Source organism: Pseudomonas sp. Pseusp88 (assembly GCF_047303955.1).
Lineage (GTDB): Bacteria > Pseudomonadota > Gammaproteobacteria > Pseudomonadales > Pseudomonadaceae > Aquipseudomonas.
In genome coordinates this window covers 1-56,387 of sequence record NZ_JBGLYM010000006.1, presented here as the reverse complement: position 1 = coordinate 56,387, position 56,387 = coordinate 1, and the positions used below count along the sequence as shown (strand labels likewise).

Genomic DNA, 56,387 nt, shown 5'->3' with positions numbered 1-56,387 from the left:
GCTTGCCGGCCTTGGTTGCCAGGTACAGCTTGTTGTGCGGGTTATGGCCGGTGTGCAGCGGTACGCGCTTGGCGACCTTGATGCCCATGTCCGTCAGGGCCTTGACCTTGCGTGGATTGTTGGTCATCAGGGTCAGCGACTCGACGCCAAGATGCTGCAACATCGGCAGGCAGATGGCGTAGTCGCGCTGGTCGGCAGCAAAGCCCAGACGCTCGTTGGCTTCCACGGTGTCGGCACCACCATCCTGCAACTCATAGGCACGGATCTTGTTCATCAGGCCAATGCCACGGCCTTCCTGGCGCAGGTACAGCAATACACCGCGACCTTCGGCAGCGATGGCGCGCAGGGCGGCTTCGAGCTGCGAACCGCAATCGCAGCGCTGGCTGAACAGGGCGTCGCCCGTCAGGCATTCCGAGTGCACCCGACCGAGCACCGGGGCGCCATCGGCCACATCGCCGAGGCTTAAAACGACATGTTCACGCCCGGTGGCCTGCTCAAGAAAACCATGCATGGTGAATTGAGCAAAAGGGGTAGGCAGCTTGGAAGCAGCGACAAATACGACGGGCACCTTGTGCTCCTGATCTGTATGAGGGTGTGGATTAACAGGGCGGCATTGTAACAGTACGGTCCTACAGACGCTTATGCCGAATTATTGAGCATTCAGATCAACAAGATCGATTGGTCATTTGCCCGAACCTCTGGTTTGCACATCCACCCCCTCGAAGGGGTAAGGCCGCTTCCAGCGCTCAAACACCGGCCGTAGCTGGCCGTCGGCGATCAGTTGCTCCATACGTTCGTCGTATATCGTACGTAGGATTCGGCCTTTGTCAGTGTCAGAAAACACCAAAAACAGAGGCAGATCTGTCAGATAAGTGGCCAGGTATAGGTCCGGGCGTGGGGTCTGACTGAGCAAAAACTCCACTTCAGGCTGGGCATCGATATAAAAATCCACCCGTGAGTGCTGCAACATCGACAGCACATTGTCGCGCCGCAGCACCTCTTCGAACCGAGTGATACCAGGCAGGTAGCGCTGGTATTGATAACCGTGCATCCAGGCCAGACGGTAGTGCCGCAAATTGATCTGACTCGGCGCCGGGTTATTGGCCAGACCCAGGGCATAGATGCGGTCAGCGTCGAAGTGCCAGCGTGGATATAATACGCCGTTGGTCTCGGCAGCGTAGGAACCGACCCAGGCATCCACCGCGCCCTGCTTGACCAGCCCGACAGCTCGCACATAAGAGGCGGAGTTGGTCTTTACCGTAATCCCGCGCGGCTCGAATACCAGACGCAGAATGTCCCAACCCAGGCCGCGACCATCGATGTCGGTGTATTCACTTCGGGGCTCACCGACCAGGAAAATCTCGGTAATCACGGGCGCAGAAGAATGTTCCTGAGCCGTTGTCGGGAAGATGGGTAAAACCGTCGACAACATCGACCAGCACAACATCCACCATCTGCGACTGCTCATGCTGCTCTCCTAGAGCAAGTGCGATCCCCACACCATTGCCTGCACGGCCAACCAGGCAAAGATTCCCGCCAACACATCATCAAGCATGATGCCCGTCCCACCATGCACATGCCGGTCGATCCAGCTGATCGGCCATGGCTTGAGAATGTCGAAGAAGCGGAACATCAAAAAGCCCGCCAACAACCAGTACCAGCCCTGGGGCGCATCCCACAGGGTGATCCACATGCCGACCATTTCGTCCCAGACGATACCTTCGTGGTCATGCACGCCCAGATCGTCCGCCACCTTGCCACACAGCCAGAAGCCGAACAGCGTGGTCAGCACCAGCATCAAGCCGTAACCCCAGCCCGGCAGCATCTGCCACAGCGGCATGAACGGCACGGCGACCAGCGAACCCCAGGTGCCGGGGGCCTTGCGCAGGGTGCCGGAGCCCAGGCCGAAGGCCAGGAAATGCCAGGGATTGCTCCATACCGACGGCGTTACGGCCTGCGCCGCAACCTGATTGGGCTGATCTGTCACCGTGTCTCCCGAAAATGTTGATAACCCCGCGTCAACGGAGTGATGTCCTGCCCATCGGCATCGGTCAGTACGACACCCTGCCCCGCTTCAACAGCACCTATGACCCGAATCGGCCAACCGGCATCAAGCAAGCCGGGCAAAAACGCCGACGGTAATGTGAACGCTAGTACATAGTCATCGCCGCCGCTCAGGGCAGCCTGTTGTGCAGCGTCTTTTTCCAGCAGCCCGAGCAGCGCCGCCGACAGCGGCAGGCGCTCGCGCTCAATACGCAGGCGCACACCGGAAGCCAGAGCGATATGTCCACAATCGGCCAGCAGCCCATCGGAAATATCCAGCGCCGCCGTTGCCTTGCCCCGCAACGCCTGGCCCAGGGCCAATTGCGGCTGCGGCGACCAGTAGCGGGCCAGCAGGGGCTCGGTGATTGCCGCCGGGGCGGTGCGCTGCTTCAACACCAATGCCAGGGCACCCGCACCCTCGCCCAGATCGCCGCCGACACACAGCAAGTCGCCCACCTGAGCGCCACTGCGGGTCAGCGCCTTGCCGGTGGGAACGTGGCCAAAGACAGTCAGGGTCAGGCTTAACGGGCCGCGAGTGGTATCACCACCGACAAGGCGCAGCGAACAGCTCTGGGCCATAAGGTTGAGGCCGCGGGCAAAATCCTGCAGCCAGCCGGAATCGACCGACGGCAAGGTCAGGGCCAGGGTAAAGGCAGAAGGCGTGGCGCCCATGGCCGCCAGATCGCTGGCCGATACCGCCAGGGCACGCTGGCCCAGCAGGAACGGATCGCAGACTTCAGGAAAATGCACCCCGGCAACCAGAGTGTCGGTAGACACCGCCAGTTGCTCACCGGGCGGCAGGGTCAATAGCGCGCAGTCATCGCCAATGCCCAGGGCAACACCCTCGCCCGTCTGAGCACAGGGCGCAGCGGCGAAGTAGTTGCGGATCAGTTCGAACTCGCCCATTTCAATCTCGTTAAACAGCGCATGAGCTCGACAAAACATGTGGGAGCGAATTCATTCGCGAAAAGGCTCGTACAGACGACCTTATCTATCGCCTGAAATACCGCCTTCGCGAATGAATACGCTCCCACAAGTCGTGTTCGCAGCGCGCCTCCAGCCTTGCGCCAACCTCAGCGCTTGTAGGCTTTGACCTCAGCTTCACGCAGGCGTGGGGCCAGTTTGTCCAGCACGCCATTGACGAACTTGTGGCCGTCAGTGGAGCCATAGACTTTCGCCAGCTCGATACCTTCGTTGATCACCACGCGATACGGCACATCCACGCGCTTGAGCAGCTCGTAAGTGGACAGGCGCAGAATCGCCAGCTCAACCGGGTCCAGCTCTTCGATGGTCAGGTCCAGGCAAGGCTTGAGAGCGGTGTCGATCTCTGTCTTGTTGGTGCCCACGCCGTGCAGCAGCTCGCGGAAGTACACGCCATCGACATCCTTGAAATCATTGTCGACGCGGAACTGCGCTTCGATTTCCGTCAGGGAGTGATTCGCCATGTGCCACTGGTACAGCGCCTGGGTGGCCAGCTGCCGCGCTTCGCGGCGCTTGGCGCTCTTGCCCTTGGCAGCGTCAGGAGACTTGGGGTCACGCGGGTTGAATTGATCGCTGTCGTCGGAAATCACTTGGCCTCCAACTGCGCCAGCAGGCTGACCATTTCCAGGGCGGACAGGGCAGCTTCGGCACCTTTGTTACCGGCCTTGGTGCCGGAACGTTCGATGGCTTGCTCGATGGAATCAACAGTCAGCACGCCGAATGCAACCGGTACGCCGAACTCCATGGCGACCTGGGCGATACCTTTGACGCACTCGCCTGCAACGTATTCGAAGTGCGGAGTGCCGCCACGAATGACTGCGCCGAGGGCGACGATGGCGGCGAATTCGCTGCGCTGGGCAACTTTCTGCACGACCAGGGGCAACTCGAAGGCACCCGGTGCGCGGACGATGGTGATGTCGCTTTCCTTGACGCCGTGGCGGACGAGGGCGTCAACGGCGCCGCTCACCAGACTTTCCACGACGAAGCTATTGAAACGGCCAACCACCAGGGCATAGCGACCTTGGGGAGCGATGAAGGTACCTTCGATGGTCTTCAGAGTCATTCGGGAGAGTCTCGTCTTTATAAAGAGCAAACACGCCAGCTCGGCGTGTTTTTATGGATTTTAGGCCACGAATCACGACCACAGGCAGCATTTGCTGTGAAAACGCGAAGGTTTTCACAGCGCGGCGCCCGCCGGTCTTATTCGGAGGGCACGTATTCTACAACTTCCAGATCGAAACCGGATATCGCATTGAACTTCATTGGTGAACTCATCAGGCGCATTTTGCGCACGCCGAGGTCACGCAGGATCTGCGAACCGGCACCGACGGTGCTGTAAGTGGTCGGTGTCTTGGCCACAGTCTGCCCGGCGGTCTCGCGAATATGCGCCAGCAGCACGTCGCCATCCAGAGGATGGCCGAGCAGCAGCACGACACCGCTGCCAGCCTCGGCCACCGTGCTCATGGCGGCGCGCAGGCTCCAGCGGCCGGGCTGATTGACCATCAGCAGGTCGCGCAGCGGGTCCATGTTGTGCACGCGAACCAGGGTCGGTTCTTCGGCGCAGATCTTGCCCAGGGTCAGGGCCAGGTGAACGTCGCCTTCCACCGAGTCGCGGTAGGTGACCAGGTTGAACTGGCCCAGTTCGCTGTCCAGCGGCTGCTCGGCAATCCGCTGAACGGTACGCTCGTGGATCATGCGGTAATGGATCAGGTCGGCAATGGTGCCGATCTTGATGTTGTGTTCGGCAGCAAAGACTTCCAGCTCGGCGCGACGGGACATGGTGCCGTCATCGTTCATCACTTCGCAGATCACGCCGCTTGGCTCGAAACCGGCCATGCGCGCCAGGTCGCAGGCGGCTTCGGTGTGACCGGCGCGGGACAGAGTGCCACCGGCCTGGGCCATCAGCGGGAAGATGTGGCCGGGGCTGACGATATCTTCAGCCCTGGCGTCCTTGGCAGCGGCGGCCTGTACAGTGCGGGCACGGTCTGCGGCGGAGATGCCGGTGGTCACGCCCTCGGCGGCTTCGATGGACACGGTGAACTTGGTGCCGAAACCGGAACCGTTACGTGCAGCCATCAGCGGCAGCTTGAGGTTTTCGCAACGCTCACGGGTCATGGGCATGCAAATCAAGCCACGGGCATACTTGGCCATGAAGTTGATGTGCTCGGCCTGCACGCATTCGGCGGCCATGATCAGGTCGCCTTCGTTCTCGCGGTCTTCGTCATCCATGAGGATGACCATTTTGCCCTGGCGAATGTCTTCTACCAGTTCTTCAATGCTGTTGAGCGCCACAAGGCACCCCCTTCAATTCAGGATTTGAGGTAGCCGTTGGCGGCCAGAAAGCTTTCAGTGATGCCACCCGAGGTAGGTTCGGCGGCCTTGTCACCGAGCAGCAGGCGCTCCAGGTAACGGGCCAGCAGGTCCACTTCGAGGTTGACCCGACGACCCGGACGGTAGTCGGCCATGATGGTCTCGGCCAGGGTGTGGGGCACGATGGTCAGTTCGAACTCGGCGCCGTTGACCGCATTCACGGTCAGGCTGGTGCCGTCGACAGTGATTGAGCCCTTGTGCGAGATGTACTTGGCCAGCTCGCGAGGAGCACGGATGCGGAACTGGATGGCGCGGGCGTTTTCCTCGCGGGAAATCACTTCGCCAATGCCGTCGACATGACCGCTGACCAGATGGCCGCCCAGGCGAGTGGTCGGGGTCAGGGCCTTTTCCAGATTGACCCGGCTGCCCGCTTTCAATTCGTTGAATGCGGTAACGTCCAGGGTTTCGCGGCTGACGTCAGCCCAGAAACCGTCGCCCGGCAGTTCCACCGCCGTCAGGCAGACGCCGTTGACCGCAATGCTGTCGCCCAGTTTGACGTCGCCCAGATCGAGCTTGCCGGTCTCCACGTAAACGCGGATATCGCCGCCTTTGGGAGTCAGGGCGCGAATGCTGCCGATGGATTCAATGATGCCGGTAAACATGAGGTCCTCCAGGAGAACAAAGCCAGCGCTATAAGCGAAAGCCGAAAATTATACGCCTGACACGGGCACTGGTATTGCTGTGACTCGCCAGTCATTGCCCACCGCACGCATTTCAACGATTTGCAGCTCTTTGGCTTCGCTCATATGCGACAGCGGCAGGTCCAGCAGCGGACGGGCCGAGGAGCCCATGAACTTGCCCGCGATAAAAATCTGATACTCATCGACCAGCCCCTGACGGGTAAAGGCCCCAGCCAGGCGCGGCCCGGCTTCGACCAGCACGTCATTGACGCCCCGGGAAGCCAGTTCGAGCAACAGCTTGCGCAGATCGACATGCCCGGCCGTACTGGCCATCGCCAGCATTTCGTGGCCTTCCTCGTGATAACGCACGCGGGCAGACGCGGCGGCGCAGGTCACGACCAAAGCACGGCCCTCCTGAAAGAACGGCGCGGTCAGGGGCACGCGCAGGCGGCCATCAATCAATACACGCAGCGGCGGGCGGGTCACGCACAGCGCCGTCAGTTCGGCATTCAGGCCCAGCTCATCGGGACGCACCGTCAAGCGGGCGCGGTCGGCCAACACGGTATCGGCGCCGGTCAGCACGACGCTGGACTGGGCACGCAAGCGCTGCACGGCGGCACGGGCTTCGGGGCCGGTGATCCACTGGCTTTCGCCACTGGCCATGGCGGTGCGCCCGTCCAGGCTCATGGCCAGTTTCACCCGCACATAGGGCAGGCCCTTTTCCATGCGCTTGAGAAAGCCTTTGTTCAGCGCCCGCGCCTCAGCTTCCAGCACACCGCTCTGCACCGCGATACCCGCGCTCATCAGGCGCAACAGACCATGGCCGCCGACTTCGGGATTGGGGTCCTGCATCGCCGCGACCACCCGGGCCACGCCAGCATTTATCAGTGCATCGGCGCACGGCGGCGTGCGGCCAAAATGGCTGCACGGTTCAAGCGTGACATAGGCGGTGGCGCCACGAGCCTTGTCCCCGGCCTGACGCAGGGCGTGGACTTCGGCATGGGGCTCGCCGGCGCGGGCATGCCAGCCTTCGCCGACGATCTTGCCCTCGCGCACGATGACGCAGCCGACCCGCGGATTGGGATGCGTGGAGTAAATGCCCTTGCGCGCCAACTCAAGCGCACGAGCCATGTAGTGGACATCCAAAGCGCTCTGTTCAGTCAAGCGGGCACTCACTCTTTATTCGGCTCGCGGGCCAGACGGTCGATTTCTTCGCGGAATTCGTTGAGGTCCTGGAAGCGCCGGTAAACCGAGGCGAAGCGGATGTAAGCCACTTCATCGAGCTTTTGCAGCTCGGCCATGACCAACTCGCCCACGACCAGGGATTTGACTTCGCGCTCGCCGGTGGCGCGCAGCTTGTGCTTGATATGGGCCAACGCCGCTTCCAGACGCTCGACACTGACCGGACGCTTCTCCAGCGCCCGCTGCATGCCCGCGCGCAGCTTTTCTTCATCGAACGGCTGACGGCTGCCGTCCTGCTTGATCAGGCGCGGCAACACCAGCTCGGCTGTTTCAAACGTGGTGAAACGCTCGCCACAGGCCAGGCATTCGCGACGGCGACGGACTTGCTCACCCTCGGCGACGAGGCGTGAGTCGATGACTTTGGTGTCGTTGGCACCGCAGAAGGGACAGTGCATGGTGGCAGGCAACAATAAAAAAAGGTGGGCCATGGTAGGGGCTGTTGCCGTTTCAGCGCAACCGATGCAGCGGATGTCCCGGCGCCTTACCGGCTGAAGCCGGTCCCACAACTTGTATTTCAAGTCAGTTGCCCGTGAAGTGAAACAAACACAAAAAACGGATGTGGGACCGCTTCAGCCGGGAAGGCGCAGTATCTGATCACAACGCGACCGTCCAGCGGGCCACAAGACAAGTTTAAGGCTTTGCGGTATATAGACGCCCAGCACAGCGATACATCTGCGTATCGCCTATACCTGTCATTAGAGCGGTTGCTGCTGTCCTTCGTATTCTGTTTTGCTGGAGCTGTTCATGACCCTCAGACCGCTTGTTTTGCTCTGTCTGGCAGGCCTGCTGGCCGCCTGTAGCAGCACCGAGCCGCCCAAGCCCGCCGCCAAGCCCTCTACCGCCACCCAGGCCATCAAGTTGCCGGAAGGCCCCGGCCCGCTGCTGCCTTATCAGCGCGAGCTGAGCGGCCAGTTGCTCGGCGTGCCGAGTGGTGCCGAGGTCGAGTTGGCGCTGTTGGTGATCGATGAACGCAATCGACCGCAGAAACTGCTGTCGAGCACCAAACTGCTCGGCAATAACCAGTCCCTGCCCTTCCAGTTGCGCTTCAACCCCGAAGCCTTTCCGGCCGGGGCTCGGGTTGAACTGCGCGGCCGTGCCAGCCAGTCCGGCCAGTTGATCCTGCACCTGCCATCGGTGCGCATTCAGGAAGCCAACACCCAGGCACTCGGCGCCCTGCAGTTCGTCACCGCGCCGTGATCGAGCTGCAACAGCCTCTGAGCGAACTTCAAGAGTCATTGAGCGAACTGCTCGGTGACGCCCGGCTGGTGGACACGCCACTGCCGGGCACTGATCTGCGCCTGTGGCTGATCGACGCCGACAACATGGACCGCGCCTTCAGCCCCGAGGAAACCCGCCGCATCCTCGACGAGCCGCCGTACTGGAGTTTTTGCTGGGCCAGTGGTCTGGCCCTGGCGCGCTTTCTCGCCGAACAGCCCGAATGGGTCGCCGGCAAGCGCGTACTGGATTTCGGCGCCGGTTCCGGTGTGGCCGGGATTGCCGCGAAAAAGGCCGGCGCCCTGGAAGTGGTGGTCTGCGACCTTGATCCCCTGGCCATTGCCGCCTGCCGGGTCAATGCCACGCTCAATCAAGTTGAACTGGGTTACTCGACGGATTTCTTCGCCGAAACCGACCGCTACGACCTGATTCTGGTCGCCGACGTGCTCTACGACCGCGCCAACCTGCCGCTGCTCGACGCCTTCCTCGGCCGTGGTCGCGAAGCCCTGGTGGCCGACTCCCGGGTTCGCGACTTCGCCCACCCGGCCTACCAGCGCCTGGGGATGCTCCATGCCCACACCCTGCCCGATCTGGCCGAGCCCCACGAGTTCCGCGACGTCAGCCTCTATCACACGCGACGCACAGGCGACTGATTCGCGCTTTCAGCAAAGGCTCGCGGCCTTTATAGTTGACGGCATTCAGATTCCCCGAGACTTGTGATGAGCCAGGACACCCCGTACATCTTCGACGTCACCACTGCGACCTTCGACCAACTGGTGCTGGACAAATCCTTCGATCAACCGGTGCTGGTGGATTTCTGGGCCGAGTGGTGCGCGCCCTGCAAAGTGCTGATGCCACTGCTGGCGCAAATCACCGAGAGCTACCAGGGCGAACTGCTGCTGGCCAAGGTCAACTGCGATATCGAGCAAGACATCGTCGCCCGCTTCGGCATTCGCAGCCTGCCCACCGTGGTGCTGTTCAAGGACGGCCAGCCGGTGGACGGTTTTGCCGGGGCGCAACCGGAGTCGGAGATCCGCAAGATCCTCGAACAACACGTGGTCATGCCGCCACCGGCCGACGCCGATCCGCTGCAACTGGCCCAGAGCGCCTTCAGCGAAAGCCGTTTCGCCGAGGCCGAAGCCCTGCTCAAGCAGATCCTCACCGAAGACAACAGCAATGCTGCCGCGCTGATTCTCTACGCCCGCTGCCTGGCTGAGCGCGGTGAACTGGGCGAAGCCCGCACCGTACTCGATGCGGTCAAGAGCGACGAGCACAAGGCCGACCTGGCCGGCGCCCGGGCGCAACTGACCTTCCTCGCCGAAGCCGCCAGCCTGCCCGACGCGGCCGACCTCAAGGCGCGGCTGGCGCAGAACCCGCTGGACGATGAGGCCACCCATCAACTGGCCATCCACCACCTGTCCCGCCAGCAGTACGAAGCGGCACTCGACGGCCTGCTCAAACTGTTCATCCGCAACCGCAGCTACGCCGATGGCCTGCCGCACAAGACCCTTCTGCAAGTGTTCGACCTGCTGGGCAATGATCATCCGTTGGTGACGGCGTACCGTCGCAAGTTGTTTGCGGCGTTGTACTGATCGCCGAACAAACGCCGAAACAGGCGGCAAACCTGTGGGAGCGGATTCATCCGCGAAGACGGCATTTCAGACGATAGAAATCCAGGGAATGTATTGGCCTCTTCGCGAATGAATTCGCTCCCACAAGAGCTGTTTCAGGTTACACCCAGCTATATATGGGGGTATCCGCACTGCTTTCGACCTTCACCTGCGGGCTATGGCGCAACCGCACCAACAGGCGCTTGCCCGCCGCCGTATTGCCGGTCAGCCCTTCCAGTTGTGCGAGCAAATCCGGCCCGCTCATCTGCCCGGCCTTGCGCAACAGCTCCCTGGCCGTCTGCCAGATCACATCGTCCTGATTCAAAGGCTTGCCCGGCGCCACCGGCGCAGCCGCTTGAGGCTTGGCCGCCTGCAATTGCGCACCCAACTGCGCCCAATCGCCTTCGTCCAGTTCCAGCGTCAAATCCACCGGCAGATCGCCGATGGTTCCGCGAATTCGTAGCATGTCCCGTTTTCTCCTTTTTTTGCAGAAAGCCGAGCCAAGAGAAACAGACTCGGAGTGTCGTAGTCTTTTTCTGATTTTCCTGTCCCGCCGACACAGCATTCTACTAAAGCGTTAGCCTGCCACTTTGCCAACGCCGCCTATAAGTGACACAGCGCCGCGATGTTACGATTGCCGCCAGTAAGGATTCTTATCATGGTCAAGCCAATAGCCCTATCAAAACTCAGCCGAGTAGCCCCAGCCGCCGATTCGGAGCTTGCCAAAGTCGTTTCACGAGCCAGCGATATCGTTGAGCGCAATGCATCAAAAGCCTTGGCTGGCTCATCGATCCCCAAAAAACCTCGCACCGTACGAGCTCCCCAGTTGTCCGCCATCGAGCGTGAGTTGCACGAACTACAGAAGGTGGTGCAGGCCTTGTCGATTTGCTCGGTTATCCATGACCAGGAGACTCACTTTGTCGACCCGTACGGCATGACCTGGATGGATGCGGACACCGCATATCACCTGCTTGATAATCCGGGCGAACCGAATGAGGCACTCAACGAGATCCTGGCACTTCGATGAGGCCCCGCTTGAATGGATTTCATCACCATCGGCTACGACAAGTCGATTGATCGCTCTGCGTTCGATTGCGAAAACCACACCGCCCTTAACGCTTACATCGCTCAGCACGCCAGTCAGGATGAAAAAAGAAACCTCTCTCGAACCTTTCTTTACCTGGAAAATGGATCGTTGCGTGGTTATTACACGCTCGCCAATAGCGCAGTTTCGCTGGCAGAACTGAGCGACGAGATGACCAGGAAGATGCCCCGCTACCCCATGCCGGCGGTGCTTTTGAGCCGTTTGGCTGTCGCCAGGGAAATGCAGGGGAAAGGACTGGGTAACAGGCTCATCGCGGACGCTTTTCGACGGGTATATGCCCTATCCAAGCAATCCGGGGTCGCGTTCATCACGGTCGATGCAAAAGATCAGTACGCCGCAAACTTTTACAAGAACAAGCTCGGTTTTATCCCTTCCCCGCCAAACCCGCTACGCCTGCTAATGCCGACGGCGAGTTTTTTCCCGAAGATGGCAAGACTGGAAGCAGAAAAGGCTCAAGCCGATTGAGGGACGTCATTTAGAGAGACTTCCTACAGCCTTGATATCTGCTGTTACCTCCCGGCCCAAAGACCAAATGCGTAATGTGCGCCGGTCGTTGCCACAGCAGCGATCGGGTTTCGCAGCCTGAAAGTACGAATCGTTTAACCGTCTACTAGCCTGAAAGCTATATGGCGGCTGTATGTGGGACACCTGCGGGTGTGCCGTGTTGATTCGTACCTCGGTCTGCGAACCCGCGTACAGCTGCCACCCTCTCCCCGGCAGCTCCTGAACAATAAAGAAGGAGCCTCAGCATGAAACCCGGCAAATCCGCCCGCCATCTCGAAACCCTGCTTGAAGCCAAGCGCCTGGGTTTTGCCTTCCTGACACCCGATGAACACCGCCTGATCGAGCATTTGCGCTGGACTTCCCACGCCGGGCGTCAGCCGGTGTATACCTTGGCCAGTCAAATGCGCCGCGTGTGCCCGTGGGACGTCCAGGGGTAAATTTCACAATCACCGGCTGACATAATTGTTATAAGATCACATAACGATTTTCATCCAGTCATGCCCGGAGTCCGTTTTTATGCGCCGTCTGTTTCTCGCCCTGCCCCTGACCCTCCTGCCCCTGACCGCCGCAATGGCCGCCGATGCCCATGAGCACGGCAGCCTCGGCGCCCACGAGCATGGTGTCGGGCGGCTGGACGTGGCGCTGGACGGCCGCACCCTGGAATTCGAGTTCGACAGCCCATCGATGAATATCGTCGGTTTCGAGCACGAAGCCACGACCCCGGAAGACAAGGCCAAGATCGTTGCCGCTCGTGAGTCGCTACAAAAGTCCCATGCCCTGTTCAGCGTGCCGGAAGCCGCGCAGTGCACAGTGCAGTCACAGAAGCTGGAAAGCCCGCTGTTCGGCGACAAGGTCGAGGATCACGATCATGACGACGACGTAAAAGCCGGCGAGCATCACGAGCACAGCGAAATCCATGGTCACTATGTCTTCGTCTGCGACGCCCCCGGCGTAATCACCAAGCTGGACCTGACGCAGATCTTCAAGGCCTTCCCGGCCACGCAGAAAATCCTCGTACAAGCCGTTTCCCCGCGCGGCCAGTTCGGCGCTGAAGCGACTCCGGCCAAAGCTTCATTCAAATTCTGATGAGCAATCAGGCCCTTATCGAACTGTCCGAGCTGAGCTTCGCCTGGCCGGGTCAGGCGCCGTTGCTGGATATTCCGGCTTTCCGCCTGGAGCCGGGGGAAACCCTGTTCCTCAAGGGGCCAAGCGGCAGCGGCAAGACCACGCTGCTCGGCCTGTTGGGCGGTGTGCAGCGGCCTGACCGTGGCAGTATCCGCCTGCTCGGTCAGGAGTTGACGCAACTGGCGGCGGGCGCCCGCGACCGTTTTCGCGTCGATCACACCGGCTATATCTTCCAGCAGTTCAACCTGCTGCCGTTTCTGTCGGTGCGGGAAAACGTCGAGCTGCCCTGCCATTTCTCCAAGAGCCGTGCAGCACGGGCGGCGGCGCGTCATGGCAGCGTCGATCAGGCGGCAGCCACCCTGCTCGCCCATCTGGGCCTCAAAGACCCGGCCATACTCGCGCGCCGGGCCGATTCCCTGTCCATCGGCCAGCAGCAACGGGTCGCCGCTGCCCGTGCCCTGATCGGCCAGCCGGAACTGGTGATTGCCGACGAGCCGACCTCTGCTCTGGATGCCGACGCCCGGGAAGCCTTTATCCGCCTGTTGTTTGCCGAGTGCCGTGAAGCCGGGGCCAGCCTGCTGTTTGTCAGCCATGACCAAAGCCTGGCACCGCTGTTCGACCGTAATCTGTCTTTGGCCGAGCTGAACCGCGCCGCCGTCGCTCCTGAGGTTTGACATGTATTTATTGCGCCTGGCCATGGCCAGTCTGGCCAACCGCCGCTTCACGGCCTTCCTGACCGCCTTTGCCATTGCCCTGTCGGTGTGTCTTCTGCTCGCCGTGGAGCGCGTGCGCACCGAAGCCCGGGCCAGTTTCGCCAGCACCATCAGCGGTACCGACCTGATCGTCGGTGCGCGTTCGGGCTCGATCAACCTGTTGCTGTATTCGGTGTTCCGCATCGGCAACGCCACCAACAACATCCGTTGGGACAGCTTCGAGCATTTCGCCAATGACAAACAGGTGAAATGGGCGATCCCGATTTCCCTGGGCGATTCCCATCGCGGTTATCGGGTCATGGGCACCAATGAATCCTACTTCGAGCACTACCAGTTCGGACGCCAGCAGCACCTTGAACTGGCGGAAGGTCGGGCATTTGCCACCGATCCATTCGAAGTCGTGCTTGGCGCTGAGGTAGCCGACGCCTTGAAGTACAAGCTCGGTGACAAACTGGTGCTGTCCCATGGCGTGGCGGTGATCAGCCTGGTCAAGCACGATGACAAGCCGTTCACCGTGGTCGGCATCCTCAAGCGTACCGGCACGCCGGTGGATCGCACGCTGCATATCAGTCTCGGCGGCATGGAGGCGATTCATATCGATTGGCACAACGGCGTGCCGGCCCGGGGCAACGAGCGGATATCGGCTGATCAAGCCCGCAATATGGACCTGACGCCCACCGCCATTACCGCCTTTATGCTGGGCCTGAACAGCAAGATTGCGACTTTCTCGGTACAGCGCGAAATCAATGAGTTCCGCGGCGAGCCGATGCTGGCGATCCTGCCCGGCGTGGCCTTGCAGGAGCTATGGAGCCTGATGGGCACAGCGGAGCAGGCGCTGTTCGTGATCTCGCTGTTCGTGGTGCTGACCGGCCTGATCGGCATGCTCACGGCAATCCTCACCAGCCTCAACGAGCGACGCCGCGAGATGGCGATCCTGCGTTCGGTGGGTGCGCGCCCCTGGCATGTCGCCAGTCTGCTGATCCTCGAAGCTTTTGCCCTGGCCCTGGCGGGTGCGGTCAGCGGCCTGGCGTTGCTGTATGCCGGGATAGCCGTGGCCCAGGGGTACGTGCAGTCCAATTACGGCCTGTATTTGCCGCTATCGATGCCCAGCGCCTATGAATGGCAACTGCTTGGCGGCATTCTGCTCGCTGCGCTGTTGATGGGCGTAGTGCCTGCGTGGCGCGCCTATCGCCAGTCATTGGCCGATGGCCTGTCGATTCGCCTGTAACGGCATGATCAACTGAAGTAACTGATGACTTTGTGGGAGCACAATTCGCTCCCACAGACACCGATACCGAGAGATATCTTTTGAAGAGCCAGCGAATACATCGTTTTTTGCTCGTACTCGCCCTGATCGCCAGCCCGTCGTTGTGGGCCGCGCAGACACGGGTACTGACCTGGGAAGAAATGATCCCGCCGGACGCACCCAAGGTCGCGCCGGTCATGACGCCGTTGCACGACCTGTCGAAGATGTCCGATGCGCTTTCGGTGGAGTCCTCTCCCGCCGCTCACCAACTGGCCCCCGATGCGCCGATGGTCAAGGCCCTGGACGGCCAGCAGGTGCGCCTGCCGGGCTATATCGTGCCGCTGGAAGTCAGTGAGGAAGGGCGCGTCACCGAATTTCTGCTGGTGCCGTATTTCGGTGCCTGCATCCACGTGCCACCCCCGCCGCCGAACCAGATCGTCCACGTCACCAGTGAGCTGGGCGTGAAGGTCGATGAGTTATATCAGCCTTACTGGATCGAGGGGCCGATGAAGGTCAAGACATCCAGCAGCGAACTGGCAACTGCCGGGTACGAAATGGAAGCAGACAAGATTCTGGTCTATGAGTTGCCGGATTCCTGAGCCGCCGCACCTTTCATTGAGCTGAGTCAAAATCCGCTTTGTGCTGCTCCGTAACATGAACGTATCAATTTGAAACGTTCTCTGGAGCCACCATGAACAAGTCCCTGCTCAGCGCTTCCCTTGTCGCGCTTGCCCTCAGTACTCCGCTCGTTGCACAAGCCCATGAGCCGGGTGATTTCATCGTCCGCGCAGGCGCTGCACGGGTCGTTCCCAACGAGGACAGCGGCAACGTGAAACTGGACGGGACTAAAGTTTCCGGCACCAAGGCCACTGTCGATAACTCGACTCAACTGGGCCTGACTTTCGCCTACATGATCACCAACCACATTGGCGTGGAACTGCTGGCGGCCACGCCGTTCAGCCACACCGTTTCGGTCAAGGGCCTGGGCGCCGGCCTGGACGGCAAGCTGGCAGACGTGAAACAACTGCCTCCGACCCTGTCCCTGCAATACTACCCAATGGATTCGGCCTCCAAGTTCCAGCCTTATGTGGGCGTCGGCTTGAACTACACCAAGTTCTTCGACACCGACCTGAGCGGCACCCGCAAACAGGAAGGCTTCAGCAACCTGAAGCTCAAGGACTCGGTTGGCTTCGCTGGCCAGGTCGGCATGGACTACATGCTCACCGATCGCATCATGCTCAACGCCTCGGTCTGGTACGTCGATATCGACACCAAGGCCAGCGTCGACGGCCCGTCGGCCCTGAGCGTCGGCAAGACCAAGGTGAACGTGGATATCGACCCATGGGTGTATATGGTTGGCGTCGGCTACAAGTTCTGATTGCCGCCCCTGCAGGCAAAGAAAGGCACCTTCGGGTGCCTTTTTTATTGTTCTGTAACTACGCAATCGTAGGAGCGAGGCTCGCCCGCGAAGGCAATCTTTGCGCCTCAAAACGATGTGCTGAATGTACCGGCCTCTTCGCGGGCAAGCCTCGCTCCTACGAAATAGGGTTCGCCACATGATCACGCTGTATCCTGCCTGCTCTTTTGTAATGCTTTGGCGGTTTATCAGGCGCGCATGCCGAACTATGGTTCTGCGTTCTGACAGCAGCCAATGGAGTGGCAGCCATGTACCAGCGTCTTCAACAGGTCTTCGGTTATTCACAGTTTCGCCCCGGTCAGGAGACGGCCATCAGTGCCGTATTGGCTGGCCGCTCGGCGGCGGCGATTTTTCCCACGGGCTCCGGCAAGTCACTTTGTTATCAATTACCCGCCCTAATGCTGCCCCATCTGACCCTGGTTATCTCGCCATTGCTGGCGCTGATACAGGATCAGTTGGCGTTCCTGCGTCGTCACGGTATCGCCGCAGCGAGTATCGATTCGGCCCAGAGCCGTGAAGACGTCGCCAAGGTCATGGCACAGGCTCGGGCCGGCGAGTTGAAGATCCTGATGGTGTCCGTGGAGCGTCTGAAGAACGAGCGCTTTCGGCACTTCATCGCTCAGGTGCCGATCTCCCTGTTGGTCATCGACGAAGCCCACTGCATCTCCGAATGGGGCCATAACTTTCGCCCCGACTATCTGAAACTGCCGGACTACCAACGCGAGTTCAATATCCCCCAGGCGCTGTTGCTGACCGCCACCGCGACGCCACAGGTGATTGCCGATATGCAGGCGCGCTTTGCCATCGCCCCGGAGGATGTGGTCACCACCGGTTTCTACCGGGCCAATCTCAACCTGCTGGTGGAGCCCGTGGCCGGGCGCGACAAGCGCCAGCACCTGGTTGACTGGCTTGCCCCCAAGGCCGGTCAGCCCACCATCGTCTACGTCACCCTGCAGAAAACCGCCGAATTAATCGCCGCCCACCTCAAGCAGAACGGGCTGCCGGCCAGTGCCTATCACGCCGGGCTGCCCAACGAACAACGCGAAGCCATTCAGCGCCAGTTCATGGCCGGGCAACTCAACTGCATCGTCGCCACCATTGCTTTCGGCATGGGCATCGATAAGAGCGATATCCGCAACGTGGTGCATTTTGACCTGCCCAAGTCCATCGAGAACTACAGCCAGGAAATCGGCCGCGCCGGGCGCGATGGTGCGGCGTCCGACTGCCTGGTCCTGGCCAATCGCGACAGCCTCAACGTGCTGGAAAACTTCGTCTACGGCGACACACCGGAACTGTCCGGCATTCGTCACGTACTGGATGAATTGCGCGATGCGGCGTCTCAAGGTCAATGGGAATTTCTGCTTGGCCCGCTGTCGGAGCAGAGCAATGTGCGTCCGTTACCGCTCAAGACCTTGTTGGTACAGTTGGAACTGCGCGGCCTGATCGCCCCGCGTTACGCCTATTACGCCGAGTATCGCTTCAAATTTCTGCTTGAGCCCGATGCGCTGATCCAGCGTTTCGACGGTGAGCGTCAGCAGTTCGTGCAGGCATTGATTGAGACGTCAAAACGGGCCAGGACTTGGGCCACGGTGGATTTCGACGCGCTGTATCAGCGTTATCAGACCGAACGTGGGCGCGTGGTGAAGGCCCTGGATTACTTTCAGGAGAAGGGTTGGATCGAGCTGGAAAGCAAGCAGATGACCGAGGTCTACAGCGTGCTGACCGGGGGTTTCAACGCCCAGACGCTCAGTGTCGAACTGCATGATTACTTCAGCAGCCACGAAAGCAGCGAGATAAAGCGTATTCACGCCATGCTTGAGCTGTTTGCCAGCGAACAATGCCTGAGCTGGCGGTTGGCAGACTACTTCGGCGACCATCAGGCGCCGCACCGTTGCGGGCATTGTTCAGTGTGCTCGGGACAGATCGGGCGACTGCCGGCACCGCCTGTCCTGGACGATCTGCAAAACCTGGATTTTCAGGGGCTGTGCGGCGAGTTCATCGGCAAGTATCGGGAATACAAAGGCGAGCAGCCGAGCGCAGAATGCCTGACACGCTTTTTGTGCGGTATCAGCGTGCCGGTGTTTACCAGGCTCAAGGCGCGGGGGCTAAGCGGTTTTGCGCGGCTGGAAGATTATCCGTATGCGCGGGTGCGGGAGTGGATAGCCTGCCACCGGTAAATCGCAGGCTCCCTCGGAAGTGGAATGCAGGAACAAGTGCTGGGGGAGCGAACTGTGGGAGCGAATTCATTCGCGAAGAGGCCGTTACATCCGACGCATCTTTACCGCCTGGAACAACGCTTTCGCGAATGAATTCGCTCCCACAAAATCGCCGTCAGCGCCCCAACAAACGCGCCAGACCTTCCACCAACGGCGTCGGCTCTTCAAGCACCAGCAATTGGCACAGACGCGCATTATTGGCCCGTGAATGGCGGATATCGCCTGGGCGGGCGGCCTGGTAGCTGACTGGAGGCAACTGACCGATCACGTCAGACAGGGCCTTGAGCAACTGGTTGAGCGAGGTAGTCTTGTTCAGGCCGACATTGATCGCGTCTTCCGGTGCCACCGGCAATTCCAGCGCCTGCACCAGCAGCTTGACCAGATCGCCGACGTAGAAGAAGTCGCGGGTCTGCTCGCCATCACCGAATACGGCAATCGGCACGCCTTTTTCAGCACGTTCGGCGAAGATGCTGATCACGCCGGAGTACGGCGACGATGGATCCTGACGTGGGCCGAAAATATTGAAGAAGCGGAAAATCACCGGCTCCAGCGCGTGCTGGCGACGGTAGAAGTTCAGGTAGTGCTCGCCCGACAGTTTGTCCGAAGCGTAGGGCGTCAGCGGCGCCTTGGGCGTGTCTTCGCTGATCGCCTCACCTTCACCGTTGTTGCCGTACACCGCCGCGCTGGAGGCATAGATCACACGCTTGGCGCCAGCCTGACGCATGGCTTCGCAGACATTCAAGGTGCCGATGAAGTTGCTCTGGTGGGTCTTGACCGGGTCATCCACCGACGCCTGCACCGACGCCACCGCCGCCAGATGGGCTACGGCCTGGCAGCCTTCGGCAGCGCGGGCGACCAGAGCCGCATCAGCGACATCGCCAACGATCAGCTCGACGTTGGGATTGTCCAGCGGCAGGTTGCTGCGTTTGCCGGTGGACAGATCGTCGAGCACGCGCACGGCGTAGCCTTTGGCAAGCAGCGCATCAACCAGGTGAGAGCCAATGAAACCGGCACCGCCGGTAATCAAAACAGGGGCGTTAGACATGTCGGTAGTAACGATCCAATAAGCTGGGCAACCCCGCACGCCAGGCGCGCGGTTTGATGCCGAAAGTGTGGAGAATTTTCTTGCAGGCCAGGACGGCGTGCTGCGGTTCTTCAGCAGCATCGGCGAACGCGGCATGGGCCTGGGCCGTCGGGGCTTCCAGGGCCAGCGGATGCAAGGCCCGGGCTTCGGTCAGAATCGCCTGCCCCAGCGCCAGCGGCGTGGTCGCTTCGTGCCCCGCATAGTGGTAGGTGCCCCACAGCGGCGCGGCACAGTCCAGTTGCTTGAGCACGGAAATGATTACCCGCGCGGCATCGTCGACGGGCGTCGGGTTGCCCCGGCGGTCATCGGCCAGCAGCAGCTCATCGGGGGATTCGGCACGGGTCAGGAAACGACCCAGCACGCCATCGGCGCTGTCATCAAGCAACCAGCCGAAACGCAGCAGCACGTGTTGCGGGCAGGCCGCGCGCACGCTTTGCTCGATCCGCCACAGCGCCTGACCACGCAGCCCGAGGGGCACCGGCTCGTCCTTCTCGCTGTAGGCGGTGGCGCGGGAGCCATCGAACACGCGGTAGCTGGACGGCTGCACGAGGACAATATTGTGGTGCTGGCACAGCTCGGCCAGACGCTCGACTGAGCGCTCCTGGCTGGCCAGACGGGTCTCGCTCACTGTTTCGGCCTGGAACCAGTCGAAATAGTAGGCAAGGTTGATCAGTGCATCGGGGCGGGTGTCATCAAGCAGTTGCGTCAGACTCGCAGCGTCCCAGCCGTCTTGCGGCGGACGCGGTGCGAGGAAGCCAATGTCTTCCTCGGCACCCAGGCGAATCAGCGCCTGCCCGAGGGCATTCCCGCCGCCCAACAGCATAAGGCGCATTCGCATAGAGTCAGCAGGCTCGGTCCGGAATTCAAGGTGAAAAACGCCTGCAAACATAACACGTCAAGGCTTAACCCCCAACCGTTGCCGCCCCACTACTCGCGGGCGGCACCGGCGGACCTTCGATCGCAGGGGGTGGCTGGACGCCCGGCCCACCGTAGGGGCTGAGCACGGTCTGTGGATAAGTCTGGGCGAACCGTACATCGTCTGACTTATCCACAAGCTTTTTAAGACGTTCATTAAAGGCTCTTCCCACACTGTATTGCCCGCCCGAAGAGGTGCGGAACTGCGCGGTCAGTACCACGCCGTTGAGATCCATGCGGTCGACGCCGAACACCTCCAGCGGCCCTTGCAGGTTGCCCTTGAGCAACAGGTCCTCGGTAATGGAGTTGCCGGTCTCTCGGATCAGTGACAGGGCCGAGTCGATATCCGAGTCATAGGTGAACTGCACCGAGAAAAAGGCATAGGCGAACTGCCTGGACTGGTTGGTCACCGCCTTGATTTGACCGAACGGCACCGAATGCACGAAGCCCTTGCCGTCGCGCAGGCGCACGGTGCGGATAGTCAGGCTCTCCACCGTGCCGGAGTGGCCGGTGCTGAGCACCACCCAGTCGCCCACCGAGAAGGTATCCTCGATGATGATGAACAGGCCGGTGATTACGTCCTGCACCAGTTGTTGCGAGCCGAAACCGATGGCCAGGCCGACCACCCCGGCACCGGCCAGCAACGGCGCGACGTTGATCCCCAGGTTGGCCATGGTGGTAATGGCGCAAATCACGACAAGGACGATTTTGATCGCATTGCGCAACAGCGGCAGGATGGTCTTGGTCCGCGTGCTCGGCTGGCGCGCCGAGCGGCTGCTGGCGGGAGGTTTGAGCGCCTGCTGAATCGCCGTGTCCAGCACCACCCACAGCAGCCAGGTGACCAACAGGATCAGGCCGATGCTGCTGAGCGAATCGCTGATGACCCGGCCCACGGTATTGCGCCGGGCAAACTCGAACAGCGAAAACCCCCAGATACGCCCGAGAATTTCGATAAAGGACAGGGCCAGGACGATGCGCAGGAGCGCGTACAACAGATCCAGCAGGCGGGTCTTGTAGATATTGCCGTGACGCTCGGCCTGATCCGTCGGCTTGAATAGATGTTGGAACACCGTGCTGAGAAACACCGTACTGATCAGCAGTACGGTGGTCAGCAAGGCGCAGCGCAGCGCCTTCTGGCTGTCCTCCCCGGCGCCGATCAGGTGCACCGCCGACACCAGAATCATCAGCAGGATCGGCAAATGCCATAGGCTGGAAAAGACTTTCAGCGACTCCTGCAGGGCCGGACGGCGCAGACGGGTACTCAGGGAACGGTTGCGGATCAGATGGGCAATGGGTCGGCGCACCTTGATGATCAGCAGGCAGAACAGCACCGAAGCAAACAATCCGGCGAAAACCCCGGCACTGGTGGTGACGTTATCGCCCAACTGGCGGGAGATCTGCGGGCTGGTCAGGGCATCGCTCAACGCCGCAAGAAAGCCCACCATGAACAGCGGCCTTGGCGCATAACGGCGGATCATGCCGACGGCGGCTCGCTTGTGACCGTAGTTGAACATCACGATCACGCACAGTAGCACCGAAGTGGAAACGATGCCGCTGCTGGTGGCGTAGGCAAAGCACAGGGCCAGGGCGCGCCCGATGGAAGTCGGCAGAAAATGGCTCACATACAGCGTCAACGGCAGGCTGATCAGCGCTGGCAGGGTGTACGGCAGCAGGTAGCTCAACAGGGCCTGCACACGCGGATGCTTGACCATCCAGGGCCGACGGCTTACCCGACGCACCAGCAAGTGGCCCAGGGTCGTGAGAACGGCAAAGGCGCCGATCCATACCACCGACAGCGCGATAAAATCCCCAACGACGCCCCAGGGTGAGCGCTTGCTTGGCTTATTGACCAGATTGCCCAACTCATCGGCAGCGAGATCGGCACGCAGACGCCAGGTATCGATGACATTGCCATTGAGGTCGAGATTATCCTGCACCGTATCGATACCGGAACTGATCGCCCCGAGCAGGCCGCCCTGGACGAGGATTTCCGGTTTGGCCGGGGCCGCAGCGGTGGCCGGTTCAGCAGCCGGTGCCGGAGCAGGCGCCGCGGCGGCGGGTGCGGGAGCGGCTGCAGCGGGTGCAGTTGCGGCCGGGGCATCGGCCGCCTGAAGGTTGCAGCTGCCTGCGGCGAACAATACGCAGAGCAGCACTAGAGACTTGAAGTTCGAAAACACGCGGGTCCTCCTTCATCAGGGGCCATCAAAAAAACGGTCCACAGGAACTGATCTTTATTTGCTCGCCAAGTTCGCTATTGGTCGCAGCTGTGTGTGGGAACTGCCCCCCCGGTGTCGCTGGCATCGGGCTGTCTGTAGGAGCTGCCCAAGGCTGCGAATGGGCCGACCTGATACACCGCCTTCGCAGCCTTCGGCAGCTCCTACAGGCATCGCGTTTCAATTCAGACGGCCGATTAGTGTCTGGCAGGAACAGGCATTACCCCACGTCCCTTCGCGGGCAAGCCTCGCCCTTACAAGATGGCCATTTGCCCCAAAACGGGCGCATCTCGATGTGCCGCTTTACCCCTGGGCTAAATCCGCCAAACGGTTCAAGCCTTCTATAACAAGGCCCGCACACCTCAGAAGCACATAAAGCTGACCACTTGAACAGTTTTATGGCCTGCTTATTGCTGAAAGGCTTCAGTCCCCTTTAACCGTGGTTGTGTTAGCGCAAGCTTTCCGTGGAGTTTCCTATGCCTGTGTGGCGAAAAAGTATTCAGTGGCAACTTTCCCTGAGCATGGGTGCGGCCTTGCTGATCAGCAGCCTGATCGTGATTGCGATCTATGCCTTCGCCCTGAACAAACTCACCGACCGTTACCTGCTGCAACAGGCCATGCCCGCCAGCGTCGAGGCCATCCGGAATGATCTGGAACGACTGCTGGCCGCGCCCCTGACCGCCGCCAGCGATATCGCCGATAACACCCTGGTCGGCGAATGGCTGGGCAGCGGCGAAGATGCAGCGCAGCAACCGGCGTTCATTCGCTACCTGGCGAAAATCCAGCAACAGCACAACGCACTCACCACATTCATCGTCGCCAGGGACAGCGGCCATTACTTCACCAACAAGGGCGTGGACCGCACCTTGCAGCGCGGCGCGGCGGAGAACGCCTGGTTCTACTCATTCCTGGACAGCGGCAAGGCCCGCTCGCTGGAGATTGATATCGACAAGAGCACCAAGGTGCCGACCCTGTTCATCAACCAGCGCATCGAGCACAACGGCAACGTGGTCGGGGTTGCGGGCCTGGGTTTCAGCATGACGGCGTTGTCGCAGATGGTCCGCGACTTCCATTTCGGCAAGCAGGGCCAGGTCTATCTGGTCAGCGCCGATGGCAGGATCAAGGTGCACCCCAATGCCGATTTCAATGACAAGCAGACCCTCGAACAACTGGTCGGCGCAGACACCGCCAAGACCCTGCTGAACCACGGCAGCGCCGGTAGCGCTCAGGAGTTCATGCGCAACGGCGAAGCCTACGTCGCCGTGGCAAGCCCCGTGCAGTCCCTGGGCTGGACCCTGGTCAGCGAAGTGCCATTGGACGAAGTCTACGGCCCGGCCAAGCAGGCCCTGACCCTGATCTCGGCGATCAGTCTGGCGGTGGTACTGGTGTTTCTCGGCTTTGTGGTGTGGATGGCCCGGGGCATCGTGCGGCCGATCCGCCAAGTGACCAACGCGCTGATCGATATCGGCGGTGGCGAAGGCGACCTGACCCGCCGTCTGGACGATCATCGGGAAAACGAACTGGGCGACCTGGCCCGGGGCTTCAACCGCTTTATCGCCAGCCTGCGCCTGCTGATCGGCGACGCCCTGCAAACCAGCGAACAGTTGCGCCATAGCGTGGTGGATGTGACGCGGGTGGTCGACAGCACCTCGGCCCGGGCGATCCAGCAACAACAGATGACCGATATGGTCGCCACCGCCGTCCATGAAATGGGCCTGACCGTGCAGGAAATCGCCCGTAATGCCGGGGCGGCTGCCGATGTATCACGTAATACCCACAAGGAAGCGCTCTCGGCCAAGCAGGTAGTCGGCCAGTCGATCGGGCATATCCAGGGCATGTCCGACAGTGTCGGCAGCGCCGCCGGGGCGGTGGAAAACCTGGCCACACAGATCGCTACCATCGATCAGGTGCTGTCGGTGATTCGCAGCATCTCCGAGCAGACCAACCTGCTGGCCCTCAACGCCGCCATCGAAGCCGCCCGCGCCGGGGAGATGGGCCGCGGCTTTGCCGTGGTCGCCGATGAAGTACGCACTCTGGCCGGCCGTACCCAGAGCGCGACCACGGAAATCCAGCAGATGATGGGCGAATTGAAGAACGGCGCCGATCAGGCGGTGAGCTCCATGCGCAGCGGCCAAGCCGCCACCGGCACGGGCGTGGAAGCCAGTCGCCGCACCGGAGATTCTCTGGACGCCATTGCCGGGCACGTCGAGGAACTGACCGACCGTAACCACCAGGTCGCCGCCGCCACCGAACAGCAAAGTACCGTGACCGAAGAGATCAACTGCAACGTCCAGGGCATCGCCGACCTGGCCCAGTCCACCGTCCAGGACGTACAAAACTGCCGTCAGGACTGCCTGCAACTGTCGGCCAAGGCCGAGCACCTGGCCTCGCAGATGGCGCGGTTCAAGTTGTAAATATCCCTACCTGTGGGAGCGAATTCATTCGCGAAGGCGGTGTTCCAGGCGATGCAGATGCGTCGAATGTGCCGGCCTCTTCGCGAATGAATTCGCTCCCACAAGATTTGCTCCCTGCCTCGGTTAGTGTTTGCTGCGTGACAGTGCGGCGTCGTAGTCGGGGCGGGATCTCCCACAAATCAGCGCAAGAATTGCTTGACGAGGTAGAACGATCGTTCTACCTTTCACGCCATGAACAAGACATCGACCTCTCCCGTACAAGCCAAGGTGCTCGCCACCGCCGAACAACTGATCTATAGCAATGGCATTCACGCCATGGGCATGGACCTGCTGGTGCGCACGTCAGGGGTGGCGCGCAAGAGCATCTACCGCTACTTCGCCACCAAGGAAGACATCGCCGCCCAGGCCTTGAGCGCCCGGGATATCCGCTGGATGAACTGGTTTCGCAGCGAGTCCGACAAGGCCGAAACGGTCGAGGGTCGCATTCTCAATATGTTCTGCGTGCTCAAGGGCTGGTTCGAGTCCGAAGGCTTCCACGGCTGTGCCTTTATCAACACCGCCGGTGAGATCGGCGACCCGGCCGACCCGGTGCGCCTGGTGGCCAAGGAACATAAACAGAAGCTGCTCGATTACTGCCTGCAACTGTGCCGACAACTGCCCGCGACGGACCCCGAGGCTCTGGCCAAACATCTGCTGATCCTGATCGACGGTGCCATCACCCTGGCCCGCGTAATGGGCGACTACAGCGCCGCCGACAGTGCTCGCGAGGTTGCCCGAATGCTGTTGCAAAACGCTGTTGCCAAACACCCATGACCTTTCCTGCCCGAGGTATCGCTGCCATGACGTCCGCTCCTGCAACCCGCCCACCGCTGCCACCTTTCACCCGCGAATCAGCCATCCTCAAGGTGCGCCTGGCCGAAGACGGCTGGAACGGCCGCGACCCGGAAAAGGTGTCCCTGGCCTATACGCTGGACACCAAATGGCGCAACCGCGCCGAGTTCGCCAACAACCGCGAAGAAGCCAAGGGTTTTCTGACGCGCAAGTGGGCCAGGGAGCTGGATTACCGCCTGATCAAGGAACTCTGGGCCTTCACCGACAACCGCATCGCTGTGCGTTATGCCTACGAATGGCACGACGACTCGGGTAACTGGTTCCGTTCCTACGGCAACGAGAACTGGGAGTTCGACGAGAACGGGCTGATGGCCAACCGCTTCGCCTGCATCAACGACATGCCGATCAAGGAATCCGAGCGCAAATACCACTGGCCCCTTGGCCGTCGGCCGGATGATCATCCGGGGCTTTCGGAGCTGGGTCTGTAACGTACCTACGAACGGGAAAATGCAGTCTTGCAGTGGGGCCGGCTTTAGCCGGGAAGGCGTCCTTGATGGTCAAGAAAACGCAGCGGCTGTACCGGCCTTTTCCGGCCAAGCCGGTCCCACGAATAGCATCCCACCTCAATAATCAATTCAAGGCTGCGCCACCCGGCGCTTCTGGCCTTCCAGCCAGGCCGCCGGAACCTTGGCCAGTAGCGGGTCATTCTCAACCAGATTGCGCCAGTGCCGCCCGCCATCCCCCGAATACACCAACAGATAAGGACTGGGCGTATCGTCCGGCAGAATCGCGGCCAGCCAGATTTCGTCCTGGTCGACCACATAGCTGCTGATCAGCGAAGACAACCCTGCAGGCAACTTCAGCGGATGCCATTGCCGACCATCGCTGGAGCGCAATAGCGTCTGCTCGATGGACCCGGTCAGCCACCAGCCGCCCTTGGCAGAATGCCCCAGCTCGACCAGCAGATCCGGATTGCCCAGGTTCTTGCCGACCGTCACCTTGCACCCGTGCATATCAATGCTTTCGAGCAGATAATTATCGCCCTGACCATCCGTACCGAACTGCGTGACCAATGCCAGCAGGCCGGTTGCGCTGGCCGTCAGCACCAGGTTGTTATCCTGCAGGGTTTGCAGTGCGGTCTTGCCGGGACCGAGGTGCAACTGCGGCAACGACAGATCACACTGCCGCCCGCCACGCCGCAAGCGATAGCCATCGGCCAGGGTCGTAACCTCGACGCCATGGGGCAGCAGCAGAGTCGCATCGCTCTGCGTCAGCAGTTGCCCCGTCGCCGCATCGAGCACTTTGGCACCGGCATAAACGCGTCCGTCCTCGCCCAGCGACAAAATCGGCCAATTCCGCCCGCCCGGCAGGATGGCGATGCTGATCGGCGGCGATGCATGGATCAGGATCTGCTCACCGTCCTCCGTCACTGTCGTAGTGCCCAACCGGTAATCAAAGGGCATGACCTCTGCCACCGCCGCCTGCGCCGACAACAGGCCTGCCAGCAGAAAACCAACGGCCTTCATCGCTGCACCTGCGCGTCAGCCAACGCGGAAATCACCAGCACCGACAAGCTCAGATTGGCGTTGGCCACGCTACCCGACAGAGATGCCTGCAACCCCTCGTTGCTCAGCCCACACAGCAACGACACCACAGGCTGAGCGTCCTGCCAGTTGCGCGGCGGCTGAACGATCTCCACCGGTACATCGCGCATCAGCATGAAATTCACCGGCACCTCGTAGCTTTCCACCATCACTTCGGTGATCGCCCCCGCCGCCTGGCGCAAGCGTTGGCGGACGGCTTCGGGATCACCGCAGTGCTGCTGCACGGTCTGATTGAAAGGCGCCGAGTCGAGGCTCACCAAGGCGAAGAACGGCAGTGCGCGATAGCTCACATTGATGTTGCCCGAGGCCCCCGGCGACAAGCTCTCGTGCCAGATATAGGCGACGTAACCTTGCCACTGCTCGGGATGCAGGCCCTGTACGGTCAGGCGTTTGCTGTCGACCTGGAAATCCGGCAGCGGCCCCAACCCCGCCCTGGCCAACTCGGACGTGATATCCCGGCCCATGAAATAGCCACGGCGATAGACCGCCGCCTTGCTCGGCTGCCCGTTGAAGCGCGCAGTGATATCGGCAAAGGACTTGTCCGCGTATTCTTCACCCTCACCGAGCACACCGAAGTGCGGGGTGCTGGCGTACCAGCCGACTTTCTGCGCGATCTCGGTATTGTTCGTCAGGCGGGTCGAAATGCTGATATCGCGCCCGTCGAGCCTGATACTCAAGCCCTGCTCCGCCGCTGCGCCCGTCTCCAGGCCGAACGCCAGGGGGATAGCGTTTTCGCTTTCATAGGCAGCAGCCGGTGCCGCCACCAGCGCAGCGGCAAGCAGCGTGCAATAGATCAACGTGGGCATATTCATGGAGGGGCGTTTCCCGGACGGCTTGTGCCGGCGCCGAGATTACGCCCCCCCCATGGCCGTTGTCAGGCCCGCAAGTTGAGAATCATGCCACCGGAATCAACGGATCGGCTGCCGCCAATGCCGTCGCGCGATCAGCCGCAGGCGGATAGATCCAGACCGTGTTGATATTGGTCTTCAGCTCTTTGGCTTCAGCTTTGACCAGTTTCAACTGACGATCCCAGCCTTCGGTGTATACGGCGCCCCACTCGCCCAGATCCAGGCAGGTAACGTACTTGGGCTGGCTGTAGGCCTTGGCCGACACACCCAGCAGATCGGCAGCGACGTTATTGCCGGCATGGCGCCCGAGGGAAATCGCATGCTGGCAGGACATTGCCGCGACATTGCCTGCGTCGTCGGTGGCGGCATAGGCCACATCGCCCGCGGCGTAAATATCGTCCTGGCCCAGGACCTTGAGATTGGCGTCGGTATAGAGACGTCCCAAAGGATCACGCTCGCTGGCGATCTGCTCGGTGAGCGGGCTGGCACGGAAGCCCACGGTCCAGATCACCGTCTTGGCCTCGATGCGGCGGCCGTCGGCCAGGGTGACGCCGTTGGCGTCTACTGCGGCTACCGACGCATTCAGACACCACTCGATCCCCAGTTCGGCACTGGCCTGGGCAATCGACGGGCTGATACCGGCACCGAAAGCCGCACCGATTTCCGGGCCGCGATCAATAACGATGACGTTGACCTTGGCGTCAGCACCCAGCGCGGCCCGCAGACGTGCGGGCATTTGCGTTGCTGTTTCGATACCGGTAAAACCGCCACCGCAGACCACCACGGTGTTGCGCGCTTCGGAGTGCGGCTGCTGCGCCAACCCCTTGATATGCGTCTCAAGAAGCGTCGCGGACTCGATCTGGTCCACATCAAATGCATGCTCTACGCCCTCCAGCGGTGGGCGCATGACCCGGCTGCCGGTGGCCAGCACCAGGCGGTCATAGTTCAGCCACGAATGTACGCCTTGGCCCGCGCTGTACTCGACGCGCTTGCCCTGCGTGTCGATCTTGTCTGCCGTCCCTGCAATGAAGGTGATGCCCGTGGCGGCAAACAACTCGCCCAGTGGCGCTTTCATCTGGTGGACATCCGGCTCGTAGAAGCGCGGGCGAATACGCAGCTCGGCCTGGGGAGCAAGCACGCTGATCTGCACATCGCTACGACCATGCATGTCCAACAGGCGCGCGGCACTCAAGGCACTCCAGACGCCACCGAAGCCTGCGCCAACCACCAGGATATGTTGCTTCATGTCTTGCTCCATTTATCTGCTGCCGAATAATCGTCAGCGGATAGTAGGAGCGCGCCGGGCCGGGCGATACGACATAAAACCCTGAAATTGCGCCAAGCCTGGGAGCTGCTTAACGGCAGAAACGGGCACGGTATTCCCGAGGGGAAATCGACAGGTTGCGCTGGAAGGTTACGCGCATGCGCTCCTCATCACCGAAGCCGCACACCACGGCAATCTGGTCGATATTGCGCTCGGAGTCTTCCAGCAGCCGCCGCGCCGCTTCAAGGCGCAGGACTTCCACGGCCTTGGCCGGGGTGCGCCCGGTTTTCTGCTTATAGACTCGGGTGAAGTTGCGCGGGCTCATGCGCGCCCTGGCAGCCAGGTTCTCGACATTCAGATCGTCGCGGTTGAGGTTCTCCAGCAGCCAGCCATGCAACTCATCGAAGGTGTCATCGTCCCGGGTCTGCGACAGCAGGGTCTCGCTGAACTGCGCCTGCCCGCCCGGCCGCTTCATGAACACCACCAGCTCCCGGGCCACCTGCATGGCCACCTCGCGCCCGCAGTCGGCCTCGACCAATGCCAGGGCCAGATCGATGCCGGCAGTGACCCCGGCCGAGGTCCAGACCCGGTCCTGCTTCTGCTGAATGAAGATCGCATCCTGATCGACCTCCACCTGCGGAAAGCGCTCGCGCAGCATGTCGCACATGGCCCAGTGAGTGGCGGCGCGACACCCATTGAGCAGCCCCGCCTGGGCCAGCAGAAAGGCACCGCTGCACACCGACGCGGTGCGCCGCAGCTTGCCGGACTCGGCGGCGATCCACTCGATCAAGCCCGTGGCATTGGCCAGTGCCCGCAAAATTTCCGGCGCCCCCGGTACGATCAGGGTATCGACGTCGGCCATGGCAATCTGCGAAAGCGCCTCGGTCTCCACCACCAGGCCTTCGGCAGTGCGCACCAAGCCGCCGGCAATACTGGCCGTCAGCCGCTCGTAACCGGGCACGCCGCGCTCGGCCATGGCCTTGTTGGCGGCCCAGAACACCGTCTGCGCGCCAGTGAGGTCAAGCAGCCCCATATCGGGATAGGCCACGAACAGGACCGTTCGCGGCTGGTTGAGTGGCATTAATCCGGCTGACATCACAACCCCGACTCACTTCGCGCATGAGCGCTTATTGTGCCTTGAGTTGGCTGCCAGCCGACAGCTCGTCGCTCAGGCACTCCAGTCCGGTGCAAACGGCGGCTGCACAAAACGCTGATCCTTGGGCAAGGCGGCAATGGCCCGGCGATCTTCGTCATCGAGCACGATGCCCTGGGCGGCGAAATTCGAGCGCTGGCGCTCGGCGTGCCGGGCCTTGGGGATCGCAATGACGCCCGGTTGATCAAGCAGCCAGGCCAGGGCAATTTGCGCAGCGGTGACCCCGTGCTTGTTGCCGATCTGCGTCAGCACTGGATCATTCGCCGCGCGGCCCTGAGCCAGCGGTGCATAGGCCACCAGCGGGATGTCCTTGCTGCGCAGGTAGTCGAGCAGACGGCTCTGGTCGAGAAAGGGGTGGTACTCGACCTGTACCGCCGCAATGGGCGCACCGAACTGATCGATGGCTTCGCGCAGCATCGACAGATTGAAATTGCACACGCCAATACCGCGGACCCGCCCGCTATCGCGCAGGGACACCAGCGTGTTCATGATTGCCTCGATATTCATCGACGGCGACGGCCAATGGACCATGAACAGGTCGACGTACTCCATCGCCAGCTTGCCCAGGCTGACGTCCAAAGCCTTGCTGATCGCCGCCGGCTCAAGCTGGTCATGCCAGACCTTGGTCGTGACGAACAGCTCGTCCCGAGGCACGCCTGAAGCCTGTATGCCCCGGCCGACGGCAGCTTCGTTGTCATACATTGCGGCGGTATCGATATGCCGGTAACCCACCTCAATGGCGCTCTCGACCACAGCCTTGCACTCATCGCCCGGCATGCGGAACGTGCCGAAACCCAGGCGCGGGATGGTCAGGTTTTTCGAGATTAACGTGTTCATGTTCAACCTACCCTTGACGTTAATGAATGAGGCCGATGCGCCCGGGTTTCAGTACATTCAGCCAGACCAGAAAGGCTTTGCCCTCGATATTGGCCGCCGGCACGAAACCCCAGTAGCGGCTGTCAGCGCTGTTGTCGCGGTTGTCGCCCATCCCAAAGTAATAGCCTTCGGGAACACGGCAGCTGACTGCGCCAACCCGGTAACTGCAGTTGTGCAGATGATCAAACGCCCAGATGGGCCGATAGCTTTGTCGGCCGTCCGGGTCGACGTAGATGTCATGGCTGCCGGCACCGAGCTGCTCATGGAATCGATGCAGGAATGCGCTGTCGAAAGGGCTGGCAACCACTGTTTCAGGAACTTTTACACCATTGATAGCCAGCTGATTGTCCTCGTAGGAAACCGTATCGCCGGGCAGTCCAACAATACGCTTTATGTAGTGAATACTCGGCTCCTGTGGGTATCGGAAAACAAATACATCGCCGCGTTCCGGACTTTCGACATTCAGCAGCTTCAGCCCGGACAGTGGCAGACGCAGACCATAGAGAAACTTGTTCACCAGAATAAAATCGCCGGATTCCAGGGTCGGCAGCATGGAGTCCGAGGGAATCCTGAACGGCTCCACGACAAAGGCCCGGATCAGGAAAACCACCAGAATCAGCGGGAACATATCGGCCAGAAAGCTCACGCCGGGAATGCCCACTCGACGCCATGCCGCTACCTTCGCCATACCCAGAACGGCTACGGCCAACAGCAACAGCCATTCGAAATCCAGATTCATAGGCAGGCTCCATGGCATTGTCTACCCAAGACCGTGGGGGCCGGTGTGCTGGTGATCGAGTGCGCAGCGCTTGCAGACCCCATGTCGAGTGCTTCGTACTCAATCGCCAGCGGAGGCGGCTCCTGCATGTAAATCTCAATGCAATTCAAATTCTTGCGTCGCCCACCAACCCTCGTAATACCGTCTCCAACCGAATCTCGCCCCTGGCCCGCTGCGCCTCATCGCCCTCAAAGCAGATCCAGCCCTCATTGAAACCGTCGATCATCCGCGCGCGCGGCAAGGGGTTCTGTGCGCCCTGGCTGCGGAACAAGGCTTCCCAGCCGTCACGGGGCACGGCTTCAACGCGCACGGGTTTGCCAAGGATCTCGGCGAAGGTGCGGGCAATGTCATTCGGTGAGACCTGCTGGCCTTCCAGTTCGACCACCCGTTCACCTTGCCACTGCTGCTGCAACAGGTTGGCAGCGCAACGGCCTACATCGTCGGTGGCGATCATCGGGACGGTTTTATCCAGCGGTTGCAGGAAGCTGTGGACAACCCCGTGCTCCAGGACGCTGGCCAGGTCGAAGGCGGCGTTTTCCATGAACCAGCCCGGCCGCAGGAAGGTCACCGGCACCGGCAGTGTGCGCAAGGCCTCTTCCATCAGGGTACGCTGGGTCAGCAGATTGCTTTGCGTGGCCTGGGCGCCGATGGTGGAAATACACACCACTTTCTGTGGCCGGGCAGCCGCAATGGCCTGGGTCACGGCGTCGATCACCATCCGCGCCTCCGGGAAACCCGGCGCCGGATCGAACTCCGATGGCGGCAGGATAAATACCCCGGTCGCCCCCTTGAACGCCTCGGTCAGGGCCTGGGCGTCTTCCATCTGGGCAATGGCCACCTCGCAGCCCAACGCCTGCCAGGCCGCAGCCTTGACCGGGTCGCGCACCACGGCGCGAACAGTTTGCCCATTGCTGAGCAACGCCCGCGCGACCGCACCGCCGACTTTGCCGGTAATCCCCGTAATGACATACATGCTGTGATTCCTGTTGGCTGGAAAAGAGACAGGAATCAAGGATAGGGCGCCGGAATCGTTGACAGAATGCCTATCGACTCACATGCTTAATGACTTTTACGCACGAGTGCATCATGAGTTTCGACGGTCGCCTGTTGGCCAATATCAGCGTCCTGGCCGCCATTGTTCATAGCGGCAGCTTTGCCCGGGCCGCCGAAGCCCTGAGCATGTCGCCTTCCGGGGTCAGCCGTGCGGTAGGGCGGCTGGAAGCGAGCATTGGCGTGCGCCTGTTCGATCGCACCACCCGTTCGGTGACGCTGACGGACGAGGGCCGACGCTTGTATGGCGAGATCAGCCCGTTGATCTCCGGCATCGGCGATGCGGTGAATATGGCCTCGGGGGCCTCTACTGCGGTGCGCGGGCGCTTGCGGGTCAATGTCGATGCCTACTTCTCGCGACGCATGATCGCACCGCATTTGGCGACTTTTCTCGACCGTTACCCGGAAATTTCCCTGGAACTGATTGTGCGCGAGCAATTGGGCGATCTGGTCGCCGAAGGCTTTGATATCGCCGTGCGCTTCGGCCAGCCGCCCTCTTCGTCCCTGGTCGCGCGCAAACTGCTGGAAACCCGCACCACCACCGTAGCCTCCCCCGCCTATCTGAAAAAATACGGCACGCCCCAGGCGCCAGCAGACCTGATCCATCACGCCTGCATCCAGATGAGAAGCGCCATGACCGGCCTGCCGCTGGAATGGGAATACGGCTTGTCTGGCCAGGTGACACCGGTCAAGACCAGCAGCCGCCTGTTGGTCAACGAATCCGGCACCCTGATCGGCGCCTGCCTGGCCGGTGCCGGTATCGCCAGGGTCAAGGCCAGTGGCGTCGAAGACCTGATCGCCAGCGGGCAGTTGGTCGAGCTGCTGACGCAATGGACCGGGGAAAGTTTTTATCTCTACGCGCTCTACCCTTCACGGCATCTGCCACCGGCGAAGGTGCGCGCGTTTATTGATTTTGTGGCCGAGATAGTGCGGCTGGAGCCGAGCGTATAGGTACCCGCCCTGTCGCTCGACAGTCCCGCTGAGGTGCTTGAAATAGTGTCTGCACCACATCAAATGTGACGAATTTGCAGGACGCGTCTCTTTCTCTTGAGTGAAGTTTCCTAAACAATCCCGACCGCATTGTGCCTGTGAATTTCCACGACTAGTCTGCGCCCCGCCACTGAAAGCAGTGGTCGGGATTGAGACCCCGGTTTTAGAAATTCGCAGCGCAAGCCTTCTATGGCGGCTGTTGCGGGCAGACTTCGGTCTGGCCGAGCTTTGCTTATTTCTCTCGGGTCTCAACCCGCACACAGCCGCCACCTTGCTTGTCCTTGAGACCGATAAGCGAGTGGCCCATTTAGAGAAATAATGCGATGTCCACACTAGTCCCCGATCCCCCAGAAACCCTCGAACAAAACCTCACCCAGGCCTGCGATATGCTGCGTTGCCTGTTGGCCGTCGCCTACGAATCCGCCGACCAGGACAGCGGGCCGAAACGCGACCTGGCGTTTTCGGTCGTGCATCTGGGGCAAGGGCTTAAAGCCTTGCTTGACCGCTCATTGACCCAGGTCGAGGCGCGGCATTAACTGACTGAACCCGCCCTGCCCCTGTGGGAGCGAATTCATTCGCGAAAGCGGTATCTGCAGCGATAAATATGTGGATGTATGTAACGGCCTCTTCGCGAATGAATTCGCTCCCACAGTAGCGCGTGCATATCGTCGGATCTGTGGGATTCATTCGCGAAGGGGCCAGTACATCCAATGCATTGGCGGCGTCCGGAATAAAGCTTTCGCGAATGGATTCGCTCCCACAGATTCGCTTCCACCCTTCCCCGTGTTTGCTGAGCGATAGCGCGACGTCTACACATCCCGCTGCTTGCGAAACTGCCCCGGCGGCATGCCGTGGGCGTTGCGGAAGCGTCGGGAAAAGTAGGCTTCGTCGGCAAAACCGCATAGCCGGGCGATTTCGCCTACAGGTTTGGTGTCGTTGAGCAGCAGGGTGCGGGCCAGGTGCATGCGTCGCTCCAGTACCAGCTCGCTAAAGGTCTTGCCCACTTCCTTGCGCAGCCAATGGGTCAGGTAGTTGGGCGAGAGAAAGGCGGCGGAAGCGGCTTTTTTCAGGCTCAGGTCCGGATCACTGAGGTTCTTGCGCACGTATTCCGACATCCGCGCCAAAGCGTCGCGGCGGCTGCGTTCGGCGGCATTGTCGTCGGCCAGGACCTTGATCTGCTCGGCAAAGCGCTCGCAGACGGTGCCAATCAGCTGCAGCAGGCAACCCTTGAGAATCTCTCGCGTACCGAACTGGCGTTGTTGATCAAGCTTGCGCATGCGCATCAGCAAGGTCTCGATTTCGGCGAAGTCAGCCTGATCGAGAATGAAATCCAGACTCTCCTGAAAACGAAACGGCGACAGCTCCGGCGCCAGGGCAATGGGCACGTCTTCCAGGTCCAGGGGGTCGCACTGCAACTGCGGCATGAGGAAGGTCTGGGCGAAGTTGATCAGCAGGAAATTGCCGTCCTCCGGGTGCGGAATCAAGTGCAGTTTATGCGGCAGAATGAAGGCCAGGGCGTTGCGCGGAAATGGCCGTACCACGCCGCCGATATGCTGCACCGTATCGCCGCCGAGGTTGACCTGGATCTGGAAATACTCATGACGATGCGGCCCGGTTTCGGCACTACGCGCGTGCTTGTCACGGATATAGAAATCGGGGCGCTCGCTGCGCTGTTGCATGCCATAGGTCGGCACTTGAATTGCTAAATCCATCTCGGGACCTCTTGTTCGAATAGCCACCGCGTCGATGACTGGCTATCTGATGCGCTTGCCTCGCAAGCGCGTCAATAAGTCTCTAGCGGCGGCCAATCTTGTCACATGTCAGACGACATTTTGCGTGAAAACATCTTTACGCCACCGTCTGGGGGTGTCCAAGAAAAAATATTCTTTCTGTCACATTACAAAGGCTCTAAGACAAAGCTTTCGTCTGTTTCTCTGTATTTTCTACGTCGCCCGGCGCGCCGCAGATTTCTTGGACAAATATCAACGCACCCGGCTTGAAATCCAAAAACGTTCTAAGCGCTCGGTTGTATTTGCGTGGTCGTACGATAACTTTAAGGGGCTTCTCCGACACCAATAAAAACAATGAGGAAACACCCATGTCGAATCCTGACATTCAGGCTATCGACGCCCGTGTCGCCGCACCCGCGGCAGCAGCACCGGCTCGTCTGCCTTCCCGTCGCCGCTGGTTCATGCTCTCGCTGTTGTTGATCGCCACCATCATCAACTATGTAGACCGTGTGAACATCTCCATCGCCGCTCCGTTCATGGCCAAGGACCTTGGTCTGGATAAAGTGGAAATGGGTCTGATCTTCTCCGCCTTCGCCTGGACCTACGCTTTCGCCCTGGTACCAGCAGGCTTCATTGCCGACCGTTTCGGTTCGCGCTTCACTTACGGTGCTTCGCTGATCTCCTGGTCGGCGGTCACAGTGTGCCAAGGTTTTGCCGGCGGCTTCGCTTCGCTGTTCGGCCTGCGCCTGGCCATCGGTGCCATGGAAGCTCCGGCCTTCCCGGCCAACAGCCGCGCCGTGACGGTGTGGTTCCCGGCCAAGGAACGCGGCACCGCCAGCAGTATCTATGTGTGCGGCCAGTACCTGGGTACGGCGCTCTTCACCGGTGCACTGCTGTGGCTGGCCACGACCTACGACTGGCGCCATGTGTTCTACAGCACCGGTATCGTCGGCGTGGTGTTCGGCATCATCTGGCTGTACGTCTACCGCGACCCGATGTTCTGCAAGAAAGTCAGCAAGGAAGAGCTGGCCTACATCGAGGACGGCGGTGCACTGGTCAAGGCCAGCAAGGACAAAAACAAGTTCAAGTGGGCACAGATCGTCGAGCTGATGAAATATCGGCAGATCTGGGCCATCTGCCTGGGCAAGTTCGCCAGCACCTCGGCCCTGTATTTCTTCCTGACCTGGTTCCCGACTTACCTGATCGAGGAACGCCATCTGACCATGGTCAAGGTGGGTATCTTCGCCATCCTGCCGTTCATTGGCGCCACCGTCGGCGTGCTGTTGGCCGGGGTGATTGCGGACTGGATGATCCGTCGCGGCTTCTCCCTGTCGATCTCGCGCAAGCTGCCACTGGTAGTGGGTTCGGCACTGGGCATGTCGATCATGCTGGTCAACTTCACAGACTCCAACGAGCTGTGCATCGCCCTGCTGACCATCGCCTTCTTCGCCCAGGGTATCGCCTCGTCCTCATGGGCGGCGGTGTCGGAAATCGCGCCGAAGGAGCTGATCGGCCTGACCGGCGGCATTACCAGCCTGGCGGCCAACATCGGCGGGATCGTGACGCCCATCGTCATCGGCCAGATCCTGCATGTCACGGGGACCTTTGCCTACGCCTTCTGGTTTATCGGCGGCGTGGCGGCGATCGGCACCCTGTCCTACTCGCTGCTGTTGGGCAAGATCTACCGCATCGAGTTGAAGTCTTAGTAACAGATCCGTTGTAAGCAAGTGAGACCTTATGCCCTCCCCTTATGGGCAACGGCGTACGCAAGTACGCCTTTTTCTTCTCTGCAATTGGCCGTTTTTACTCCAATTTGAACACCGCGTTGTCCAACTTTGCCCGTCGCCGATCCCGTAGGCTGACCACTGACGACTGGACTCGCCCGAGGAATGAACATGATTGATTACGTATTTGAACCTGGGCACGTGCGCAGCCTGCCAGTGGAAAACAGCACCGCGCGCTTTCCGGTCGCCCGGGTGTTCTGCCTGGGGCGCAACTACCACTGGGGCGATTCGCAGAATGCGCCGCGGGAAATGCCGGCGTTTTTCATGAAGCCCGCCACAGCGGTGATCGATGCCGTCGGCGAGCTGGAGTTTCCGTCGCAGACCGAACAGTTCTGCCATGAAATCGAACTGGTGGTCGCCATCGGCAAGGGCGGCTTCGCGATCGACGAGGCCCAGGCACTGGGGCACGTCTTTGGCTACGCTGCTGGCCTGGACATGACCCGCCGCGACCTGCAAATGGCCGCCAAGGCTGTCGGCCAGCCATGGGAAGCGGCCAAGGCCTTTGACGGTTCGGCACCGATTACGCCGATCCGCCCGGCCAGCGAGTTGGGGCATCCCAACCAGGGCGCGCTTTGGCTGAGCGTCAACGGCGTGGAGCGCCAGCGCTCGAACCTGGAAAGCCAGATATGGACAGTGGCCGAGATTGTCAGCCGCCTGTCTTGTTCCATTCAATTACTGCCCGGCGACCTGATCATGACCGGGACGCCGCCGGGTGTGGATTCGCTGCAAAGCGGTGACGTGATCACCGCAGGCATTGCCGGTATCGGCCAACTCGAAGTACGTGTCGGTGGGCGTCGCGCCGCCTGATGCATCCAAACGATAAGCAGGAGATATAACAATGACTGACAACAACCTCCCGAAAATCGCCCTGGTGACCGGCGCTGGCAGCGGCATCGGTCGCGCAGTGGCCCTGACCCTGCTGGCTGACGGCTACAAGGTCGTGGTGACCGGCCGCCGTATCGAGCCGCTCAAGGAACTGGAAGTACTGGCCCGCGAGCAAGGCGGCGAAGTGCTTGCGGTGTCAAGCGACGTGCGCGACCCGGCCAGTGTCGAAGCGCTGTTCGCCACCATCGAAGAGGTCTATGGCCGCGTCGATGTGGTGTTCAACAACGCCGGCGTCAACGCCCCGGCCGTGCCGGTCGACGAGCTGCCGGTGGAGAACTGGCTGAACGTGATCAACACCAACGTCACCGGGGTATTCCTGTGCAGCCGCGCGGCCTTCGGCCTGATGCGCAAGCAATCGCCGCAAGGTGGCCGGATCATCAACAACGGATCGATTTCCGCCCATACGCCGCGCCCGTTCACCTCACCCTATACCGCCAGCAAGCACGCGGTATTGGGAATCACCAAAAGCCTGGCGCTGGATGGTCGCGAATTCAACATCGCCTGCAGCCAGATCGATATCGGTAACGCCCTGACCGAGCTGTCGGTGCGCATGACCAAGGGCGTGCGCCAGGCCAATGGCGAGATCGCCGTAGAACCGATGATCGACGTCAAGCACATCGCCGATGCCGTGCGTTACATCGCCGGGCTGCCGCTGTCGGCCAACGTGCTGAACATGACCGTCATGGCCACCAACATGCCTTTTGTCGGCCGTGGCTGATCGATCCCGATTTTGTGAGTGATAAAAGATGAAAGCTGAAGTCCTGCAACTGAGCCCGATCCTGATCCCCGAGATCAACGCGCGCCTCAACGAGCTATACACCGTGCGCCCGTACTTCCAGCAAGCCGACAAGGCCGCTTACCTGCGTGAGCATGGCGCCAACATCACAGCCGTGGTGACCGGCGGCCATACCGGCATTACCCGTGCGGTGATGGAGCAGCTGCCCGCAGTGAAAGTGATTGCGGTCAATGGCGTGGGTACCGATGCCGTGGATCTGGCCTACGCCCGCGACCGTGGTATTCACGTCACGGCCACCATCGGCGCCCTGACTGAAGACGTCGCCGACCTGGCTATCGGCCTGCTGATTTCTACCTGCCGAGGCCTGAACACCGCCGACCGTTATGTGCGCAGCGGCGCCTGGCCGAAAAGCCCGACACCACTGGCGCCGATCCCTCTGGCACGACAGTTCAGCGGCATGCGTGTCGGCATCGTTGGGCTGGGCCGGGTCGGCCGCGCCGTTGCCACCCGTGCCGCGGCCTTCGGCTGCCCGATCAGCTACACCGACCTGCGCGCCATGGATGACGTGCCCTACACCTTCGTTGCCGATCTGGTCGAACTGGCCCGGCAGAGCGACGCCCTGATCGTCGCCGCCGCTGCCGACAAGGCCAAGGGCATTATCAATGCCCAGGTCCTGGCCGCATTGGGCGCCGAGGGTTACCTGATCAACGTCGCCCGGGGCAGCCTGGTCAACGAACCCGACCTGGTCGCCGCCTTGCAGACCGGCTCGATTGCCGGCGCCGGGCTGGATGTATTCGTCGACGAGCCGAACGTGCCGACCGAGCTGTTCGAACTGGAAACTGTGGTGCTGCAACCGCACCGCGCCAGTGCCACCGTACAAACCCGCACGCGCATGGGGCATATGGTGTTGGCGGCATTGGCCCAGGGGTTGGCGGGGGAGAGGCCGGCTGCGGCCGTCCTGTAGCTTCCCCATGCAGGCACGAGTTCTGTGGGAGCGAATTCATTCGCGAAAAAGGCGGCACATTCGATACATATCCATCGTCTGAAAACCGCTTTCGCGAATGAATTCGCTCCCACAATTCGCTCCTGCGATTTCCCGATACAACCCCAGACAACAAAGCCCCTGCGGCGACAACCGCAGGGGCTTTGTGTTGTTACGGTGTCGGTTAGAACGTGTAGTCAGCCGACAGCACGGCTGCGCGAGCATCGCCCGGCGTCGCCCAACCATTGTTGCGGATGCGGGTCAGGTAGTCCTTGTCGAACAGGTTGTTGACGTTCAGACGCAGGCCCAGATTGCGGTTGACCTTGTAGGCCACCATGGCGCGGTGCACGGTGTAGCCCGACGAAGTCGGGGCGGCATCGGCGCTGGCCAGGTATTGCTTGCTCTGGGTGGTCAGACCGTAGCCGACCTGGAAGTTGTACGGCAGATCGTACGTGGTCCAGATGCTGGCAGCGTTTTTCGGCGTGAACGTCAGCGGCTTGCCTTTCTGCGCGTCGGTGCCGGTGGTCAGCTTGGTGAAATCGCTGACACTTTGCAGCACTTCGCTGTGCAGGTAGGTGTAGTTGGCGAAGACCTTCCACTTATCCGTGATCGCACCCGACAGCCCCAGAGAGGCGCCATCGACGCGTGCCTGACCGTCAAGGGTCTGTTCGCCCGTCAGGTTGCTCGGGTCGTTGCTGGCAACCTTGTAGTTGGTGCGGTCGTTGCGGAACACCGAGCCAGTGAGGGACAGGGCGTCGCCGAAGAAGTCCCACTTGGTGCCCACTTCATAGCTGATGGATTTCTCCGGATCAGCGTTACAGTTGTTGGACGCCGCAGTGGTACCGCGCGCTGCGGTGTAGCAGCTGCCGTTGACGGTGGCTTGGGACGGCGTCTTGGTGTTGCCGTAGGCGACGTAGATGCTGCCGTTTTCCGCTGGCTTGTAGACCAGGGCCAAACGATAGGACGTCAGGTCATCGGTGCTGTGGAAGCGCGAACCTGGCGTTACTACGCCGTTGCTGGCGTAGGCGTCGGTCACCGAACTGCCATCGTTGCGCTCATAGCGCACCCCGCCGTTGACCTCCCACTGCTCGTTGAGCTTGAGCGTGTCGAAGGCATAGGCGGCACGGTTGTTCAGCTCACCGTTGACCTGGGCGCTGCGCACAAAGTTGTGATCGCCGGCCCAGTAGGAGTTCGGGTCGCTGATGCTCACCGGTGGCGGAACGATGGTTGCGCCGGAACCGGTACGCAGCCAGTTGCCGGTATTGGCCTCGTACTCTTCACGGGTCAGCGCCACGCCGGTCACCAGTGTGTGATCGATGAAGCCGGTGGCGAAGCGCGTGGTTACGTCGGTCTGGTTGGTGAAGATCTTGTTCTCGGTGTCCCGGGCGTTCCCCAGGGAACCGCCGCTTGGCTGGAAGTAGCCTGGCGCCAGGCCAGCGGCACAGGCCGCGCCGTTCGGTTGCCGACCGTTGGCCAGACACGCCGTCGAGGCACCTTCAGGACCGGAAACGCGCAGGTCCTGACGAACGCGAGCGACGCGGCTGAAGTTGCGCACCGACACGTTATCATTGAAATCATGCTCGAGCTTCAGGCTGAAAGCGTCGGTGTTGATTTCCTGCTTGTTCATGTTGTGGTAGCCGTAGTAATCGCTGGTCCCCGCACCCGGCAAGCGCTTGCCGTTGTAGATAGGAACGCCGAACTGCGGCAGGTTGTCGTCTTTCTGGTGCTCGTAGCTGAGGGTGACGCGGGTGTCGGTGCCCAGGCCGAAGGCGATGGTCGGGGCGATACCCCAGCGCTCATAGTCTTCGTAGTCACGACCCGGTGCATCGTTGCCGTGGGCCATCAGGTTCAGACGAAACGCGGTGGTGTCGTTGAGCTTCTGATTGGTGTCCAGAGTGATGCGCTTGTAGTTGTCGGTACCGACACCAGCGCTGATCGTGGTCTTGTCACGCAGTTCAGGCTGCTTGGTCACGATATTGATGGTCCCGCCCACGGAGCCTGAGCCCGAGTAGACGGAACTGGCACCGTTGACCACTTCCACTTGTTGCAGGTTGAACGGATCGGTGCGGCTGTATTGGGCGCTGTCGCGTACACCATCGACGTAAATGTCGTTGTTGGCCGAGAAGCCGCGCAGGTTGATGCTGTCGCCGTAACCACTGCCGCCTTCACCGGCACCGAAGGTGATGCCCGGTACGGTGCTGAGGATATCGCGCATGGTCAGCAGGTTCTGATCCTGGATCACCTCTTTAGGGATGATGGTGATCGTCTGCGGCGTATCGCGCAGTGGCTCGGTGTACTTCGCCGAGGCTGGCGCCACCGGGTTATAACCACCGCCGGTTGCATCAGCCTGACCTTCAATGCTGGTCGCGCCCAGCTCTACGGCACCCTTTGGCGCAGCGGCGTCTGCGTAACTAAAACCTGCTTGCGCTGCGACGGCCAATCCAACCGCAGATGCCAGCAAATGACGCTGTGAAAGCAGCGCCGAATCCGTTCTTGAAGTCATTTAATTTCCTCCCCGAAATGTAAATGCGGCGCGATCGTAATTGAAAATCAATCTCAAACAAAGTAATTTGTAACAAATACTTTTGACACACTACAAATTCGATACAGGTCGGGATTCAGCCCCGCCCTGCGTCAGCCAGCGGGCCACTCATGAACACTCAACGCTCGATCCAGGATGACCCGCGTGCCTACGCCAAGGCGGTTATGCGCGCTGCCGAACTGGGTGATCTCGATGCCCAGACCACCCTGGGCCAGTTGCTGCTCTACGGGCGCGGCATCGCCCGCGATCAGGCACTGGCCCTGATCTGGTTTCGCATCGCCGCCCGGCAGCGCCATGCCATGGCCTGCAATATGGTCGGGCGCTGCCTGGAAAATGGCTGGGGTTGCGAGACCGATCTCGCGGATGCGGCCAGGCACTACCGGCAAGCCGCCGACCTTGGTCTGGATTGGGGCTTGTACAACTACGGCCAGTTGCTGACCCGTGGCCGCGGTGTGGCGCCAGACATGACCGCCGCCTACGCCCTGTTTCAACAGGCCGCAGCCATGGGCCACGCCAAGTCCATGAACCTGCTGGGGCGCTTTTATCATGAGGGCGTGGTCGTCGAACGGGACGAGACACAGGCGCAGCGCTGGTACTTGTTGGCCGCCCAGGGCGGGGATTTTCGCGGGCAGTACAACCATGCCGCCGCACTGGCCGAACAGGGTCGATACGAAGAAGCCTGCCTGTGGCTGGAGAGAGCACTGGAGACCGCAACGCCGGGTTTTCTGCAGACAGCCGGGCCGGTATTGCTGGCCTCGGTGAATGAGCGGATTCGTGAGATGGGGGAGCGCTATCAGCGGGTTGTCAGTGAGCTTGCAGCCCCAGCCAATGCCTGAACTGGAATGAGCTTTCGTAGGAGCCGGCTTGCTGGCGATGGCGTCGTGTCAGCCAACAACACCATTGCCTGTTACACCGATATCGCCAGCAAGCCGGCTCCTACAGGATCTCATTTCAACTCAGATTTTGCGGTGTATTGAAGCAAAAAACCGCTCGAAAGCGGCCTGATCCTCGCCCCCTTGGGGAAGGTAAAAGCGAGGATGTACACGCGAATGCCCCTGCCGAGTCCGCACTATCAAATAACCGGTTCAGGCATCCGAAGCCGTCGCCGGCAACGGCGCGGTCTTGCCGGTCTGCAGCACATAAACCCCGACAATGATGAACGCCAGCGCCAGCACGTCCTGAATCGTCAGCGGCTCGTGAACCAGCAATGCACCAATTGCCAGGGCCACGACCGGCGGAATGTAAGTCACGCCAGCCGCCTTGAGCGCACCGAGTTCCTGAACCAGGAAGTAATACAGCACGTAAGCCACGCCGGTGCCGCTGATGCCCAAGCCAAATATGAGACCGCCCAGGGCCACATGATCAGTGGTGATGCGTTCGATACCCTCCAGGTTAGTAGTCGCCAGCAATACCAGCAGCGCCAGGCCGATCTGGTAGGTGCACAAAGCCAGGGGCGAGAGATTCTTGTCCATGAGAAATTTGCGCGCATAGACGAACGAGCAGCCAAGGCTGAACGACCCCGCCACCATATACAGCACGCCCGTCACCGACACCCCGTCACCCGCAGCGCTCCAGGGCCGGGCGATCAGCAGCACGCCGACAAACCCGATCAACAACCCCGCCACCGTCAGGCGATTGATCGGCTCCTGACGCAGGAAAACAGAGGCAGTCAGGAAGGCAAACAGTGGAATCGCGCCGCTGAGCATTCCGGCAATACCTGAAGGCAGCAGTACCGCCCCCTTGGCGAACGCCAGGTAATACAGCGCCGTGGCCAGCAGTGACATGACGAAAAAGTGGTGGATATAGCGCAGATGGGACCACTGCAACGCGCGCCGCGATAACGCCAGGATCAGTACCGGAATAAACCCGAATATCACCCGTAGCAAAACAATCTGCATCGGCGAAATCAATTCGGACGCCCATTTGGTGAAAATGAAATTGGTCCCCCAGATCACCCCCAGCAGGGCGAAGGCAGGATAGGCAAACTTATTCATATCAATCTCTTCATAGGCGTTGATATGGCAATCTACGTGGTCGAGACTGAATGCGGCAAACGATTAAAAAACCCCCATAACGTAGAAAAACTTCATCATGAATCAACTACCCCCGCTCAAGGCACTGCTGGCGTTCGATGCCGCGATGAAGCACAACAGCTTCAGCGCAGCAGCCGGTGAACTGCATGTCACGCCGGGAGCGGTGGGCCAGCAGATCCAGAAACTGGAAGAGTGGCTGGGCATGTCCCTGTTCATTCGCTCGGTACGTCAAGTACAGCCGACCCTCGACGCGCAGAATTACTGGGCCGCTATTCAACCGGCGCTGCAACGCATCCAGCAGGCCAGCACTGAATTGCGTCTGCGCAACGTGAATGAGGTGTGGCTGTCCATGCCGCCGACCCTGGCGGCAAAGTGGTTTGCCTCGCGGATGTCGGATTTCCTGAGTTTCAAGCCGGGTATTTCATTGCACCTGAGCGCCTCTACCGCCCTGGTCAACTTTGAGCGCGACCGTGTCGACCTGGCGATCCGCTATTTCGATGGCAACGACCCGACACTGGACACAACCCTGCTCTATCAAGACGAAGCCCGCCTCTATTGCTCGCCGGAATATGCCCGCAGACTCGACTTGCAGCGCCCCGAGGATCTGGTGCGGGCCACGCTGCTCAACACCACTCTGCTGCCCCATTGGCAGCCCTGGTTCAAGCAGTACACCCAACTGACCGATGCCCAGGTCGCGGCCATTCCCAGCCAGCATTTCGACCAGTCCATCCTGGCCATCGAAACGGCCCGCCATGGCCAGGGCGTGATACTCAGCAGTGCGATCCTGACCGAGACTGAACGGCAAAACGGCTCGTTATGTGAACCCCTGCAATTGCGTCTGCCACTGAACAAAGGGTACTACCTGGTCCACCATCGCCAGATCGCGTTGCGCCCGGTGGCGGCGATCTTGAAACAGTGGTTGATTGAGTGTGCGAGTGCGCAATGAAACATATGCGCCGTTGGCGCTTAAACCACTCTTATCAAAGAATGTAAAACCCACTGAATCACCGCAACTCCGTGGGAGATTCTATGTTTGCTGTAAAGCCAGAGCAGCCCCTTCGCGGATGAATCCGCACAGATCCGACGATATGCACACGCTACTGTGGGAGCGAATTTATTCGCGAAAGCGGAATTACAGACGATACAAATGCATGGGATGTGAGGGCCAATTCGCGAATAAATTCGCTCCCACAGTATTTGCTCGCCCCCCTTCCTCGCATTGGGTATTGCAATGCGGTCGCTCAGCTGAACAAACCCCCGAAAAGCATTCCTGCGTCGTCGTTCCATGGTAGATATTTCGAAATATTTTCTGGGGGCCGTATGAACCGTCGACATTTCCTTGCCTGCTCGACCGCCGCACTGATCGCGCTGCGGATGTCCATGGCCAATGCCAGTGTGATTATCCCCGACGGCGAAGGTACGAAAATTCCCCTCTGGGATGGCGTACCGCCCGGAGGTGGTGGGCCCACTGGCAATGAAGTTGTCTCGGCCAAAGGCGCACTGACCAACGTTTCTCGCCCGTCACTGCGCGTGTTCAAACCCGAGCGCCCGAACGGCAAGGCCGTCCTGGTGGCCGCAGGTGGTGGCTACAAACGCATGGAGATGGGCATGGAAGCCTGGCCTGCCGCGCAGTGGCTGACCGCGCGGGGCTTTACCGCTTATGTGCTCAGCTATCGCTTGCCGGGTGAAGGTTGGGCAGATGGCAGCAAGGTTTCCCTGCAAGATGCCCAACGTGCGCTGCGTATTATCCGCAACCGGGAAAAGCAGGTCAGCGTGCTGGGGTTTTCGGCGGGCGGGCATTTACTCGGCATGGCCGTCACCGCGACGGACGAACAAACCTATGCGCCCAGAGATCATCTGGACGCAACGCCTGCCGTTGCCGATGCCGCGGCGCTGATCTATCCGATCATTACGTTGCTGCCACCCTACGCAAAAACATCGACCCATAAGATTCTGGTCGGGCCACATGCGTCGCAGACCGAGGATGCCAGGTGGTCGGTACAAACCCGGGTCACGCCGCGCACGCCGCGAATGTTCCTGGCGCAAGCGGAAGATGACCCGATATCCGACCCCGCCAACACCCTGATCATGGCCGCGGCTTGCGAACATGAACATGTCGCCGTCGAGATGCACCGCTATGCCACTGGCGGCCACGGCTTTGGCCTGGGCAGGCCCGGCACACCGACTATGAAATGGCCAGCCGCTTATGAGAAATGGCTGAACACATAAGGCGATTAATCAGCCTGGACCGTCAGTTGCTGTTGTTCACCCAACCCTTCGATGCCCAGGCGCATGCGCTGCCCGGCGCGCAGGAACACCGGCTGCGGCTTGACGCCCATGCCGACGCCCGGTGGTGTGCCGGTGGAGATCACGTCACCCGGTTGCAGGCTCATGCAGCGGCTCAGGTAAGCCACCAGCTGCGGCACGTTGAAGATCAGCGTGCGGGTGTTGCCCTGTTGATAGCGATGGCCATCCACTTCCAGCCACAGGTCGAGGTTGTGCGGGTCGGCGACTTCGTCACGGGTTACCAGCCATGGGCCGATGGGGCCGAAGGTATCGAAGCCTTTGCCTTTGTCCCAGGTGCCGCCGCGCTCCAGCTGCCATTCACGTTCGGACACATCGTTGATCACACAGTAACCGGCCACATGCTCCAGGGCATTGGCTTCGTCGATATTGCGCCCGCCTTTGCCAATCACCACGCCAAGCTCGACTTCCCAGTCGGTCTTCACCGAACCGCGCGGGATCTCCACGTCGTCGTTGGGGCCATTAATGGCGCTGGTCCACTTGTTGAAGATGATTGGCTCCTTGGGCACCTCCATATTGGCTTCGGCGGCATGGTCGGCGTAGTTCAGGCCAATACAGACGAATTTACCGATCTGCCCGACGCAGGCGCCGATTCGCGGCTGGCCGGCAACCAGTGGCAGGCTTGCCGGATCCAGTGCGGCCAGTGCCGCCAGGCCAGCAGGAGTGAGGACTTCACCGGCAATATCGGCAACATGGGCGGACAGATCACGTATCTGACCATTGGCATCGAGCAGGCCGGGCTTTTCCGCACCTTTTTCGCCGTAACGTAGCAATTTCATTGAGGTCTCCTGTTCCTGTCGAAGTGCAAACCGGGGATCAGATGCTCATGCCGCCATCAATCACGTGCACGGCGCCGGTTGTGTAAGAAGAGGCATCAGAGCCCAGATAAACAGCCAATTGCGCGATTTCTTCAGCGCTGCCGAGGCGGCCCATGGGCTGGCGACCGACGAACTGCTGGTAAACCTGCGCTTGATCGACACCTTGCTGCGCGGCCTGATCGGCAATTCGCTGGCGCAACGAAGGTGAATCTACCGTACCAGGGCAAATGGCGTTACAGCGAATGCCCTGACCAATGTAGTCCGCAGCCACAGATTTGGTCAGACCGATTACCGCTGCCTTGCTGGCAGTGTAGGCAAAACGATTGGGCACGCCTTTTACGCTGGACGCCACCGATGCCATATTGATGATCGAACCGCCGCCACGGGCCAGCATGCCTGGCAGGAATGCCTTGATCATGCGGTACATGGCCGTGGCGTTGAGCTCAAAGGAACGGCTCCAGGCCGCTTCGTCGCATTCCAGAATGCTGCCCGAATGCACGTAGCCCGCGCAGTTGAACAGCACATCGATGGCGCCGATTGCCTGGCTGGCGGCAATGATGTCCTCGGGGCTGGTCACGTCCAGGCGCAGCGCCTGCAGCCCTTCAATGGCTTCAAGCGCGCGAATGTCGATGTCCGTGGCGATCACCTCGGCACCAGCGGCGACGAAGGCCTTGGCGCTGGCCAGGCCGATGCCCTGGCCGCCCGCCGTGATCAGCACGCGCTTGTTCTTCATCAGGCTTTTTCCATGTTCAGAGAAGTGGGCAGCACCGGCCGGGCGTCGTCTTTCCTGCCCAACATGCTGCCGGGAATGGCCAGGATCAGCCCGCCGCTGACCAACAGGCACAGGGCCAGGACATAGGTGCCGTTATTGATGTCGCCGGTCAGATTCTCGGCGACGGCGGTGATCATCGATCCGGTGAACCCGGACAGGTTGCCGATAGCGTTGATCATGCCGATCCCGGCTGCAGCGGCGGCACCTGACAGCAGCGAGCCTGGCAGAGTCCAGAAGATCGGCATCAGGCTGAGAATCCCGGAGGCAGCTACGGTGAGGAACAGCACCGACAGCACCAGGTTATGGGCGAAAAACGCACTGAGGATCAGGCCGATGCAACCGATGAAGGCCGGGATCGCCGCATGCAGCCGACGCTCGCCGGTACGGTTGGAATGACGGGCGTTGAGCAGCATGATCACCGTGGCAACGCCGTAGGGGATCGCGGTCAGCAGGCCGATCTGCACGGTATTGGTGATGCCGGTGCTTTTGATGATCGACGGCATCCAGAACGCCAGTCCATAGAAGCCAGTGTTGAAGGTCAGCAGAATCAGCACCAGCAGCCACACTCGCGGATTGAGGAAGACTTCGCTGATGCGGGTCACCTTACCCGTACTGTCACTGTGCAGATTGGCTTTGAGCATGGCTTTCTCTGCCGCCGACAGCCACTTGGCCTTGTCGATGTTGTCGCACAGGCAGGCGATGACCACGAACGCCATGATGATCGATGGAATGCCTTCGATGATCAGCATCCATTGCCAGCCGGCCATGCCCTGGATCCCGGCCATGCTGCTCATCAGCCAGCCGGAGACCATGCCGCCCAGTGTCAGGCTGACCGGCATCGCCATGAGGAAACCGGACATCACGCGGCTCTGCCGTTGGGTCGGGAACCAATAGTTGAGGTACAGGATCACGCCGGGAAAGAAGCCGGCCTCGCAGATGCCGAGCAGAAAGCGCAGAACATAGAACATGCTGCTGGTTTCGATATGAAACAGCGTCGCCAGCGGCGCGGTGAACGCAACGGCAATGGAGATCACCGCCCAGCTGAGCATGATGCGGGCAATCCAGAAGCGTGCACCGAAGCGATGCAGCAACATGTTGCTCGGTACTTCGAAGATGAAATAGCCCCAGAAGAACACGCTGGCGCCCAGGGCATAGATCGTGTTGCTGAATTGCAGGTCGTTGAGCATGTCCAGCTTGGCGAAACCGACGTTGACCCGGTCCAGATAGGCGGCCATGTAGCACAGCAGCAGGATCGGCAGGATGCGCAGGATGACCTTGCGATAGGTCCGCTCCTCGAAGGCACTGTCGTGAACGGGCGCGTTGGCGCCCTGGTATTCGGCGTTTGTTTGCATGGGATTAACCCTTGGGCACGTTTACATGCCTGATTGTTTTTATTGAATGGGTCTGTGCCGGGCACGGGGCCCGACGGCGTTGCGTTACAGCGTTTTCTCAGTCAACCGGCCATCGACCAGGCGCGTCAGGCCCAACGGGTTGCTGTTCTTGAGGGCATCCGGCAATAGCACATCGGGGAAATTCTGGTAGCACACCGGGCGCAGGAAACGATCGATGGCCAGGGTGCCGACCGAGGTGCCACGGGCATCCGATGTTGCCGGATAAGGGCCGCCATGGACCATGGCTTCGCAGACTTCCACACCGGTCGGGTAACCGTTGATCAGGATCCGGCCGACCTTGCGCTCCAGCACTTCGATCATCTCGGCGCAACGGGCCAGCTCCTCGGCCTCGCCAATCAGGGTCGCCGTCAGTTGCCCCTGCAAGGCGTGCAGGCATTGCAGCAATTGCTGCATATCTGCCGCTTCGATGATGATGGTCGCCGGGCCAAAGACTTCTTCCTGCAACAGTACATCGCCGTCCAACAGCAGGCTGGCATCGGCCTGGAACAGTTGCGCCTGAGCCTGACTACCCTCCTGCGCGTGACCGGCCAGATGGCGAACACCGGAGTGCTTGAGCAATTCAGCACAGCCCTGTTGATAACTGCGCAAGGTGCCCGCGTTGAGCATGGTCTGGGTCGGCTGATCGGCCATGGCCTCGGCAAGACGCTGGATAAACCCGTCGAAGGCTGGCGAGCGCAGGCCGATGACCAGGCCCGGATTGGTACAGAACTGACCGACACCCTGCACCACCGAAGCGCTCAGTTCCCTGGCGATGTCATCGCCGCGAACCTCCAGCGCCTGGGGCAGGACGATGACTGGATTGATGCTGCTCATTTCGGCGAACACCGGAATCGGCTGAGGCCGGGCGGCGGCCATGTCACACAGCGCGCGGCCGCCCTTGAGCGAGCCGGTAAAACCCACCGCCTGGATCGCCGGGTGCTTGACCAGCGCTTCGCCGACACCGCCGCCGAAAATCATGTTGAACACACCGGACGGCATGGCGGTTTTTCCGGCCGCACGAATGATTGCTGCGCCAACCTGCTCGGCGGTCGCCATGTGCCCGCTGTGAGCCTTGAACACCACCGGGCAACCGGTAGCCAACGCGGCAGCGGTGTCGCCACCGGCAGTGGAGAATGCCAATGGAAAGTTACTGGCGCCAAATACCGCGACCGGGCCGACACCCATGCGGCACTGGCGCAAATCGACGCGCGGCAGCGGGGTACGCTGCGGCAATGCCCGGTCGATACGGGCACCGAGGAAGTCACCACGGCGCAGGGTTGCAGCAAACAGGCGCATCTGGCCGCTGGTCCGGGCTCTTTCACCTTGCAGGCGCGCTGCCGGCAAGGCGGTTTCTTGACCGATAAGGGCAATGAAGTCATCGCCCAGGGCATCCAGTTCGTCGGCAATGGCGTCAAGAAATTCGGCGCGGCGGGCGGCGGGCAGTCCGCGATAGAGGGGATAGGCAGAGGCAGCCGCGAGGCAGGCGGCATCCACTTCTTCCGGCGTGGCCTGATGGAAAGCGCCGAAGGCGTGCCCGGTGCGAGCATCGACGCTGTGCAGGATCACCGAACCGGCCGCGCTGCGACGACCCGCAATGAAGTTGTGACCGGACGAATCGGACATGGGGGATACCTGACCATTTATAATTGTTGGCCGGTAATCTAAGCCCGTGACCGATTCAATCCCAATGGCATTTTTGGATTAATTGATAACGTGCGGTTATTGAGATGCACCGCGCTCCTCCTGCTCTGCTCGAGCCAGGCGCGCGTTCTCCATAAGGATGTCGGCAAACTCCATCGCCGGGCCTGTCAACTGCTCGCCCTTGCGGGTCAGGATCCCGTAGTACTGGGGCGTCAGGTACAGCGGCGTATCGAGAATCTTCAGCAGGCCGCTCTCCAGATGCGGCGCTACCATGGCGTCGGGGAGCATGCCGATCATGGGTCCGCTTTGCAGCACCTTGAGGAAGGTCTGCATGGAAATGGTCTCAATGGTGTTTCTCGGCACATCGACCTGGGCGCTGGCGAAGGCCTGCTCCATGCGCCCGCGAATTGGCGTGCCCTTGGGATACAGCATCCACGGCCAGTCCACCAATTGCTGCAAGGTCATGGGCCCGGCATCACACAGCGGATGGCGGCTATTGACCACGATGCAGAAAGGTTCAGGCGCCAGCTCCTGGAAGTCATAGCGCTGTTGCTGGCTCTGGTCGGTGAAACGACCGATGGCCAGGTCCAGGGTGCGCTCTTCGAGCATCTCCATGAGGTGATCGCTGGTCTGCTCCACCACTTCGATGGCCAGCAACGGCCAGCGCTCCTTGATCTGCACGATGGCCTGGGGCAGCACCACGGCCGTCGCGGCAAAGATACCGCCCACCTTGAGATGACCATGACCACCGGCGCTGAGGTTATTGATCTGCTCGACAAAGGTACGCGCGTCGTTCAGCGCCAGTTGCGCATAACGCACCACCTGCGCGCCCAGGGCCGTGGGCAACATACTGCGCGGCAACCGCTCGAAGAGGGTGAAGCCCAACAGGCTCTCGATTTCCTTGAGCATCTTGCTCAGGGCAGGCTGGCTGAGATTCATCTGCTGGGCTGCCAGATGCATGTTGTGGGTGCGGCCCAAGGTATCGATCAGCACTAGATGACGGAATTTCAGCCAGTTGCAGAAATTGGAGAACGACAAGTCCGACATGGGAACGCCCCGCCCGGCAATAACGCCAGGTTATCAATAATTGAGAATATGCCATTGGAGTTTATCCGCGCGCCCACCTAGCGTGCAGTTTTTCTGGCCCTGGAATTCTGCACCATGACAACAATAAGACTGACCTGCGCGAACACCCTGCCCGCCGACAGCCTGTCAGCCACGCTGATCGGCCGCGCCTGGGTGCCCGGCGAGGTGTCCGGGCCGTCGCCCGTGGTGTTGCGCGCCGATGGCGTGTTCGACCTGTCCGCGCATTTCGCTACCCTTAGCGATCTGCTGGAAAGCGACTCGCCGCTCAAGGCCGTACGTGAAGTACCCGGTCGCTTCATCTGCAGCGCCGAAGATCTGCTGGCCAATACCGGCGCCCACTCCGACCAGGGCAAACCCTTTCTGCTTGCGCCTGTGGATCTGCAGGTGATCAAGGCCGCTGGCGTGACCTTCGCCGCGAGCATGATCGAGCGCGTCATCGAGGAAAAAGCCGGCGGCGATGCGGCCCGGGCCGAGGGCGTACGCGCAACGGTGCGCAGCGTCATCGGCGACAACCTGCGCGCGGTCAAGCCGGGCTCCGAGCAGGCCATGCGCCTGAAAACGCTGCTGATCGAACAAGGCATGTGGTCACAGTACCTGGAAGTAGGCATTGGCCCCGACGCCGAAATTTTCACCAAGGCGCCGATTCTGTCCGCCGTGGGCAGCGCCAGCGAGATCGGCATTCACCCCGGTTCGCAGTGGAACAACCCGGAGCCGGAAGTGGTGCTGGCCGTCAACAGTCGTGGGCAGATTCACGGCGCGACACTGGGCAATGACGTCAATCTGCGGGACTTCGAAGGCCGCAGCGCGCTGCTGCTGAGCAAGGCCAAGGACAACAACGCCTCCTGCGCCATCGGCCCGTTCATTCGCCTGTTCGACGAGCAGTTCAGCCTCGATGACGTACGCAACTGCGTGATCGATCTGGAAGTACGCGGCAGCGATGGCTACCTGCTCAACGGCGCCAGCTCCATGGACCAGATCAGCCGCGACCCGCAGGACATCGCCGCGCAAACCCTCAACGCCAACCACCAGTATCCCGACGGCTTCGTGCTGTTCCTCGGCACCCTGTTCGCCCCGACCGAAGACCGCGATCATCCCGGCGCCGGCTTCACCCACAAACAGGGTGATCTGGTGCGCATCAGCAGTCCGCGTCTCGGCGCCCTGCATAACCACGTAACCTACAGCGATGCGGCCACGCCCTGGACCTTCGGAGTCAGTGCCCTGCTGCGCAATCTGGTTGCCCGTGGCGTATTGTCCCGCTGAACGACCGTTTCAGCGGCCACGACCGAATCACAATAAATACAAGAGAGACATCAATCATGAGCTTGCCTCCCAAACGCCCCCTGCGCAGCCAGCAATGGTTCGATGACCCAGACCACGCCGACATGACCGCGCTCTATGTCGAGCGCTATATGAACTACGGCCTGACCCGGGACGAACTGCAGTCCGGACGGCCGATCATCGGCATTGCCCAGACCGGCAGCGACCTGACGCCCTGCAATCGCCATCACATCGAACTGGCCCAGCGGGTCAAGGCCGGCATCCGCGACGCGGGCGGCATCCCGATGGAGTTTCCGGTCCACCCGATCGCCGAACAGAGCCGCCGCCCCACCGCCGCCCTGGACCGCAACCTGGCTTATCTGGGCCTGGTGGAAATCCTCCACGGTTACCCCCTCGATGGCGTGGTGCTGACCACCGGCTGCGACAAGACCACTCCGGCGTGCCTGATGGCTGCGGCCACCACCGACCTGCCCGCCATCGTCCTGTCCGGCGGGCCGATGCTCGACGGGCACCACAAGGGCGAACTGATTGGCTCCGGCACAGTGCTGTGGCATGCGCGCAAACTGCTCGCCGCCGAAGAGATCAACTACGAAGGCTTCATGGAAATGACCACGGCGGCCTCGCCGTCCGTGGGCCACTGCAACACCATGGGCACCGCCCTGTCGATGAACGCTCTGGCCGAAGCTTTAGGCATGTCGTTGCCCGGCTGCGCCAGCATCCCGGCCCCGTATCGCGAGCGCGGGCAAATGGCCTATGCCACCGGCAAGCGCATTTGCGAACTGGTGCTGCAAGACGTGCGGCCGTCGCAGATCATGACCCGTGAAGCCTTCGAGAACGCCATTGCCGTGGCCTCGGCACTCGGCGCATCGAGCAACTGTCCGCCGCACCTGATCGCCATCGCCCGGCACATGGGCGTCGAGTTGAGCCTTGATGACTGGCAGCGTATCGGCATGGACGTGCCGTTGCTGGTCAACTGCATGCCTGCCGGCAAGTACCTGGGCGAAGGCTTCCACCGCGCAGGCGGCGTGCCTGCGGTGATGCACGAGCTGCAAAAGGCCGGGCGTCTGCATGAAGACTGCGCCACCGTCAGCGGCAAGAGCATCGGCGAAATCGTGCGCAATTCCCTGAGCAGCAATACCGACGTCATCCTGCCCTACGATGCACCGCTCAAACACAGCGCGGGCTTTATCGTGCTCAGCGGCAATTTCTTCGATAGCGCGATCATGAAAATGTCAGTGGTGGGCGAGGCCTTCCGCAAGACTTACCTGTCCGAACCCGGCGCCGAAAACAGCTTCGAAGCCCGGGCCATCGTCTTCGAGGGGCCGGAGGATTACCACGCGCGAATCAACGACCCGGAACTGGATATCGACGAGCGCTGCATCCTGGTGGTTCGCGGTGCAGGCACGGTCGGTTATCCCGGCAGCGCGGAAGTGGTGAACATGGACCCGCCTGCCGCCCTGATCAAACGCGGCATCGAGTCCCTGCCCTGCCTTGGCGACGGTCGCCAGAGCGGCACCTCGGCCAGCCCGTCGATCCTCAATATGTCCCCGGAATCTGCCGTGGGTGGCGGGATTGCGCTGCTGCGCACCAATGATCGTCTGCGGGTCGACCTCAACGCCCGCTCGGTGAACCTGTTGGTGGACGAGGAAGAACTGGCCCAGCGCCGCAGCGAATGGGTGCCCAGCTTCCCGCCGTCGCAAACCCCTTGGCAGGAGCTTTACCGGCAACTGGTCGGGCAGTTATCCACAGGCGGCTGCCTGGAACCGGCGACCCTGCACATGAAAGTCATTGCCCGCAGCGGCGCGCCGCGGCATTCGCATTGAACATGAGCTTGCCCGCAAATCGGGCAGACACAAACCTTTAAGAAACACAGACCGGTTCGCGCAGCAAACATTACAACGGTGGGAGCGAATTCATTCGCGAATGGGCCAGTACATCAGACACATTTTTATCGCCTGAAATACCGCCTTCGCGAATG

At 61.0% G+C, this 56,387-nt stretch carries 55 protein-coding genes and 1 pseudogene (1 of these 56 running past the window's edge); 27 read left to right on the top strand and 29 right to left on the bottom strand.

From position 1 onward, the window contains the following. From ribA to nrdR, 10 genes are all read right to left on the bottom strand, one after another. Positions 1-568, bottom strand: partial view of a GTP cyclohydrolase II gene (gene ribA / locus ACCD02_RS10200; protein ID WP_413300964.1) — the 5' portion only. Its footprint begins 50 nt before the window's first position; the window shows 568 of its 618 coding nt (coding positions 1-568); it begins with the start codon at positions 566-568; the stop codon falls past the left edge of the window. Positions 569-682: 114 nt separating this feature from the next. Beyond that, positions 683-1,468 (bottom strand): ABC transporter substrate-binding protein, encoded by a 786-nt coding sequence (locus ACCD02_RS10195; RefSeq protein WP_413300962.1) that lies wholly within the window; start codon positions 1,466-1,468, stop codon positions 683-685. Between the two features lie 9 nt (positions 1,469-1,477). Continuing rightward, positions 1,478-1,987, bottom strand: coding sequence for a phosphatidylglycerophosphatase A (locus tag ACCD02_RS10190; RefSeq protein ID WP_413300960.1), 510 nt, complete (start codon positions 1,985-1,987; stop codon positions 1,478-1,480). Continuing rightward, positions 1,984-2,949: a thiamine-phosphate kinase gene (thiL, locus tag ACCD02_RS10185; protein WP_413300958.1), complete on the bottom strand. Its 966-nt coding sequence runs from the start codon at positions 2,947-2,949 to the stop codon at positions 1,984-1,986. Before thiL ends, ACCD02_RS10190 begins: the two co-directional genes overlap by 4 nt. A 167-nt stretch (positions 2,950-3,116) precedes the next feature. Further along, positions 3,117-3,614, bottom strand: coding sequence for a transcription antitermination factor NusB (gene nusB, locus ACCD02_RS10180; RefSeq protein WP_413300956.1), 498 nt, complete (start codon positions 3,612-3,614; stop codon positions 3,117-3,119). Continuing rightward, positions 3,611-4,087 carry a 6,7-dimethyl-8-ribityllumazine synthase gene (gene ribE / locus ACCD02_RS10175; RefSeq protein WP_413300954.1) on the bottom strand — a complete coding sequence of 159 codons (477 nt, stop codon included), beginning with the start codon at positions 4,085-4,087 and terminating at the stop codon, positions 3,611-3,613. Before ribE ends, nusB begins: the two co-directional genes overlap by 4 nt. Before the next feature lie 137 nt (positions 4,088-4,224). After that, positions 4,225-5,316: a bifunctional 3,4-dihydroxy-2-butanone-4-phosphate synthase/GTP cyclohydrolase II gene (ribBA, locus tag ACCD02_RS10170; RefSeq protein WP_413300952.1), complete on the bottom strand. Its 1,092-nt coding sequence runs from the start codon at positions 5,314-5,316 to the stop codon at positions 4,225-4,227. 17 nt (positions 5,317-5,333) lie between these two features. Continuing rightward, complete coding sequence (locus ACCD02_RS10165) at positions 5,334-5,996, bottom strand: riboflavin synthase (protein ID WP_413300950.1); 663 nt, start codon at positions 5,994-5,996, stop codon at positions 5,334-5,336. Between the two features lie 48 nt (positions 5,997-6,044). After that, entirely contained in the window at positions 6,045-7,145 is a 1,101-nt protein-coding gene (gene ribD / locus ACCD02_RS10160; protein WP_413300948.1) for a bifunctional diaminohydroxyphosphoribosylaminopyrimidine deaminase/5-amino-6-(5-phosphoribosylamino)uracil reductase RibD, read from the bottom strand. Between the two features lie 41 nt (positions 7,146-7,186). Continuing rightward, positions 7,187-7,651 (bottom strand): transcriptional regulator NrdR, encoded by a 465-nt coding sequence (gene nrdR / locus ACCD02_RS10155; RefSeq protein WP_259104609.1) that lies wholly within the window; start codon positions 7,649-7,651, stop codon positions 7,187-7,189. Positions 7,652-8,000: 349 nt separating this feature from the next. Here nrdR and ACCD02_RS10150 point away from each other — a divergent pair, with 349 nt between their 5' ends. The 3 genes from ACCD02_RS10150 to trxA all read left to right on the top strand — a co-directional run bounded on the left by ACCD02_RS10150 (position 8,001) and on the right by trxA (position 10,063). Next, positions 8,001-8,453, top strand: coding sequence for a YbaY family lipoprotein (locus ACCD02_RS10150; RefSeq protein WP_413300946.1), 453 nt, complete (start codon positions 8,001-8,003; stop codon positions 8,451-8,453). 5 nt (positions 8,454-8,458) lie between these two features. Beyond that, positions 8,459-9,124, top strand: coding sequence for a class I SAM-dependent methyltransferase (locus ACCD02_RS10145; RefSeq protein ID WP_413301353.1), 666 nt, complete (start codon positions 8,459-8,461; stop codon positions 9,122-9,124). Positions 9,125-9,190: 66 nt separating this feature from the next. Continuing rightward, positions 9,191-10,063 carry a thioredoxin gene (gene trxA, locus ACCD02_RS10140; protein ID WP_413300944.1) on the top strand — a complete coding sequence of 291 codons (873 nt, stop codon included), beginning with the start codon at positions 9,191-9,193 and terminating at the stop codon, positions 10,061-10,063. A 139-nt stretch (positions 10,064-10,202) separates the two neighbouring features. Here trxA and ACCD02_RS10135 read toward each other — a convergent pair whose 3' ends face one another. Continuing rightward, a complete protein-coding gene (locus ACCD02_RS10135; protein WP_413300942.1) occupies positions 10,203-10,547 on the bottom strand; it encodes a hypothetical protein in 345 nt (114 codons plus the stop codon). Positions 10,548-10,739: 192 nt separating this feature from the next. On the opposite strand from ACCD02_RS10135, the gene ACCD02_RS10130 reads away from it, so the two are divergent. The 9 genes from ACCD02_RS10130 (at position 10,740) to ACCD02_RS10090 (ending at position 18,368) form a co-directional block, all read left to right on the top strand. Next, positions 10,740-11,108 carry a hypothetical protein gene (locus tag ACCD02_RS10130; protein ID WP_413300940.1) on the top strand — a complete coding sequence of 123 codons (369 nt, stop codon included), beginning with the start codon at positions 10,740-10,742 and terminating at the stop codon, positions 11,106-11,108. A 12-nt stretch (positions 11,109-11,120) separates the two neighbouring features. Then, a complete protein-coding gene (locus ACCD02_RS10125) occupies positions 11,121-11,651 on the top strand; it encodes a GNAT family N-acetyltransferase (RefSeq protein WP_413300938.1) in 531 nt (176 codons plus the stop codon). Positions 11,652-11,935: 284 nt separating this feature from the next. Continuing rightward, positions 11,936-12,127, top strand: a complete 192-nt coding sequence (locus ACCD02_RS10120) for a hypothetical protein (RefSeq protein WP_413300936.1) — start codon at positions 11,936-11,938, stop codon at positions 12,125-12,127. 79 nt (positions 12,128-12,206) lie between these two features. Beyond that, complete coding sequence (locus ACCD02_RS10115; protein ID WP_413300934.1) at positions 12,207-12,776, top strand: DUF2796 domain-containing protein; 570 nt, start codon at positions 12,207-12,209, stop codon at positions 12,774-12,776. Further along, on the top strand, positions 12,776-13,489 hold the full coding sequence (locus ACCD02_RS10110) for an ABC transporter ATP-binding protein (RefSeq protein ID WP_413300932.1): 714 nt from the start codon (positions 12,776-12,778) through the stop codon (positions 13,487-13,489). Before ACCD02_RS10115 ends, ACCD02_RS10110 begins: the two co-directional genes overlap by 1 nt. 1 nt (position 13,490) lies before the next feature. Next, positions 13,491-14,756, top strand: a complete 1,266-nt coding sequence (locus tag ACCD02_RS10105; RefSeq protein WP_413300930.1) for an ABC transporter permease — start codon at positions 13,491-13,493, stop codon at positions 14,754-14,756. A 95-nt stretch (positions 14,757-14,851) separates the two neighbouring features. Beyond that, positions 14,852-15,373 carry a DUF3299 domain-containing protein gene (locus ACCD02_RS10100; RefSeq protein WP_413301351.1) on the top strand — a complete coding sequence of 174 codons (522 nt, stop codon included), beginning with the start codon at positions 14,852-14,854 and terminating at the stop codon, positions 15,371-15,373. 92 nt (positions 15,374-15,465) lie between these two features. Further along, positions 15,466-16,152: an OmpW/AlkL family protein gene (locus ACCD02_RS10095; protein ID WP_413300928.1), complete on the top strand. Its 687-nt coding sequence runs from the start codon at positions 15,466-15,468 to the stop codon at positions 16,150-16,152. Between the two features lie 287 nt (positions 16,153-16,439). After that, positions 16,440-18,368 carry an ATP-dependent DNA helicase RecQ gene (locus ACCD02_RS10090; protein WP_413300926.1) on the top strand — a complete coding sequence of 643 codons (1,929 nt, stop codon included), beginning with the start codon at positions 16,440-16,442 and terminating at the stop codon, positions 18,366-18,368. 154 nt (positions 18,369-18,522) lie between these two features. Here the strand turns inward: ACCD02_RS10090 and ACCD02_RS10085 are convergent, their stop codons facing one another. From ACCD02_RS10085 to ACCD02_RS10075, 3 genes are all read right to left on the bottom strand, one after another. Further along, a complete protein-coding gene (locus tag ACCD02_RS10085; protein ID WP_413300924.1) occupies positions 18,523-19,452 on the bottom strand; it encodes an NAD-dependent epimerase/dehydratase family protein in 930 nt (309 codons plus the stop codon). Beyond that, positions 19,445-20,329, bottom strand: a complete 885-nt coding sequence (locus tag ACCD02_RS10080; RefSeq protein ID WP_413300922.1) for a sugar nucleotide-binding protein — start codon at positions 20,327-20,329, stop codon at positions 19,445-19,447. Before ACCD02_RS10080 ends, ACCD02_RS10085 begins: the two co-directional genes overlap by 8 nt. A 64-nt stretch (positions 20,330-20,393) precedes the next feature. Next, the gene (locus ACCD02_RS10075) at positions 20,394-22,583 is read right to left on the bottom strand and encodes a mechanosensitive ion channel family protein (RefSeq protein ID WP_413300920.1); all 2,190 of its coding nucleotides are present in this window, start codon (positions 22,581-22,583) and stop codon (positions 20,394-20,396) included. A 512-nt stretch (positions 22,584-23,095) separates the two neighbouring features. On the opposite strand from ACCD02_RS10075, the pseudogene ACCD02_RS10070 reads away from it, so the two are divergent. From ACCD02_RS10070 to ACCD02_RS10055, 4 genes and pseudogenes are all read left to right on the top strand, one after another. Next, positions 23,096-24,175, top strand: a pseudogene (locus tag ACCD02_RS10070) (cache domain-containing protein); the annotation flags it as partial. Between the two features lie 120 nt (positions 24,176-24,295). Continuing rightward, entirely contained in the window at positions 24,296-25,033 is a 738-nt protein-coding gene (locus ACCD02_RS10065) for a methyl-accepting chemotaxis protein (protein WP_413301349.1), read from the top strand. A 231-nt stretch (positions 25,034-25,264) separates the two neighbouring features. Then, positions 25,265-25,846: a TetR/AcrR family transcriptional regulator gene (locus ACCD02_RS10060; RefSeq protein WP_413300918.1), complete on the top strand. Its 582-nt coding sequence runs from the start codon at positions 25,265-25,267 to the stop codon at positions 25,844-25,846. A gap of 26 nt (positions 25,847-25,872) precedes the next feature. Beyond that, complete coding sequence (locus ACCD02_RS10055) at positions 25,873-26,352, top strand: DUF1348 family protein (protein WP_413300916.1); 480 nt, start codon at positions 25,873-25,875, stop codon at positions 26,350-26,352. 147 nt (positions 26,353-26,499) lie between these two features. Here ACCD02_RS10055 and ACCD02_RS10050 read toward each other — a convergent pair whose 3' ends face one another. From ACCD02_RS10050 to ACCD02_RS10020, 7 genes are all read right to left on the bottom strand, one after another. Further along, a complete protein-coding gene (locus ACCD02_RS10050) occupies positions 26,500-27,390 on the bottom strand; it encodes a hypothetical protein (RefSeq protein ID WP_413300914.1) in 891 nt (296 codons plus the stop codon). Next, on the bottom strand, positions 27,387-28,280 hold the full coding sequence (locus ACCD02_RS10045) for a hypothetical protein (protein ID WP_413300912.1): 894 nt from the start codon (positions 28,278-28,280) through the stop codon (positions 27,387-27,389). The genes ACCD02_RS10050 and ACCD02_RS10045 overlap by 4 nt, the downstream gene beginning before the upstream one ends. A gap of 82 nt (positions 28,281-28,362) precedes the next feature. After that, the gene (locus ACCD02_RS10040; RefSeq protein ID WP_413300910.1) at positions 28,363-29,562 is read right to left on the bottom strand and encodes an NAD(P)/FAD-dependent oxidoreductase; all 1,200 of its coding nucleotides are present in this window, start codon (positions 29,560-29,562) and stop codon (positions 28,363-28,365) included. Between the two features lie 109 nt (positions 29,563-29,671). Then, positions 29,672-30,676 carry a GlxA family transcriptional regulator gene (locus tag ACCD02_RS10035; RefSeq protein WP_413300908.1) on the bottom strand — a complete coding sequence of 335 codons (1,005 nt, stop codon included), beginning with the start codon at positions 30,674-30,676 and terminating at the stop codon, positions 29,672-29,674. A gap of 72 nt (positions 30,677-30,748) precedes the next feature. Further along, complete coding sequence (locus ACCD02_RS10030) at positions 30,749-31,570, bottom strand: aldo/keto reductase (RefSeq protein ID WP_413300906.1); 822 nt, start codon at positions 31,568-31,570, stop codon at positions 30,749-30,751. 19 nt (positions 31,571-31,589) lie between these two features. After that, positions 31,590-32,348: a signal peptidase I gene (gene lepB, locus ACCD02_RS10025; RefSeq protein WP_413300904.1), complete on the bottom strand. Its 759-nt coding sequence runs from the start codon at positions 32,346-32,348 to the stop codon at positions 31,590-31,592. 145 nt (positions 32,349-32,493) lie between these two features. Next, positions 32,494-33,360 carry an NmrA family NAD(P)-binding protein gene (locus tag ACCD02_RS10020; RefSeq protein WP_413300902.1) on the bottom strand — a complete coding sequence of 289 codons (867 nt, stop codon included), beginning with the start codon at positions 33,358-33,360 and terminating at the stop codon, positions 32,494-32,496. A gap of 113 nt (positions 33,361-33,473) precedes the next feature. Here ACCD02_RS10020 and ACCD02_RS10015 point away from each other — a divergent pair, with 113 nt between their 5' ends. Beyond that, entirely contained in the window at positions 33,474-34,388 is a 915-nt protein-coding gene (locus ACCD02_RS10015) for a LysR family transcriptional regulator (RefSeq protein ID WP_413300900.1), read from the top strand. Between the two features lie 362 nt (positions 34,389-34,750). Beyond that, entirely contained in the window at positions 34,751-34,963 is a 213-nt protein-coding gene (locus tag ACCD02_RS10010) for a DUF6124 family protein (protein ID WP_413300898.1), read from the top strand. A gap of 273 nt (positions 34,964-35,236) precedes the next feature. Here the strand turns inward: ACCD02_RS10010 and ACCD02_RS10005 are convergent, their stop codons facing one another. Beyond that, a complete protein-coding gene (locus ACCD02_RS10005; protein WP_413300896.1) occupies positions 35,237-36,139 on the bottom strand; it encodes a helix-turn-helix transcriptional regulator in 903 nt (300 codons plus the stop codon). A gap of 386 nt (positions 36,140-36,525) precedes the next feature. Here ACCD02_RS10005 and ACCD02_RS10000 point away from each other — a divergent pair, with 386 nt between their 5' ends. From ACCD02_RS10000 to ACCD02_RS09985, 4 genes are all read left to right on the top strand, one after another. Continuing rightward, entirely contained in the window at positions 36,526-37,863 is a 1,338-nt protein-coding gene (locus ACCD02_RS10000; RefSeq protein WP_413300894.1) for an MFS transporter, read from the top strand. A 183-nt stretch (positions 37,864-38,046) separates the two neighbouring features. Continuing rightward, complete coding sequence (locus ACCD02_RS09995; protein WP_413300892.1) at positions 38,047-38,748, top strand: fumarylacetoacetate hydrolase family protein; 702 nt, start codon at positions 38,047-38,049, stop codon at positions 38,746-38,748. A 31-nt stretch (positions 38,749-38,779) separates the two neighbouring features. Further along, positions 38,780-39,544, top strand: coding sequence for an SDR family oxidoreductase (locus tag ACCD02_RS09990; RefSeq protein WP_413300890.1), 765 nt, complete (start codon positions 38,780-38,782; stop codon positions 39,542-39,544). 28 nt (positions 39,545-39,572) lie between these two features. Next, positions 39,573-40,526 carry a 2-hydroxyacid dehydrogenase gene (locus ACCD02_RS09985; protein ID WP_413300888.1) on the top strand — a complete coding sequence of 318 codons (954 nt, stop codon included), beginning with the start codon at positions 39,573-39,575 and terminating at the stop codon, positions 40,524-40,526. Between the two features lie 202 nt (positions 40,527-40,728). On the opposite strand, the gene ACCD02_RS09980 is transcribed toward ACCD02_RS09985, so the two are convergent. After that, positions 40,729-43,047, bottom strand: a complete 2,319-nt coding sequence (locus ACCD02_RS09980) for a TonB-dependent receptor (protein ID WP_413300886.1) — start codon at positions 43,045-43,047, stop codon at positions 40,729-40,731. A gap of 149 nt (positions 43,048-43,196) precedes the next feature. Here ACCD02_RS09980 and ACCD02_RS09975 point away from each other — a divergent pair, with 149 nt between their 5' ends. Further along, positions 43,197-43,922, top strand: a complete 726-nt coding sequence (locus ACCD02_RS09975; RefSeq protein WP_413300884.1) for a tetratricopeptide repeat protein — start codon at positions 43,197-43,199, stop codon at positions 43,920-43,922. 249 nt (positions 43,923-44,171) lie between these two features. Here ACCD02_RS09975 and ACCD02_RS09970 read toward each other — a convergent pair whose 3' ends face one another. Next, a complete protein-coding gene (locus ACCD02_RS09970; RefSeq protein WP_413300882.1) occupies positions 44,172-45,080 on the bottom strand; it encodes a DMT family transporter in 909 nt (302 codons plus the stop codon). Between the two features lie 97 nt (positions 45,081-45,177). Between ACCD02_RS09970 and ACCD02_RS09965 the strand changes: the two genes are divergently transcribed. After that, positions 45,178-46,065: a LysR substrate-binding domain-containing protein gene (locus tag ACCD02_RS09965; protein ID WP_413300880.1), complete on the top strand. Its 888-nt coding sequence runs from the start codon at positions 45,178-45,180 to the stop codon at positions 46,063-46,065. Positions 46,066-46,439: 374 nt separating this feature from the next. Then, positions 46,440-47,348, top strand: a complete 909-nt coding sequence (locus ACCD02_RS09960) for an alpha/beta hydrolase (RefSeq protein ID WP_413300878.1) — start codon at positions 46,440-46,442, stop codon at positions 47,346-47,348. 5 nt (positions 47,349-47,353) lie between these two features. Here ACCD02_RS09960 and ACCD02_RS09955 read toward each other — a convergent pair whose 3' ends face one another. The 5 genes from ACCD02_RS09955 to ACCD02_RS09935 all read right to left on the bottom strand — a co-directional run bounded on the left by ACCD02_RS09955 (position 47,354) and on the right by ACCD02_RS09935 (position 53,092). After that, positions 47,354-48,202: an ureidoglycolate lyase gene (locus ACCD02_RS09955; protein ID WP_413300876.1), complete on the bottom strand. Its 849-nt coding sequence runs from the start codon at positions 48,200-48,202 to the stop codon at positions 47,354-47,356. 37 nt (positions 48,203-48,239) lie between these two features. Beyond that, positions 48,240-48,974, bottom strand: a complete 735-nt coding sequence (locus ACCD02_RS09950; RefSeq protein WP_413300874.1) for an SDR family oxidoreductase — start codon at positions 48,972-48,974, stop codon at positions 48,240-48,242. Continuing rightward, positions 48,974-50,365 carry an MFS transporter gene (locus ACCD02_RS09945; RefSeq protein WP_413300872.1) on the bottom strand — a complete coding sequence of 464 codons (1,392 nt, stop codon included), beginning with the start codon at positions 50,363-50,365 and terminating at the stop codon, positions 48,974-48,976. Before ACCD02_RS09945 ends, ACCD02_RS09950 begins: the two co-directional genes overlap by 1 nt. 84 nt (positions 50,366-50,449) lie before the next feature. After that, positions 50,450-52,027 (bottom strand): aldehyde dehydrogenase (NADP(+)), encoded by a 1,578-nt coding sequence (locus ACCD02_RS09940; protein WP_413300870.1) that lies wholly within the window; start codon positions 52,025-52,027, stop codon positions 50,450-50,452. A gap of 96 nt (positions 52,028-52,123) precedes the next feature. Next, complete coding sequence (locus tag ACCD02_RS09935; RefSeq protein WP_413300868.1) at positions 52,124-53,092, bottom strand: LysR family transcriptional regulator; 969 nt, start codon at positions 53,090-53,092, stop codon at positions 52,124-52,126. 114 nt (positions 53,093-53,206) lie between these two features. On the opposite strand from ACCD02_RS09935, the gene ACCD02_RS09930 reads away from it, so the two are divergent. Next, positions 53,207-54,391, top strand: a complete 1,185-nt coding sequence (locus ACCD02_RS09930) for a fumarylacetoacetate hydrolase family protein (RefSeq protein ID WP_413300867.1) — start codon at positions 53,207-53,209, stop codon at positions 54,389-54,391. A 56-nt stretch (positions 54,392-54,447) separates the two neighbouring features. Then, positions 54,448-56,232: an IlvD/Edd family dehydratase gene (locus tag ACCD02_RS09925; protein WP_413300865.1), complete on the top strand. Its 1,785-nt coding sequence runs from the start codon at positions 54,448-54,450 to the stop codon at positions 56,230-56,232. Positions 56,233-56,387: the final 155 nt, after the last annotated feature.

Excerpts from the sequence above, each read along its gene's own strand:
- lepB (WP_413300904.1), bottom strand. The coding sequence starts at position 32,348 with ATGAATCTGGATTTCGAATGGCTGTTGCTGTTGGCCGTAGCCGTTCTG.
- ACCD02_RS10005 (WP_413300896.1), bottom strand. The coding sequence starts at position 36,139 with ATGGATTTAGCAATTCAAGTGCCGACCTATGGCATGCAACAGCGCAGC.
- ACCD02_RS10085 (WP_413300924.1), bottom strand. The coding sequence starts at position 19,452 with ATGTCTAACGCCCCTGTTTTGATTACCGGCGGTGCCGGTTTCATTGGC.
- ACCD02_RS10040 (WP_413300910.1), bottom strand. The coding sequence starts at position 29,562 with ATGAAGCAACATATCCTGGTGGTTGGCGCAGGCTTCGGTGGCGTCTGG.
- ACCD02_RS09995 (WP_413300892.1), top strand. The coding sequence starts at position 38,047 with ATGAACATGATTGATTACGTATTTGAACCTGGGCACGTGCGCAGCCTG.
- ACCD02_RS09945 (WP_413300872.1), bottom strand. The coding sequence starts at position 50,365 with ATGCAAACAAACGCCGAATACCAGGGCGCCAACGCGCCCGTTCACGAC.
- ACCD02_RS10045 (WP_413300912.1), bottom strand. The coding sequence starts at position 28,280 with ATGAATATGCCCACGTTGATCTATTGCACGCTGCTTGCCGCTGCGCTG.
- ACCD02_RS10120 (WP_413300936.1), top strand. The coding sequence starts at position 11,936 with ATGAAACCCGGCAAATCCGCCCGCCATCTCGAAACCCTGCTTGAAGCC.
- ACCD02_RS10115 (WP_413300934.1), top strand. The coding sequence starts at position 12,207 with ATGCGCCGTCTGTTTCTCGCCCTGCCCCTGACCCTCCTGCCCCTGACC.
- ACCD02_RS10055 (WP_413300916.1), top strand. The coding sequence starts at position 25,873 with ATGACGTCCGCTCCTGCAACCCGCCCACCGCTGCCACCTTTCACCCGC.
- ACCD02_RS10065 (WP_413301349.1), top strand. The coding sequence starts at position 24,296 with ATGACCGATATGGTCGCCACCGCCGTCCATGAAATGGGCCTGACCGTG.
- ACCD02_RS10165 (WP_413300950.1), bottom strand. The coding sequence starts at position 5,996 with ATGTTTACCGGCATCATTGAATCCATCGGCAGCATTCGCGCCCTGACT.
- ACCD02_RS10050 (WP_413300914.1), bottom strand. The coding sequence starts at position 27,390 with ATGAAGGCCGTTGGTTTTCTGCTGGCAGGCCTGTTGTCGGCGCAGGCG.
- ribD (WP_413300948.1), bottom strand. The coding sequence starts at position 7,145 with ATGGCTCGTGCGCTTGAGTTGGCGCGCAAGGGCATTTACTCCACGCAT.
- ACCD02_RS09955 (WP_413300876.1), bottom strand. The coding sequence starts at position 48,202 with ATGAAATTGCTACGTTACGGCGAAAAAGGTGCGGAAAAGCCCGGCCTG.
- ACCD02_RS10010 (WP_413300898.1), top strand. The coding sequence starts at position 34,751 with ATGTCCACACTAGTCCCCGATCCCCCAGAAACCCTCGAACAAAACCTC.
- ACCD02_RS10195 (WP_413300962.1), bottom strand. The coding sequence starts at position 1,468 with ATGAGCAGTCGCAGATGGTGGATGTTGTGCTGGTCGATGTTGTCGACG.
- ACCD02_RS10135 (WP_413300942.1), bottom strand. The coding sequence starts at position 10,547 with ATGCTACGAATTCGCGGAACCATCGGCGATCTGCCGGTGGATTTGACG.
- ACCD02_RS10060 (WP_413300918.1), top strand. The coding sequence starts at position 25,265 with ATGAACAAGACATCGACCTCTCCCGTACAAGCCAAGGTGCTCGCCACC.
- ACCD02_RS09990 (WP_413300890.1), top strand. The coding sequence starts at position 38,780 with ATGACTGACAACAACCTCCCGAAAATCGCCCTGGTGACCGGCGCTGGC.
- ACCD02_RS09985 (WP_413300888.1), top strand. The coding sequence starts at position 39,573 with ATGAAAGCTGAAGTCCTGCAACTGAGCCCGATCCTGATCCCCGAGATC.
- ACCD02_RS10080 (WP_413300922.1), bottom strand. The coding sequence starts at position 20,329 with ATGCGAATGCGCCTTATGCTGTTGGGCGGCGGGAATGCCCTCGGGCAG.
- nrdR (WP_259104609.1), bottom strand. The coding sequence starts at position 7,651 with ATGCACTGTCCCTTCTGCGGTGCCAACGACACCAAAGTCATCGACTCA.
- trxA (WP_413300944.1), top strand. The coding sequence starts at position 9,191 with ATGAGCCAGGACACCCCGTACATCTTCGACGTCACCACTGCGACCTTC.
- ACCD02_RS09980 (WP_413300886.1), bottom strand. The coding sequence starts at position 43,047 with ATGACTTCAAGAACGGATTCGGCGCTGCTTTCACAGCGTCATTTGCTG.
- ACCD02_RS10150 (WP_413300946.1), top strand. The coding sequence starts at position 8,001 with ATGACCCTCAGACCGCTTGTTTTGCTCTGTCTGGCAGGCCTGCTGGCC.
- ACCD02_RS09925 (WP_413300865.1), top strand. The coding sequence starts at position 54,448 with ATGAGCTTGCCTCCCAAACGCCCCCTGCGCAGCCAGCAATGGTTCGAT.
- ACCD02_RS09930 (WP_413300867.1), top strand. The coding sequence starts at position 53,207 with ATGACAACAATAAGACTGACCTGCGCGAACACCCTGCCCGCCGACAGC.
- ACCD02_RS09970 (WP_413300882.1), bottom strand. The coding sequence starts at position 45,080 with ATGAATAAGTTTGCCTATCCTGCCTTCGCCCTGCTGGGGGTGATCTGG.
- ACCD02_RS10015 (WP_413300900.1), top strand. The coding sequence starts at position 33,474 with ATGAGTTTCGACGGTCGCCTGTTGGCCAATATCAGCGTCCTGGCCGCC.
- ACCD02_RS10105 (WP_413300930.1), top strand. The coding sequence starts at position 13,491 with ATGTATTTATTGCGCCTGGCCATGGCCAGTCTGGCCAACCGCCGCTTC.
- ribE (WP_413300954.1), bottom strand. The coding sequence starts at position 4,087 with ATGACTCTGAAGACCATCGAAGGTACCTTCATCGCTCCCCAAGGTCGC.
- ACCD02_RS09965 (WP_413300880.1), top strand. The coding sequence starts at position 45,178 with ATGAATCAACTACCCCCGCTCAAGGCACTGCTGGCGTTCGATGCCGCG.
- ACCD02_RS10110 (WP_413300932.1), top strand. The coding sequence starts at position 12,776 with ATGAGCAATCAGGCCCTTATCGAACTGTCCGAGCTGAGCTTCGCCTGG.
- ACCD02_RS10090 (WP_413300926.1), top strand. The coding sequence starts at position 16,440 with ATGTACCAGCGTCTTCAACAGGTCTTCGGTTATTCACAGTTTCGCCCC.
- ACCD02_RS09960 (WP_413300878.1), top strand. The coding sequence starts at position 46,440 with ATGAACCGTCGACATTTCCTTGCCTGCTCGACCGCCGCACTGATCGCG.
- ACCD02_RS10000 (WP_413300894.1), top strand. The coding sequence starts at position 36,526 with ATGTCGAATCCTGACATTCAGGCTATCGACGCCCGTGTCGCCGCACCC.
- ACCD02_RS10020 (WP_413300902.1), bottom strand. The coding sequence starts at position 33,360 with ATGTATGTCATTACGGGGATTACCGGCAAAGTCGGCGGTGCGGTCGCG.
- ACCD02_RS10130 (WP_413300940.1), top strand. The coding sequence starts at position 10,740 with ATGGTCAAGCCAATAGCCCTATCAAAACTCAGCCGAGTAGCCCCAGCC.
- ACCD02_RS09940 (WP_413300870.1), bottom strand. The coding sequence starts at position 52,027 with ATGTCCGATTCGTCCGGTCACAACTTCATTGCGGGTCGTCGCAGCGCG.
- ACCD02_RS09935 (WP_413300868.1), bottom strand. The coding sequence starts at position 53,092 with ATGTCGGACTTGTCGTTCTCCAATTTCTGCAACTGGCTGAAATTCCGT.
- ACCD02_RS10095 (WP_413300928.1), top strand. The coding sequence starts at position 15,466 with ATGAACAAGTCCCTGCTCAGCGCTTCCCTTGTCGCGCTTGCCCTCAGT.
- ACCD02_RS09950 (WP_413300874.1), bottom strand. The coding sequence starts at position 48,974 with ATGAAGAACAAGCGCGTGCTGATCACGGCGGGCGGCCAGGGCATCGGC.
- ACCD02_RS10125 (WP_413300938.1), top strand. The coding sequence starts at position 11,121 with ATGGATTTCATCACCATCGGCTACGACAAGTCGATTGATCGCTCTGCG.
- ACCD02_RS09975 (WP_413300884.1), top strand. The coding sequence starts at position 43,197 with ATGAACACTCAACGCTCGATCCAGGATGACCCGCGTGCCTACGCCAAG.
- ACCD02_RS10035 (WP_413300908.1), bottom strand. The coding sequence starts at position 30,676 with ATGTCAGCCGGATTAATGCCACTCAACCAGCCGCGAACGGTCCTGTTC.
- ACCD02_RS10030 (WP_413300906.1), bottom strand. The coding sequence starts at position 31,570 with ATGAACACGTTAATCTCGAAAAACCTGACCATCCCGCGCCTGGGTTTC.
- thiL (WP_413300958.1), bottom strand. The coding sequence starts at position 2,949 with ATGGGCGAGTTCGAACTGATCCGCAACTACTTCGCCGCTGCGCCCTGT.